The following is a 47500-nucleotide window of genomic DNA, read 5'->3' as shown; positions in this document are numbered from 1 at the left end:
ATTCCCGCTGCAACTGCCATTTTCAATGGTTCTGGAATCGCATTGATGATCATCTCGCGAATACCTGAAGCCGTTAATACCATGAACACAAGACCTGAGACGAGAACACCTGAAAGTGCAGTTTGCCATGGAATGCCCATTCCGATGACGACGCTGTAGGCGAAGAAAGCATTTAGTCCCATTCCTGGTGCAAGCGCGATTGGATAGTTCGCGAGTAATCCCATCGTGACGGAACCGATGATTGCGACAAGTGCTGTAGCACCGAAGACCGCTCCTGCATCCATGCCTGCTTCGGCTAATGTATTCGGGTTAACGAATAAGATGTACGCCATGGCGAAGAATGTCGTCATGCCGGCGATGAACTCTGTACGCATGTTCGTACCAAGCCCATTGAAATCAAAGAAACGCGCAATCGCATTTTCTTTTGCTTTCGGTTGGTGTGGCTGTTTCAATTGTGTGCTCATGATTGCCTTCCTTCCAAATAAGCCGTCTCCTTGAAAACAAAAAACGGCCCTTACCTAAGCGGTAAAAGCCGTTTCAATAAGCGCACGATGCTGCGTGTGCGCCGTAGTAGGAACCTTTACGGTGTTCCTGTAGAGACTTCCGGGCCCTATCCCCAGAATTATACGGCATTATTTATGTTTTTTTAGTGGTATGAAAAATAAGAACAGACACATCGTAGCATGCTCAAATTCACGGGTCAACCATAAAAACGAAATTTAACCACTTATTTTATCCGAACGTTCGGTTTTGTAAGCGTTATTTTTGAGTTATCTTTAATTTGCAGTAAAAAGACGTAATGAATGAGGCATCCATTATTCTTTTTAATTTCCTTAAAAAAGGAGATAGCTGATCGCTATCTCCCCTCTTAGTTTGATCTATTACAGTCGTTTACGATCGTCACGTTCTACGTCCGTTCTCGTATCCGTACCTTCATCAATATCTGCTTCCTCGCGTCGTACCGTTTCAGATACAGTTTCTGTATCTCGCACTTTACGTTTTCCAACAACAATTTCTTCAGAGACTACATCTTCTTTTGATACTACTACCTTTTCTTCTGAAAGCGGTACGTGGATGGAGTCGTTCTCATCTACAAAAGCATCTGTTCCCGACGCATTATGATCCACTTTACGCCGTTCCACATAAACTTCTTCCCGCTCTACCGGCACCTCGATCGATTGTTGATCTTCGACTACGTGTTTACTGACGTTTACTTCCCCTGTTTGCACTCTTTCTTTATCTACATTTAACCGCTCTTCATGCAGGCGAAGGCGTTCTTCTTCTGTATCACTGTTCATTTCAGTAACGCCAGTCCGATCTATATCAGACCGATCGACGCCTGAAGTATCGTCATATTCTCGGCTTCGATCTGCACCTAGAGTGTTATCGTAGCCTGGGTCTCGATTTATACCGGAAAGAGAACCATTATCAGAAAGATGGTCGTTGTGATTCCGATTTGCTTCGACTCCCGTGCGATCATATTGATTATCGTTTACTCCAGAAGTTTGGTTGTAGCTTTGATTATGCTTTTCGTAAGAATCGCCATAGTCGCTGTCTACATATAAAACCAACTTGCCGCTTTCTACCTGACGACGGTATTCTTCTGATTCATCATGCGATAAGCCCATTCCCCGGAATGCTTCCGTAGAAGAGTCGTCGGAAAAGGCAGCCATGAATTTCCCCATAAATCCTTGGTGCTCTTGTTCACCGGCAGTATCTACATTGACGTTTGTCTGATTCTCTACCATAGAGAAGGAATGTTTATCTTGAGCCACGACATACATATCTCTTTCGTCATATCCCTGCGCTTTTAATTCGTTTACTTTACTCAGTACTTCCGCTTGGGTATTAAATACTTGGATAAATGTACCTTCTTTTCTCGTCATGATCTCTTCCTCCTTTTTAATAAATGCCACAAAAAATAATAATTAGCTCTTGAAAATCAATCTTATATGCCAACAGTTTGGATTTCCCCTACTTTTTTTCTGATTAAACCTGATTTTTTTGTACATCTTTTTTAGTTACGGGTGTCTTTTTAAAATGTATTGGTCCTGTTTACTAGAGCATGTTCATTATTAAAATTCGTCCTGTTTAAAACGTTTAAGTCATGCTACGCAACAAGAAAAGACCCTTACCTAAGAAGTAAAAGCCGTTTCAATAAACGTACGATGTTGTATGTGCGCCATAATAGCAATCATTACGGTGTTCCTGTAAAGTCTCTCAAACCTTGTACCCGGAATTATACGATAATATTTTTATTGATATGAAAAACAAAGACAGCCACATCATAGCATGGTCAAATTTATGATTGAACCATAAAAACGAAACTTAACTACTTACTTTATCTGAAGGTTCGGAATTAAAAACTTTTTTGATGACTATTCGTTACTATTTCAAATCAAGTCTAATGTTAAATACCGTACTTTTAAAGTAATCGGATAATAATCCCTCTCCTTTAAAACGATTCTCTAATACGTTTTGTATCTGTTGTAATTCGTTTTCACGTGTTCCGTAAGTATTTGAGAATGACCTGAGATAAGAATAAGCATAAATCGGTTCATCTGGACATAATTCATGAGCACGTCGTAACATGGATGTCCCTTTTTCTTCCCACTCGTTGTACTCTCCAAAATAATAAGGAGTCATCGAAATCATATAACCAAAACACCATAGAAAATCCTCATAGTTCATAAAATGACGTAAACCATCATGTGTAACTTCCTTTAGTAAAGATTCTAATTCCTTAATATCTATGTCGTTCTCTGTAATTCCTAATGGTCCATGTTCAAAGGTGACGTACCAACAAAAAAAGCCCAGTCGAATGACTGTTTTGAGATCATCAGGATGTTGTCTCCAAGATTTTAAAAGATATACTTTGGCTTCATTCCATTTCTCTTGTTTTTCTAGTCGATCGACTTCAGTCCATGTCCAATCTATCATGAGAGTGCGCCTCCTGTTTCTTTTAATGATGTATTCAAGAGTTGAAGAAACAGCTCCATACTATTGGTCACAAAAAAACTCACTCTCATTCATAAATCATCCGAATAAAAGAGAGTTTCATTTTAAAATCGAATTTTGAGATTAATTAACACAGCATTAGATAGTAAAACATAAGTAAAGTAAGTAGAAAAAAGACTAAAAGTAGTGAATCCCTTTTATTAAACTAGATAGTTACTCCTTTAATTAAGTGAGCAAAATCCGTCACAATTAGAAAGGAATTAAATGAATTTTAATTTATCTACAGGTAAAAATCCTTTCGTCTTCTTAAAATCCATGTTATGAACAAAGTTCATCATTGAATCTGAGCAGTCGAGTGCTTCAAAATTAAGAGCATTGAGTGTTCCTCTAATAAATTTTACAGAAAGAATTGTAATTATTGATTCCTTACCTGTAGTTGTATCAAGTCGTTCATCCACGGCATGCACAACTATAGTTTCGAAAGGTAAAACAGCGAACATATCTCTAGCAATACGAATTGCACAACTGCAAACATAGTCTTGATAAATATCATAATACTTTGATTTAGTCATGTCTTTCATAGAAAGCTTACCAGTTTTAGTTAAAGATTTAACTTGTATTGGTACTACATTTTTCGAATGGACGTTAAATTCCACCTCTAGTACCTCTGGGTCATCAATGAAGAATTCAAAACCACTACCAAATTCTAAAAGATCTTCCAAAGGTGAAAGTTCTTCAATAACATTAAGATAGGTTTCAACATCTTTATCTAATACTCTCTTAGCAATGTCTATAGTTCTTTGTAGCTCTTGAAATTCTTTGTGGTCTTCTTCTTTAGCAGCTTTTAACTCTTCACGTAGTTTTTGTTCAGCTTTATTACTAGATTTCATAATTTTTTGCAATAGACTAGGTTTAAAAGAATCTAGCTTATGCTGTGCTTCTATTTCATATCTACCCATTTGATTATTGTGATGCGGATGTTTAGAACGACTTATATCTAACCAGTCGAAAGTATCATCACATTCTTTATGAATTGAATGTATTAATTCGATTTTATTTTCATACATTTCTACCTCATATTTTGCTCTCTGTATTTCCTCTTGTTTTGCAATTTCTTTCTGTTGACGAATTAATTGCTGTCTATTATTCATCGCAGCACTTTTATACCTTCTTCCAGAGCTTGATGTACTGGTATAAGAAATACCTGTTCCAGGAATACTTGCAGTTGTTCTACGCTGTCCTCTTGAATTTACAGAATACCTTAACCCTTTAATGCCTCCACTGATTCCAATACTCTTATTCGAAACATTAACTCTTACACCAGGTGCAATCTTGAAACTCTTTCTAAATCCTAATCCCAATTCGACCCTCTCCTCACTATATTAAATATACATGTATTAATTATTAATGTAAATTTTATCCATTATCTATTTATTAAGTACTTTCCCTTTTCTACTTTTCCACGTTTAACTCATGCTGCATAAAATCTTCAAGCCTTACTAAACGCCAGATACATATCTCGATATACTTTGCTCTCCGTCCTTAAACTTTTTTATTCAGTTTAAAGTTGTCTAACAGTTTCATAAATTTGACCACAAAAAAAGCCCCTCCCATTCACAAATCATGTGAATGGGAGGGAGCTTCATTTTGAAATCGAATTGTTGAAGGTGAAACAGACTTCATTTCACCTATCCCCTTTAACACATTGGTAGGACAGGTTTCATGAGACGAATTTTCTCAGCAAGTCTAGTTCTTACTCCCACTCAATCGTTGAAGGTGGTTTCGACGTCACATCGTACAGGACGCGGTTAACGTTCTGGACTTCGTTGACGATTCGAACCGAGATCTTCTCAAGCACGTCCCATGGGATACGTGCCCAGTCTGAAGTCATCCCGTCAATTGACGTAACAGCGCGGATTCCGACAGCATAGTCGTATGTCCGCTCATCGCCCATGACACCAACCGAACGGATTGGAGGAAGGACTGTGAAGTACTGCCAGATTTCGCGCTCGAGTCCTGCTTTTTTAATCTCATCCCGAAGAATGAAATCAGATTCACGGACGATTTCGAGTTTTTCATCTGTGATTTCACCAAGGACACGAATTCCGAGACCTGGTCCTGGGAACGGCTGACGCCATACGATTTCATCTGACAGACCGAGTTCTTTCCCAAGTTCACGGACTTCATCCTTGAACAAGGTGTTGATCGGTTCGATCAATTCAAACTGCATGTCTTCCGGCAATCCACCGACGTTGTGGTGTGATTTGATCGTTTGTGCCGTATCCGTACCACTCTCGATGATATCCGTGTAGAGCGTGCCTTGGGCAAGGAAGTCCATATCCGTCAGTTTTGAAGCTTCTTCATCAAAGACGTAGACGAATTCGTTGCCGATGATTTTACGTTTCTGCTCTGGATCTGAGATACCACGGAGTTTATCGAGGAAACGGTCCTGGGCATCAATCTTGATGACGTTCATGTGGAAGTGATCCGCGAATGTCTTCATGACGCTTTCCGCTTCACCTTTGCGCAGTAAACCATGATCAACGAACATACATGTCAATTGATCACCGATTGCTTTGTGAATCAAGGCTGCAACGACAGACGAGTCGACACCACCAGAAAGGGCACAGAGGACTTTTTTATCGCCGACTTGTTCCTGAATCTTCGCTACTTCGATTTCGATGAAGTTCTCCATCGACCAGTCGCCCGTACATTTACAGACTTCAAAGAGGAAGTTCTTGAGCAATTCTTTCCCGAAGACCGTATGGTTGACTTCCGGGTGATACTGCACACCGTACATTTTCAATTCTTCATTCTTGATCGAAGCGATCGGACATGACACGTTCGTTCCATCGACGACGAAACCGTTTGGTACAGATGTGACGAGGTCACTGTGGCTCATCCAGACCGTTTGTTCAAGCGGTAGGTTCGCATACATCGGTGACGGGTCTTGTAACGTCAATGTGGCTTTTCCATATTCACGATGTCCCGCACGTTCCACTGTTCCGCCGAAATGTTGTGACATGAGCTGCATGCCGTAACAGATCCCGAAGATTGGAATACCGAGGTCGAAGATTTCTGGGTCACACCGGTACGCATCCTCTGCGTAGACGCTACGTGGGCCACCCGAGAAGATGATACCAGCAGGTGCGATTTCTTTTACTTCAGCTGCAGTGATTTTATGCGAATGCAATTCACTGTAGACACCAAGGTCCCGAATACGACGTGTGATCAATTGATTGTACTGTCCTCCAAAATCGAGGACGAGAATCATTTCCTGGTCCAAATGTGCTTCCAAATCTGTTCCCGCCTTTCTGATTTCATGCGTACCCTATGAAAAAAGCCCACTCTTCGCCCATGGATAAAATGGAAAAAGAGCAGGCCGCTTCACAAAAAAATGTATACGAAGGGTCTGCTCCTTCATAGTCAGGTCGTTTAAGGTGACCCGGTAGAGACTCTCGCGCCATATTCGCGAGTATATACAAAGGAGATTGCATGTGTGTGATTTACGTTGTTCCCATTGTAACTGTATCGTTTCGTAAATATCAACCCTCTACATGACGAATGATATTTTCGAAATATTCACGTTTTTTCTCAGCTGACAGTGATTCTCCACCATAGACCATCCGTTCGTAAGCATCCGTCAACGGTCGCATTGCGTACGTCTCGTAATATCCATCGACTTCGTGAGCGAGTTCCGCAAGCGTCCGACCATCTTTATAATGGAACCCTTTTTTATCAAGACGTCGTAAGAGATACCGGTACATCCGACGGAATCCTTCCGGTCGTTCGATTTGTCTCCGGAAGAAGAGAATCGCGAGTGTTCGAATGATTGGTTTTCGGAACAAGTACAGGAACAAGAGAGCGAGTGCCGTCAGGAAAATCGGCCAGAATGGAATCGATTTCTGCTCCGTCTGTCCGGCGCTAGTCGTCTGTTCTTCATCGAGAAGATTTTCTTGCGGACGATTTGGCGTCGTTGTCTCCGTGTTATCTTCTGTCTCACGTTGCGGATTTGCTTGTTCCGTCTCGTTATCTGTTTCCCGATCAATCGTGTATTGTCCTGCTCCATCGAAGCTGACTGTCGGCTCAAGCGGTACCCAGCCTGGTCCTTCGATATACACTTCGACCCACGAGTGCGCATTTTTATTCCGCACTGTATAGCTCGTCACGGCAGCTCCGATGACGTCGGATTCGCCTCCCGTGAACCCTTTTACCCAGCGTGCGGGTAATCCAGCTGCCCGTAGCAACACAGCAGCCGACGTCGAGAAGTTGTCACAGTATCCGAGTTTGGTCTCGAACAAGAATTGATCGACGTAATCTTGATTTTCTCCTGGTACGGCTACTTCCTCCGTATTGTATTCAAAGTTCTCTTCTTCGAAATAATTTTCAATCGCCCGTGCCTTGTCCCACGGTGTCTCCTCACCTTCAACGATTTGTTCCGCTAAATCACGGACGCGTTGTGGTAAGCCATCCGGCAGTTGGAGATACCGCTCTGTTTCATTCTCCGATAAATTGACAGGTTCATCTGTCTGAAGTTGTTCTTCGGTAAAGAGCGGATATGAATAGGCAATTTGGTAATTACGTTGACGATCCGCCTCGTCCAGATACGATATTTTTTGATTTTCTGGATCAACCAATACATTTTGTCGTTGTTGATCGACCGAGACCCGGACGTTATCTCCGTTATATGGCACGAACGGTAATTCACGTGTCATCTCAAACGTCGCTGTTTCCTCACGTGTCTTGACTTCTCTCCCAAAGTGCGAGAAGAAACCCCGTCCATCGATTTCCGGGTTCGATTCCGACAGCACCCAGCCTTTGCCGGTATAAATATCTTTCGTCTCGACTCGCCAGTATCGATTTCCTTCACTTTCGACTTGGAAAACTTCCCGGTCGTCCATTTGGAATGGCCCTCCGAGTTGCTCGTCATTGTTACCGTAACCGACCTTTTGAATCGCATTTGTCGGCTCCCCTTCCCCTTCAAGACCAGACGTCAAATCGTACCAACTGTCTTGCCATGTCGCATTGATGACAGGACTTTGGACAGCAGCGACGATGACGGCTCCCATGATGAATAAGGCGCTTAGCGGACGAACGTAAGAAGCGCGCGGTCGTTCGTTGACTTCCGTCGCATAGAGCAATAACAAGGATAAGATGATCGGATAGAGAATGAATGTCTCTCCTGAGTAATCTGTCCATGTATCACAATACGCGATGAACCCGATGACTCCGAAAGCAAGTCCGAAGACGAACCCACGATTCGGGAATGTCCGGCGCGCGAGATACGCGATCAAAAAACTAATCAATCCGATCGAGAGCGCGAAAGCGGGTCGTCCTGGTAATTCACCATTGATGACGCTCTGAATATCTGAACTGATTTCCGTAAAGATGCCCCATGGTGCTGCTCCCGGCGTCAAAATCAGATAGAACGACAGGAGTAATCCACCGAGACTTCCGAGTAAAAAGTAACGTCGCGATAGATGCGACAACAGCAAAGGCAGAAACAGCATCGGTAAGAATGACCAGAGATGTTCGAACGTCGTCAGTTCAAGAAGTGGTGGCATGAAACAAGTCAGAACGGCTGCAGCGATAGCGTTCCAAATTAAGCGTCGCATCATCGCACTCCCCTCCGTTCTGGTGTATAGACATGAACGGTGGCTTCTTGATTAATCTTAGAAATCCATAATTCATTGTTCGATTCAAGATCCGGCGTAATGAAGAGAACGTTTCCGCTCAGTCGAAGCGCTTTTGACGAGTACTCCCATGATTCGATGAACGTCCGCGTCCGACTTGGTTGCGCCGTCATCAGATAATGCGTGAGCTTCGCCCCTTCAAGCGGTAACGATAACGATTGAACAGCATGTCCAACGAGGTGAATCCGATAGCTCAGACGTCGCTTGTTCAGCTGATCCGTCGCTTCTGCGAGCATTGAGATGACGCGCTCGAAGGCTTCGCCCGCTTCCGTTCCTTCATCGAAGACGATTGTCGTCTCCCGTTCCTGTTCTCGTTCGAACGTCTTCGTCATCAAGCCTTGGCGTTTCGCTGTCGCTTTCCAGTCAATCTGATTCATCCGGTCGCCACTGACATATTCCCGGACCCCGACAACAGTAAAGGACGACTGCCGAAGATCAAGCGACACGGGCGAGATTCCCCCGTCGCCGCGGTCTTCCTCATGCGGAAGCTGAACCGCAAGGCGTGCTGGTTCGATTGCAAGATACGTCTCGACCGGAAACATCCGCTTCCGCTTGAACAAACCGAACGGATCCGTGATTTCGACGATACAGCCTGGAATCTGGTAGACTCCCCGGCGAATCGATGGGATCGTATAATCGATGTGCTCTGTCTTCCGATAATGGGCACGGAGTGGACGGGTGATATCGAGTTTTTCTTCGCTAAGCTCATTCGGAATCGCCTCTGTCACTTCGACGGCTCCGACCAGAAACGGAAAACGCCGGCGAACCCTTAAGGAGACCGGGATATCCGTTCCGGCAACGAGCATCTTGTTTGATACTTCGCGCGTCGCAAGTGCCTGCGTGACGGGCCAAATGAGAAAGAGCGTCCAGTAGACGGTCAAACCGGCCATGACATAAAACAGCAAGGAAGCGACATTTCCGCCATCGACGCGCGCATATGTCCATAAGGCAGCCGTCGTCAAAAGTAGTACAGCGTAACGCCAACCAATTTGCCACTTCGTCATAGGGACTCCACGTCTTGTTGGATTGGTACAGCAACCTCTTTTTTGATTTGTTCTAAAATCCGTTCCGACGATTGACCGTGATAGCGGGCGTCTGCTGTCAAAATCAAGCGGTGTGACAGGACAGGAATCAAGAGATGTTTGACATCATCCGGTAAGACGAAACTGCGTCCTTCCATGTATGCCCACGCTTGCGCGACCTTCATCAAGGCGATCGAAGAACGGGGACTCGCGCCGAGATAGAGTGACCCATTCGTCCTTGTCGCTTGGACGAGATGGACGATATATTTTTTGACAGGCTGCGAGACATGGACATTCTTGACTTCTTCTTTCATCTGGAGCAATTGTTCGCGACCAATCACCGCTTCGAGTGTCTCGATCGGTTCATCCCGTTCAAAACGCGTGAGCAACTTCATTTCTTGGTGGAAATCAGGATAACCCATTTTGACTTTGACGAGGAAACGGTCAAGTTGTGCTTCTGGTAACGGATACGTTCCTTCATGTTCAATCGGGTTTTGTGTCGCCATGACGAAAAAGGGATTCGGAAGCGTATGAATCTCACCATCAACGGTGACGTTCGCTTCCGCCATTCCCTCGAGTAAGGCAGATTGAGTTTTTGGTGACGTTCGGTTGATCTCATCGGCTAAGACGATGTTCCCCATTAGAGGACCCGGTCTATATTCGAATTGGCTTGTTTTCTGATTATACATCGATACACCCGTCAAATCTGACGGAAGTAGGTCTGGCGTGAACTGAACACGTTTGAAGGTCAACCCGATCGATCGGCTAAACGCACGGACGAGCATCGTCTTCCCGACTCCCGGTACGTCTTCTAATAGGACGTGACCGCCCGCTAGTAATGCTGCCAATGATTGTGTGATGACATCTTCCTTACCGATAATGACTTTCTCTACGTTGTCGATAATCGCTTGAATCTCCTTAGTGTATGTTCGCATTGTCAGGCCCCTTGCTCTCGTAGTAGTTGAATTTTCTGACTTTTTATATCATCTCATATTCCGCTACGCTTTTAAAGAAATACGAGCAGTTTCTAGCACATGAAAAAGGGGGAACGCCGTAGCGTTTCCCCCTTATTTGTTTCAGGAACGAACACATGCCGTGATCCGTTCTTGAACCGTGCGGTTGCACGTAAAACACGGATACATCCGTGTCAATGGACAACGTTCGTCAAGTCCGGTGATCCTCTTCTTTCAGAAGCGACATGCGATCGTTCCCTCTACATTGGTAATCATTCATGTGCATCACCATCCTTTCATATATTGAATATTACCGAATATGTTATAAACGAAACGTCGAATTTTAATTATTTTTTACGATACCGCGCATAGGTCGTCGCGAGCGCGACCGCAAGGACGAGCCCTTTGATGATATTCAACGAATAGTATGGAACAGACAACATGACCAGACCATTTTCAAGAATCCCGACGAGACAAGCGCCAACGAGTGTGCCAAGCGCATTCGGCTTCCCTTGTCCTGCGAACGACGAGCCGATGAATGCGGCTGCGACCGCTGGCATCAGATAACCGGAACCAGCGTTGATTTGCGACGATCCGACTTGTGACGCAAGTAAAATCCCACCGACCGCCGCAAGTAACCCAGCAATCAGATACGCGAGTGCCCGGTAGCGGTTGACACGAATTCCTGTGAGCCGTGCGGCTTCCGGATTCCCACCGATGATATAGAGAAAACGACCGTGTCGCGTATGACTTAAGAAGACGTGTGTCACAGCGACGACGACGAGCATGATGACGATGATCCAAGGCGCCTGACTGATTTTCGCGAATGCCTCCGGAATCGTGCCAACTGTTGGTGTACCGTCCAGGCGCGGCATTCCGGCACTGATTGAACCACCACCGGTATACGTCATCGCGACACCTTCGACGATGAACATCGTCGCTAACGTCGCAAACAAATCCGGAATCTTAAACCAGACGATAAGTAAGATGTTCACCAGAGCAACGCTAAGAGATAAGAGAAGTGCTAAACCAATCGAGACACCGAGCGGCAGACTGTACCAGACGAAAAATGAAACGACGAAAGAACTCGCAAGCGTCGCGGTCGACCCGACCGATAAATCAAATCCATTGACCGTCAAAGAAACGGTCAAGCCGATCGCGATGATCGTCACGATTGAGATACTGCGTAAAATATTGATCAAATTCGTTCCTTGTAGGAATGTCGGAGCCGTCGTCGCAAAAAACAGGACGAGGGCAAGGATCGCGAGGACGATCCCCCAGTCGTTCAAGAATCCGAGGACGGGACGTAAACCCTTCCCTCGGTTCGTTTGTTTTGATACTACCTCATTCATCGTTGCCCTCCTCCTGTCGCATACCACAACAAGGTTTCTTCTGATGTATCCGCCGTCTTCGTTTCATGGACGATCCGTCCATCGAACATGACGTAGATTCGGTCCGTGACGGTCAAAAGTTCATCCCATTCACTCGTCGCGTAAAGGATCCCTTTTTGTTGTTGCGCGAGTCCGTCAATCAGACGATAGATGTCTTGTTTGGCTCCGACGTCGACACCTTTTGTCGGTTCGTCCAAGACGAGTACAGAAACATCGGTCAGTAACCATTTTCCGATGGCGACTTTTTGTTGATTCCCACCGGATAGTTGACCTACTTCCTGTTTCACGTCTGCCACTTTGATACCGAGCTCCTTGACCCATTTCGATGCCTGATTTGCTTCTTTGCGACGATCCATCAGCCCCCAGCGGTTGACGAAATCATGAGCTGCCGCTGCTGTCAGGTTTTCTGCGACAGAATCGGCAACAAGAATTCCTTCTTTTCGCCGTTCTTCAGGAACGAGACCGATGCCCGCTTGAATCGCAGCTTGTGGATCGCGAAGGCGATGGGCTTTTCCACCTATACGAACCTCCCCTTCCTGAAACGGGCGATCACCGAACAATGCTTTGCATAATTCCGTTTTACCGGCACCGACAAGCCCCGCGATACCAACGACTTCACCTGCTTGAACCGTCAAGGAAATATCGTGGACGTCCGCATTCGTGGCACTCTCGACCGTCAGTACGTTCGTCGCGTTTACCCGTGACGTTTTCGCAACAGACGTAAGCTGACGCCCGAGCATTTGCTCAACGACAGCTTCCTTCGTGATGTCTGTCAAAAGATGTCGCGAGATGAGTTGACCGTCGCGCATGACCGAGATGGAGTCGCAAATCTCATATAGTTCCTGTAAACGATGCGAGATGAAGATGATCCCAAGCCCTCGTTCGGCTAAACGACGCACGACTGAAAAGAGATGGCTTGTTTCCGCCTGACTGAGCGGTGCCGTTGGTTCATCCAAAATCAAAAAACGGCGTTCTTGGACGAGGGCGCGGGCAATCAATACGAGTTGCTTTTCAGCAAGCCGCAACTCCTCGACGCGTGTCTTGACGGAAATATCCGCCTGTAATGTCGCTAACGCCTCCTTGGCACGCTGTATGTAACGGCGCTGGGATACGAAGCCAGTCATCGTTCCGTCCGTCAACAGATCGAGACAGATATTCTCAGCGACCGTCAAATACGGGACAAGCGCCACATCGACCTCTTGTTGGACGAGGTCGATCCCAATCTGTTTCGCATCACGCGGTGACGTGATGGACAACTCCTTCCCGTCGAGACGGATCGTTCCTTCGTCCGCCGTTTCCGCTCCGGATAAGACTTTCATCAATGTCGACTTACCGGCACCATTCGCACCGACAAGCGCGTGGATTTCACCGGATTTCACTTCAAACGAGACTTGTTTTAAGGCTTGCACTCCTGGAAACGCCAATGAAATCCCAGTCATCTTCAAGTGATGATTGGTAGACGTCATTGTTTTTTATGGACGTCACGCAACCGGTCCATCCACGGCTCATTGAATTTATCCGACGTACTCCAACCTTTGATGATCGTATCGAGATTGTACATCGTCGTATCCTGCTTCAACGCCTTCTGCTCCACGAGTTTTGCGTCGAGATCAAAGCTATCCGGCGTCTTCTCGCCGGCAATTTTCTTAGCCAGTAATCGCATGTCCGTTTGTCCAATCAAGAATGGATCTACCGCACTCGTCGAGACCCAGTTACTGCCCTTTTCACGCATCAAGTTGATGTCCTGATTCGAGACATCGATCGAGATCAACGGAATTTCTTGACGTTTATTATCCTTAAGCGATTTGTATGCCCCTTTTGCGACTTCGTCCCATGCTCCCCAAACCGCATCAATGCTTCCTTTCGGGTATTTCGCGAGAATCGCATTCATCTTCGTTGCGATATCCCCTTGGACGTCTTGGAAGTTTGTCGGTCCAACCGTCTCAAGCGTTTTGATTTTGCCATCTGCTTCGTACGTCTTATAGATTTCCTGACGACGATCGAGTGGGGCAAAACCTGGTCCGAACCACAGTTTGATGACACGGACCGGCTTTTTGTCCGTCACCTTCGTCACTTCATCGAGCGATAGCTTCGCGAGTTGATGATCGTTTTGGAACGTTTCCGTCACACCTTTTAGCGCCGTTCCTTTTTTCTTCGTGACCGTATCGAACGTTACGACCTTCAGTCCTTTATCGACCGCCGGTTTGATCATGTCATAGGCGTAGTCTTCCTTGCCGTGCGAGATGATGAGCCCATCATAATCTTGCTGAATCGCTTGCGCGACAAGCTCCTTGAACTTGACGTCGTTCCCTTCTGAAATGAACGTGCTGACTTTAAAGCCGAGTGCTTCCCCTTCACTTCGTGCGCCATCAAGGAATTGTTTCGTATGGTCGTCCGATGCCAGGTTGCGGATGACGGCGATCTTGACGTCCGATTGAACCCCTTTTGGTACATCCTTGACGACCTTCGTCGTCGTCGCTTCTCCATTCGCACAAGCCGCTAGTAACAGTGCCGGTGCTAGGACGGCGTAAGCTAATTTTTTCATGACATATCTCCTTATCCGAGGGGTTGAAGCCCTGTTAATTGTTCAATCGTTTCTTCATTTGGTTGCGTGATGACACCGAGTTCCGTGATGATGCCCGTGATTAATGTGTGTGGTGTGACATCAAACGCTGGGTTGAAGACAGCGACTCCCGCTGGTGCTGTCGCGACACCTTGGATTGCCGTCACTTCCTGCGGATCACGCTCTTCGATTTCAATCGCTTCACCGGAAACGAGCGAGAAGTCGAACGTCGAGAGTGGTGCCGCGACGTAAAACGGAATATCGAAGGCTTGCGCGAGCAATGCCAATTGGAATGTTCCGATTTTATTCGCTGTATCCCCATTTCGTGTAATCCGGTCAGCACCGACGATGATCGCGTCGATTTGTTTTTCTTTCAACGTATGAGCGACCATGTTGTCCGTGATCAATGTGACATCGATGCCGGCACGTTGCAGCTCCCATGTTGTCAGCCGTGCCCCCTGCAGTAACGGTCGCGTCTCACTCGCAAAAACGGATAATTCAATGCCACGTTCTTTTGCGATATAGAACGGCGCAAGTGCCGTTCCGTAAGCAGCAGTCGCAATCGATCCAGCATTACAAATCGTTAGGATCCGGTCGCCTGACTGGAACAACTCCAACGCATGAATCCCGATTTGACGTGACGTCTGCGCATCCTGGTCATATAAGGCGACTGTTCGTTTTTCCAACCGTTCACGGATCTCTTCTACCGACGTTCCGTCTTGAATGATTGGATTCAATTGATCGAGGACATTTCGTAAGTTGACGGCCGTCGGTCGTGTCGCGAGTAACGTCGCTGATGTCTCAAGCAAAGCTTGCTTATAGATCGACAGTTCTGCTTCAAACCGGTACGCTTCCTGAACGAGTACGAATCCACCGAATAGGCTGATCGCAGGTGCGCCCCGGACACGCAATTGTTTGATTGCCTCAACTGCTTGCGCAAGATCAGTAATGACTTCATAGTGTTCTTCCTGCGGTAGACGTGTCTGATCAAGAATCGTCAAGACACGGTCTTCGTAACGGATACTTTGAACAAATGCACTCATCGGCTTAACTCCTCCGTTACGTCAAAGTTTCGTAAATCATCAAATGTCCGGCATTCTGTCCGACGTTTGATTAACGCTGCTCCTAGACGGAGGGCGTGACGTTTTCGCTCTAAGCGTTCCGTCGTTGAATCGATTGATTCTAAATCAGCGACTGGTGCGAGACCGATCGTCCGCCGAATCAATTCGCAACCGGCAAAGCCAAGGGCATCCTGTAAAATCGTACTCAGTACATCATCAACAAGTCCCGATGCCTGGAATGGTTCGACGGCTTCCCGTTCCCATAAGGCACGGAACGTTGAAGCAAACGTCAGCCAGAACGTATCGATGTCCTTGATTCTTGCGTCACGTCGTGTAGGGTAATCTGGATATGCCGCGAAGAAAAGATGGGCGATGAATTGCCCGACATCGAATCCGAATGGACCATAGAAGGCGAATTCTGGATCGATGACTTTCGTTTCCGTCGCCGAAGCGAAGATGCTTCCTGTATGTAGATCGCCGTGTAGCAACGCATCCCCTTTCGTGATGAAGAGTGCTTCGAGTTTTGCGACTTCGCGTTTTAACTCATCGTCTGCCCAAAGACGTGCCACTTCTTCCTCCAGTCCGGCTTCAATCTCGTTCGTCTCCGCGTCATGAAACGGATCTGTGAAGATCAGTTTTTCTGTGATATCGCACAAATCTGGATTGTAGTACGTTCGAGCAACACGTTTCTTTTCAACCGGACCAAGCGCAAAGTCCGATGTATGGAATAAAGTCCGAGCGAGATAAGAACCGATATGTTCCGCAAGCAACGGATACTGTTCACCCGCGAGCAGTCCAGTCCGAACGATCGTCAGATGTGAAAGATCTTCCATGACCGTATACGCCTCTTCGTGACTAGCATGAAAAACACGTGGTACGAACGGCACGGCATGCCGGGCGAATTCACGGAGTGCGGATTGCTCAATCCACGCCCGCTCGAGCGATAATGGCCAGCTCTCACCGACGACTTTTGCGTACGGGAGTGCTTGTTTTAGAATCAATCGATGTTCACCTTCTCGAATTCGGAAGACGAGGTTAAGATTCCCATCGCCAATCTCTTCTGCTTCGACGGCTCCGTCGCCGATCAGTCCTAATGAGCGGACCCGTTCAATCGCGTCCTGTTCTGTGAATGCTTTGTATGTCATCTCAGTTTCCCCCTAATGTAATACACGAAAAAGCGCCTCTTTTCGTCATCGAAAAGAGGCGCAGGAAAGTCACTGCGTCCTCTTATCTCTCAGACGAAACGTCTGTTGGATGTAGCACCGTGCCTAGTGGTCGGTTGCTGCGGCGTCATCGGGCCAATTCCCTCTGCCAACTCGCGATAAGAGTCGTATGTAGTTGTCGTGTGTGATATTGATTTGAATCTTACGCAATCGACTTCCTCGCTGTCAAATCGAAATCAAGCAGAAATCGATATCGTTTTCATGCCATATATAGAAAGAGTATTTTCAAAAAAATAAATTTTCTAAAAATAATTTGACAAGTGACGATTCTCATGTAAAAATTGCAATTAGATTTCACAATTTCATCCAATTCTTATCAAGAGCAGACGGAGGGACAAGCCCTACGATGTCGCAGCAACCGACCTTTTGGCACGGTGCTAATTCTTGCAGCTACTAAGCTGACAGATAAGAGTCCACGTTCGAATTATTCATGGTCTCTTGTCACTGACGAGAGACCATTTTTTTGTTGAAGGAGGAAAGACATGGCTTATATCACTGCTACTTATCAATTGACTGCCCGTGATCGACTCGAGCAACGCGCTGAACAACTCGCGCTTGGTCTGACAGTCGGTTCTTGGACGGAACTGAATCATCTCGAACAACAACAACTCGCCTCGTTCAAAGGGGAAGTCGTACATACCGAAGAGCGCGATGGCAAAGGATATATCACGATTCGTTATCCGGAACATAACGTGTCGCGCGACTTTTCTGCGATTCTGACGACCGTCTTCGGGAAACTCTCACTCGACGGTGAAATCAAACTAACGGAATTGCTATTACCCGATACATTTACGTCGGACTTTCCAGGTGCGAAATTCGGGATCGAAGGGGTCCGCTCCTTGATCGGTGTCGAAGATCGCCCATTATTAATGAGCATCTTCAAAGGAGTCATCGGACGGGATTTATCGTTCCTTCGTGATCAACTCGAAGGACAACTCGCTGGTGGGATTGACCTCGTCAAAGACGATGAGATCCTATACGACAATCCGTTGACACCGACGATTGACCGGGCACGAATCGGACGTGAGGTCATCGATGCTCACTTCCACCGGACCGGTAAACGTGCGTTATATGCGATCACACTCAGTGGTCCCGTCTTTACGCTCAAGGATCAAGCCAAGCGATTGATTGATGCTGGAGCGACCGCATTCTTGCTGAATACCTTCACATACGGACTCGACGTCTTACGCGAACTGGCGAGTGATCCGGAAATCAACGTTCCGATCTTCAATCATCCAGCATATAGCGGTGCGTTGATCGCTAGCCCGAATCACGGAGTCGCAGCTCCTGTCTTACTCGGCACATTACCGCGTGCTGCTGGAGCAGACTTGACGCTATTCCCGTCTCCTTACGGCAATGTCGCTTTGCCAAAGGATGTCGCTCGTGGCATCGCGGTCGAAGCGACCCGTCTCGGTCAGACGAAATCGATCTTCCCGGTTCCTTCAGCTGGTATTCATCCTGGACTCGTCGCTCAACTCGTACGGGACTTCGGTATCGATTCCGTCATCAACGCCGGCGGCGGCGTACATGGTCATCCGCAAGGTGCTGCGGCTGGTGTCATTGCTTTCCGTCAGGCACTCGATGCGGCACTCGCAAATGAATCCCTATCGGCGGCAGCATCGCGTCATGAAGAATTACGGATCGCCCTCGACGCTTGGGGGATCAAGTCATGACCGTACGGATTCTTTGTGACTTCGACGGTACGGTGACGACACAGGATAACATCATCGCACTCATGCAACAATTTGCGCCAGCGAGTGACTTCGAACCGTTGAAACGCGGCGTACTCGACCGGACGCTATCGATTCAGAGTGGTGTCGGGCAAATGTTCGCACTTCTGCCGTCTGACGGAAAAACAGCCTATCTTGACTTTTTGTTGGAGCGTGCAGTCATTCGCGACGGATTTTCGGAGTTACTTCAGTACAGTCGTCGTCAAGGAATCGATTTTTCGATCGTCAGCGGTGGAATGGACTTTTTCGTCGAACCAATCTTAGCGCCATTCCTTGAACAAGAACAGATTTACTGTAACGTCGCCGATTTCAGTGGTCCATTCGTCCATATCGATTGGCCAAACGCCTGCGATGCCCATTGCACGAACGGGTGCGGCTGTTGTAAAACGTCCGTTGTCCGGACATTGCGCAAAGACGGTGACGTCATCATCGTCATCGGTGATTCGGTAACGGACTTCGAACTCGCGAAACAAGCGGATCGTGTCTATGCCCGTGATTATCTGATCACGTTGTGTGAAGAGAACGATATCGCCTATACACCGTTTGAGACGTTCCACGATATCGTTCATGATTTAACACGAGCGGAGGTGACAACATGACATTCATGCGACGGTATGAAGAGCTACGCGCCATCAAACAAGAGCTTGCGGCGCGCGATTGGTTTCCTGGTACGAGTGGCAATCTCGCCATTCGGACGTCCGGTGTCCCGGTTGAATTCCTTGTGACGGCAAGCGGAAAAGATAAACGGCAGACGACTCCTGACGACTTCGTTCATGTCGATACGACCGGTCAATTAATTGGTGAGCAATCTGGGCGTCCTTCCGCTGAGACATTGCTCCATGTCGAGGTGTTCAATCGAACGGACGCTGGTTGTTCCCTGCATGTCCATACGATTGCGAACAATGTGATTTCGGAACTCTATGGCGATCAAGGCAGTATCACCTTTTCCGGACAGGAAATCATCAAGGCACTCGGTAATTGGGAAGAAGATGCAACGGTCACGGTGCCGATCATTCCAAATCATGCGGACATCCCGACACTTGCCGCTGCTTTTGCACCGCATGTCACAGCGGACAGTGGTGCCGTCCTGATCCGCAATCACGGGATCACGGTCTGGGCACCGACCGCCTTTGAAGCAAAGAAACACCTCGAAGCCTTCGAGTTTTTATTCAATTACACGTTGACGTTGCAATCATGCCGTCAATCCATTCATTAAAAGGAGGAATTATCTCATGGCAACAGTCTTATTCCAAGAAACAAACACACGGTATACGGATCAAACGGAAGTCGCTGACTTCCTTGCGTCACGCGGCGTTCTTTACGAACAGTGGGACGTTTCGAAACTTCCAGCGCCTCTCGTTGAGAACTTCACACTGACGGATGCAGACAAACAAACGATTCTCGATACGTTCGCTCCCGAAATCAAAGACGTATCAGAACGTCGTGGGTATCAGACAGCTGATATCATCTCACTTTCGGATACGACACCGAACCTTGATGAGTTGCTCGTCAACTTCCAGAAAGAACATCATCACACGGATGATGAAGTTCGTTTCATCGTCAGCGGTCACGGCGTTTTTGCGATCAAAGACGAAGAAGTCGGCTACTATAACATCGAACTCAATCCTGGTGATTTAATCTCCGTTCCTGTTAACACACGCCACTACTTTACGCTTCAAGACGATCGTAAAGTCGTCGCTGTTCGGATCTTCGTCACGACAGACGGCTGGGTTCCGATTTACGAGAATGAGACGTCAACGGTCTCTTAAGATCGATAAAAGCGCTGTTTTCCTTCATATGAAGGGAATCAGTGCTTTTCTTATCGCACAAACATATCACTACATTGATACGTAACCGATATAATGAAGGAAAAGCGATGAGGAAGTGAGCGTCATGCATATTCGTCCCGTAACGGAACACGACTTACCAGCGATTCTCGCCATCTATAACGAAGGCATTGAAGATCGGATCGCAACGCTTGAAACCGACCAAAAGGACTTATCCTTCATGACCCAATGGTATGCGGAACGCACCGATCGATATGCCGGATATGTCGCTGAAGATGACACAGGTGTCCTCGGCTTCATTTCCCTCGATCCGTATAATCCGCGTCCTGTCTACGCATCCGTCGGTGAGATTTCGGTTTATATCACCCGGACTCATCGTGGACAAGGGATTGGCACACGTTTGCTTGAAACGGCTGAGCAACACGCCCGTGATCATCAGATGCATAAACTCATTCTCTTCACCTTCCCATTCAATAAAATCGGACAAAAACTCTATATCCGCTCCGGGTTCCGGATCGTCGGAACGTTTAAGGAGCAAGGACAGTTGAACGGTGAATATGTCGACGTCATGGCGATGGAGAAACGCTTGCGATAGGATTCATTGAATGCCAGACGGGGAATAGTTAATCCGAGTCATTGAGAGAGGGTGAACCTAATGGATATTCAACAAATTCGTAATGCAACACTCGTTGTCACGTATGCCAATCAAGTCTTATTGATTGATCCGTTCCTCGGCGAAAAAGGCAGCTTGCCTCCCTTCGGTCAAACACCAAATGCCGTCGCTAATCCACTCGTCGACTTACCGGTCGATGTCAACACACTGCTCGATCCTGACGCTGTCTTCGTCACGCATCTGCATGCCGATCATTTCGATGATGCTGCAAAACAACTTCTACCCAAGCATTTGCCACTCTATGCGCAGCAAGAAGAAGACGCGCAGCACATTCGAGAAGCCGGCTTCACGAACGTTTCTTCCTTCGATTCCGGTGTAACGATCGGTGATATCCAGGTCCATCGAACAGGTGGACAGCATGGTGTCGGTGAAATCGGCGAACGGATGGGACGTGTGTCTGGGCTCGTCCTCACCCATCCGGACGAACCAACACTTTATATCGCCGGTGATACGATCTGGTGCGACGAGGTCGCGCATGCAATCGAACAACATACACCCGATATCATCGTCGTCAACAGTGGCGCCGCCCAGTTCTTGACCGGAGAGCCGATCACGATGTCACAGCGTGATCTCCTTGCCGTACACGAAGCGGCGGCGGAAGCGACGATCATCGTCTCGCACCTCGAGTCCGTCAACCACTGTCTCTTGCGACGTGATATGATTGCTGACTTTTTAGCCACCTTCCACCTTTCTGCCCATTTCCTGATTCCAGAGGATGGCGAAACGATGTCATTTTAAGAACAAACAAAAAGTCTCTTTTCGATGGATTTCGAAAAGAGACTTTTTTATGGAATGACCAACCCTAACAAACGAGCAAAGGCGACTGCTTGCTCTTCCGTAATGACGGCACCTGGTAAAAATCGCGGATCAATCGTAATACCAGAGAGTTCCGTCTGCCGGAGATCGAGACCTTTTAACGGTGTTTCAATCCACTGGCTATCGGTAAGCCGGACCGCTTCGAGTTTCCACTGGGTCGGTTTCACTTCGAAGAACTGCGCTTCTTTCATCGTCGTTTCGCTCCAGTGTTGGTGACGGACCGTACTGCGAATGAACTGTGCGTAATCCGCAAGTCCTTCCTGAATCGTCAAATGGTCCAGCGTACAATCTTCGAACTGAACACCCGTCATCCGGCATCCGACGAAGGATACACGGTGAAAACGAGTTTCTTGGAAGTGACATCCCGTTAAGTCACACTGCTCAAAATGGATATCTTCGAACGAGCCACGGTCAAAGGTGAGATTCGCGAACGAGACATTTTGAAAACACACTTGATAGGCATCGATACGTTCTGTCAGTTCACTTGGCATCGACTCTTTCTCATAACGCGCTCCTTTCAGATACGGGTCATCGATTTCGACTTGATCGAAGGTCTCTAGCTGAAGCGTTTTCGGTAATTCTGGTAAACGGATATTGGTCTCTTTCAATGAAGGTTCCCCCTTTTTTCTCACCCTTAGTGTATCAAACTTCTTTTATATGAGGGAAAATCGTTCGAATTCCCCTTTTTCCAACAGTTTTTATTTTGAGACACTTTGAGACCATGCTATAGTCAAGGAAACCAAAATAAGAACATACGTTCTTTTATGTAAAGGAGTGATTCAGATGTTTCCTTCCGTCGTTTTACCACAAGATAAACGGATTTTTTGCGTCGACAGTGTGTCCTTCTACGCCAGCTGTGAATGCCAGTATCGCAATCTCCCTCCCTTGACGACACGCCTAGCGGTCGTCTCCGATTTAAAACGAAGCGGATCCGTCATTCTCGCTGCCACCCCTGCCTTAAAAGCACTAGGAATCAAGACAGCCGGTCGACTATATGAAATCGAGCAATTGCCATACGCTGTTCGTCGCACGATTCAACTTGTCGAACCACGCATGCTCGCTTATATGAAGACGTCAATTCGTGTCCTTGATGTCCTGCACCAATTCGCCCCACCTGAAGCGATCCGCGTCTATTCGATTGACGAAAGCTTCATTGACATGACCGGAACCGATCCCCTATTTGGTTCCGACCTGCAAGCTGCCCTCAAAATTAAAGAAGCGATCCTGAAACAGACCGGCATCCACGTCCGGATCGGGATTGGTCCAAATAACGTCATCGCGAAACTGACCCTTGATTTAATCGGGAAAAAAGAAGGCATCGCGCGATGTGGATATGCCGACGTCGCACGACGTCTTCATGATTTTCCGATTCGGAAGATGTGGGGGGTCGGACACCGTATGGAACAACATCTGCAGATGATGGGGATTGAAACAATCGGTGATCTTGCCATGCGCCCTGTCGAAGAGTTGCACGAACGATTCGGTGTCATCGGTGCCGAACTATGGCACCACGCTTGGGGTCTTGACGCGTCACCGACACTTCTTGCGCCTCGTCATCTGTTCGAGAAAGCCCCTCAACGGACGATCGGACACGGTGTGACCTTAATGCAGGACTATTATCAGTTCGAACGCATTCGGAATGTGCTCAATGAACTCGTGCAGGATGTTGCCGCACGTTGTCGCTTTTCGAATCAAGTCGGCTGGACCGTTCACATCGGCGTCCGCTATTCTCGAAACGTCGTCCGAAGTGGTTTCTCCCGTCAAGTGCGGTTGCCTTATCCGACATCCGATGAACGAATCATTCTGCGTCACGTCTTACAATTATTCGAACCGAATTGGCTCGACGGAGAACCTGTTCGTTTTTTATCCGTCGCAGTGGGACATTTGACTGCCGATCAAGGCACCTTACAGTTGTCTTTGTTCGAGGATAATACGCGACTCTGGAAACGGCGACGTTTATTAAAAGCAATGGATGTCGTCAATCTTCGCTATGGAAAAGGGACGATTCGCCTCGCTGTCTCGTTTCTTGATACGAGTGTCGCCAAACGTCGCCTTCGTTTCGTCGGCGGTCATCCGGGAGGTGATCTTCATGACAGCGTATCGTGATCGGGGAAATTTAAAATGGATTCCTTTTCTCATGCCGGAACATTTGCAATTGCTACGGGAATACTATGTCCAGATGCATCAGCTCGACTTGCCTGAAATTGATGAACAGCTGCAAGAATCATGGCACTTTCTGCTTCAAGAAGCTTTAATAGAAGGAAACGAACTTGAAATCACGTATTATAAGGAAAGTAGCTACGTGACGGTCGTCGGTTTTGTGGAACGACTAGCACCCGAACGTTCCGTTCTCTTTCTGCGCGGACGTGAAGTCATTGAAATTCCCTTCACACGAATCGTCCGGATCGAAAACGGGTAAGCTCTGATACAGATGGATGCTTTAAATCGTGCCCGGAAAGAAGGAATAGTCATGTTGGATTGGTTTACTTCCCTCCCCGTCGTCGTGCAAGCATTGCTTGCCGGAATGATGACGTGGGGGTTAACCGCACTTGGTGCGGCACTCGTCTTTGTCTTTACGACGATTGAAAAACGCGTCATGAACATGATGCTCGGTTTTGCTGCTGGCGTCATGATTGCCGCGTCATTTTGGTCGCTGCTTGCTCCTGCGATCGAGTTCACGGAGCAGGATGGTGGAATCGCTTGGATTCCTGCCGCCATCGGTTTTCTCGCCGGTGGATTTTTCGTCCGTCTCCTCGACTTCGTTACACCGCATTTGCACTTATCCGCACCACTCGAGACAGCGGAAGGTCCTTCGACAGGACTCAAGAAAACGACGTTGCTGTTTCTTGCGATCACGTTGCACAACATTCCCGAAGGTCTTGCGATTGGTGTCGCTTTCGGTGCCGCCGCCTTGAACATGGACGGGGCGACCGTCGCCGGTGCCTTGACCCTCGCACTCGGTATTGGCATTCAGAACATGCCGGAGGGAGCTGCCCTATCGATCCCATTACGCGGTGAAGGGATGTCGCGCCGGCGCGCCTTTCATTACGGTCAATTGTCAGCGATCGTCGAACCGATTGCCGCGATGGTTGGAGCGGCTGCCGTCTTCTTCGTTCAACCGCTTCTACCGTATGCGTTATCCTTCGCCGCTGGTGCGATGATTTTCGTCGTCGTCGAAGAATTGATTCCGGAATCACAAGCAGAGAACGGATCCGATTTAGCAACACTTGGTCTGATGGTCGGTTTTACTGTCATGATGATTCTTGACGTCGCTTTAGGATGAGCCTGTTGCAAAACGAGTAGTGGACGATACCGTCTCCTGCTCGTTTTTCTTTTTGTAGATCCAGGCATATTCCAGTGAAACCAATCGATTTGAAGTTTTTCTGACCTTGTGTCCTAACAGAAAGATTTCCTTTTCTTTCATACTGTTTTAGTATGAATGGAAATGATCGAATTTCCTGATCTATCCGATGATATCTAAATCCATGTATTATCTTATCCAAACGAATTTAAATCGTACAACGCGTCTTACACATCCAATCGTCTCTCAGACCTGCGCCCGATATTCCAATTAGTTCTATCTCACAAGAATAAAACATGATATGTTTTTACATAGCACATCATATAGAAGGAGATTACCATGACAATCATTGAACTTTTAAAAGCGCTCTTGCTCGGTTTCGTCGAAGGGATGACGGAATTTGCACCAGTCTCTTCCACAGGTCATATGATCATCGTTGATGACATGTGGTTACAAACAACGGAATTTCTCGGTAAATATTCCGCAAACACCTTTAAGATCGTCATCCAGCTCGGATCGATTCTTGCGGTCATTGTCGTCTTTTGGAAACGCCTCTTTAGCCTGATCGGTTTATATAAAATCGAAGGAGAACACGACGCATCAGGGACACACAAGTTAAAGCTACGTCACGTCTTGATCGGTCTTCTACCAGCTGCGGTTCTCGGGTTGTTATTCGAAGACTTCATCGATGAGAACCTCTTCTCGATTGAAACGGTCATCATCGGTCTTGCTGTCGGTGCCCTCTTAATGATCGCAGCCGATAAACTCGGACCAAAGGAACCGAAAACAACATCGCTTGATCAGATTACATATCGCCAAGCAGCACTCGTCGGTCTGTTCCAATGTATTTCACTTTGGCCTGGCTTCTCCCGCTCCGGTTCAACGATTTCCGGAGGGGTCTTCCTCGGGATGAATCACCGGACGGCAGCTGACTTTACGTTCATCATGGCCGTACCGATCATGTTCGGTGCTAGTTTCCTCTCACTCGTCAAGAACTGGGATAATATTAATCCAGGCGACTTCGGTTTCTATGCCGTCGGTTTCGTTGCGTCGTTCGTGTTTGCCCTCTTATCGATTCGCTTCTTCCTGAAGCTGATCAACAAGATCAAACTCATTCCGTTCGCGATCTATCGTCTCGTCTTGGCAGCCGTATTAGCTGTCATCGTCTACATGTAAGTCCTAACCGTTAGCTATTTTAGCTGACGGTTTTTTATTTTTTTGAAACTAATTCACTCGGTTAAGGGTATATAGGGATGAGACATACTTAAAGGAGTGAACGCCATATGGCACGCAGAAGTCGGAGTCGATCAAAACTCCCATTAATCATCGGAGTCGTTGTCGTCGTCGTGATTGCCTTTTTAGCAATCGGACAATACAACAGCCTCGTCAATGTAGAAGAAGATGTATCGAATAAATGGTCGCAAGTCGATAACCAGATCAAGCGTCGTGCGGATTTAATTCCGAACCTCGTCGAAACCGTCAAAGGTGTCGCAGGTCAAGAAGAAAAAGTCTACGGAAAAGTCGCTGAAGCTCAAGCTGGTCTTGCGCGCGCTGCGTCAACCGAGCAGCGGATTGAAGCCGACCAACAAGTCACGTCTTCGCTTCGCGGATTGATTGCCTTGCAGACGACTTATCCAGAACTAAAATCAAGCGAACGATTCCAATCCTTGATGGACACGCTGGAAGGAACAGAAAATCGTCTTGGGATCGCTCGCAAGGATTACAACGATGCCGTGACGCTTTATAACAAAAAACGTCGGAGCTTCCCAACGGCACTCTACGCATCCGCCTTCGGATTCGAGAAAAAACCATATTACGAGATTTCAGACAGCGACCGAGAAAATCCGACTGTCGACTTTAACAGTGATTCGAAATGATTCGGCGGTGGACGCGACTTCTATTGAGCGCGTTCCTCGTCTTCTTCCTCTTCGTTCCGACATCTAGTGCCGTTTCAGAACGAACGGGAGCAACGTTCTTCATTCAGGATGATGCTCAGCTGCTCACCCCTTCGGAAGAAGCCGAACTCGCGCAACTCGGTCAAGAACTCGAACAATATACGACGGCACAAGTCGTCCTCAAGACGGTTCCCGATCTAAAGGGACAGGATTTAAGCTCTTACGCCAATGAAACGTTTCGGCGCCAAGGCATCAGTCAAGAAGGAAAAGACAATGGTGTTCTTGTCGTCGTCGCTCCGAATGAAAAGGATCACCAATTCCGGATCGAGGTCGGTTATAAACTTGAAGGGATTCTGACAGACATCACAGCCGGACGTATCCTCGATCAATATGCGGTTCCTTACAAGGAAAACGGTGAGTATGGAAAAGCAGCGTCCGAAACGTATAAAGCGGTCGTCAGTGTCATTTCAAAGGATCAGTCACTTGAATCACAGGATCCTCCGAAAACACAAAATGACGACGGACTTCCACTTTGGACGAAGATTCTGATCGGTGCTGGATTACTGATCTTATTGTTCCTCGATATGAAGTTCACCGGTGGTATGTTCTTCTTTGCAATTTTGAACATCTTCTCCGCGATCATGCGTGGTGGCGGTGGAAATGGTGGCAGTCGCGGTGGTGGCGGAAGTTCCGGCGGTGGTGGCGCCGAACGTTAGAAAAGGAGTCATTTTTCATGAGGATCATCTTAGGGTATTACCTCCTCCTGACACTCATCGGATTTGTCTCGATGTGGCAGGATAAACGTCGGGCGCGGCAACATGCTTACCGAACACCCGAAGCGACACTATTGACGATTGCTTTCCTCGGTGGTGCGCTCGGTTCTTGGATTGGTATGTACACAGTTCGGCACAAGACACGGAAAGCGAAGTTCCAATGGCTCGTTCCAATAGCCGCTATCTTGCATCTCGCTTTCTGGTTTGTTTACACTTCACAATAAAAGAATGTAACCGATAGAGAAGAGAACGTACGGAAATGTGTCCGTCGTCCCTTCTCTTTTTTTGTATGAGGTCAATGATTATGAAGAATAGGTTTAATTTCTTTTTCTCTTAGGGTAAAGAATTTAACCAATTTAATAAATACATCTTTTTTCGATGTATTGAGAGGTGGACATCCCTTTATGTGGCATCCTTGCGCCGAATGTACGACATCAATCCGTTTTGTTGAAGCGGGAGCACTCCATATTCAATCACCAACGCCAGAAATCTATTCCTATCAATCGTTCGAACAGCTCGAACAGTTATTGACATCACTCTTACGTGTAGCGGATTATCCGGTCTCGTGTCGCGCCACACAATCACGTTACGTGACAGCACCCATCCTAGCTTCAGCACTTCTAGAACAACTGAAGCATCGGTCAGCGATCGATTTCATCCAGCATGGGGTCATGACGAGCCATCTACAACCGATTTATGATATCCAGCGCAACGTGCTCGTCGCGAACGAAGCCTTATTGCGAGCAGCAGATGATAACACGCCTATCTCGCCTGGTGTCTTGTTTTCGACGGCCTCGAAGATGGGACTTCATTCCCGTCTTGATCAGCGGGCGCGTGAAGAAGCCATCCGTGCGACGCATCATATCGGTGGCACAACAAAAACGTTCATCAACTTTCTCCCTTCGACGATCTATAATCCGGAGTATTGCCTGCGTCATACGTTTGAAATCGTCGACCGTTATCAAGTTGATCCAAGCCGACTTGTTTTCGAAGTCGTCGAGACGGAAAAAATCGAAGACGTCAATCATTTGAAACACGTCTTTGAACAGTATAAAAAACAAGGCATCCAAGTAGCACTGGATGATGTCGGTGCTGGTTTCTCGACGCTTGATATGCTGTCCTTGCTTCAACCAGACTATATTAAAATTGACCGTTCGTTCATCGATCATTGTGACACGAATACAGAAAAAGAAGCCTTTTTACGCAAAGCCCGTCATCTGACGCGTGAAATGGGGATTCAAATCTTAGCGGAAGGCATCGAACGGCAAGAAGAACTCGATCTTTGCCGCGAACTCGGCTTTGATCTCGGTCAGGGATACTTGCTTGGTCGTCCTGCTCCTTATGCTCGCTTTGCAAAAGCACAATAAAAATACGCACATGGACCGTCTGATTCGGCACATGTGCGTATTTTTATTTTAAGTCGTCGAAACGGAAACCGTCTCGTTCCGTATGATAGCATCGACGAGTTGTTCCACTGACACGATCGGACGCAACAGACGACACAGTTCCTCTTTCGATGTCCGTAAAGCAAGTGTTTCGACGACATCGAGCGATAATGCGAAGTCTGCGAGCGTCGTCGGCTGCTCTTGTGCAAGAAGATAGTCACGCAACTCTTCATAATCATCATGTCCGAGTAACTTCTCCTGAACGAGTAGTCCATACCCGACCTTACTCCCGTGTAAAAACGTATGCGTTTCTGGATGAGGAGATAACGCGTTATGCACTGCGTGTCCGATTGCACCGCGCGTCGCCGCGTCACCAAAACCGCCGATACTTCCAGCTAACGGAATGACGGTTTCGACGAGATATTGAATTTCAACTGGATACTTACGAAAGCGCATTTCCGTCACATTCGTCGACAGGATGAGATCCTTACAACGTTCAGCTGTCCGAAGTGCCATCTCAATGACGGGATCTTCAGCCGATGATCCGCTTAAGGCACGTGCTTCATACCACTTCGCTAGCGTATCGACGAGTCCCGCTACGAAATAATCATACGGACTGGCGGCGATAATCCGATGATCGAGTAAAAGAGCTTCAATCACGACGGGGAACGTATCAAATCGGATGTACTGTCCCTCTTCGTTATACATAACACTGAGCGGCGTCCAAGGAGCACAGTTCGAGACGATTGTCGGAATGACGATAACCGGAAGTTGCAATTGAAACGCGACCTGTTTTGCCGTATCGATGACACTTCCTCCTCCGAGAGCGAGAATCACATCGTATGGAGCGCATGACAGTTTCAAGGCTTCCACCTGTCGATCTGTACAATGACCTTCAAATAAAAAGCGCGGGACATCAGGTAAAGCAAATGCTGCTGCTTCATAGGCTTGACGTCCATGAATCAGGACTGCTGATCGGTTACCTATGATTTGCTCGAGTTGATCGAGCGCATGTTCCTCATGTATGTATTGCAAAACGGCTTGTCGAATCACGAAATCGCCTCCTAATATTTGTTATCGCCCAGTATACGCAAAAGAACTCGATTCGGCAATCATTCGATTTTTAGAGAAGGAGCGCGTACACTAGAAAAGAGAAGAATTCACTAAAAAGGAGTCGATGAATCGATGCAACAGATCACGTTAAACAATGGCATCAGCATGCCCCAACTCGGATATGGTGTCTTTAAAGTACCGGAAGAAGAAGTATACGAGGCTGTCAGTGAAGCACTCCGTGCCGGGTATCGTTCAATCGATACGGCAATGATCTACGAGAACGAAGAAGGCGTCGGTCGCGCTCTGCGTGATTCGGGCATTCCTCGTGAAGAGATTTTTCTGACGACGAAAGTCTGGAATTCCGATCACGGCTACGAAGAGACACTTGCCGCTTTCGAGACGAGTCTGCAAAAGCTTGGTGTCGATTATGTTGACTTGTATCTGATTCATTGGCCGATGCCAAAAGAAGATCGTTATGTCGAGACATGGCGGGCACTCGAACATCTCTATGCAGAAGGAAAGACGCGTGCCATCGGTGTCTCGAACTTCCATATTCCTCACTTGGAACGAATTTTAGCCGAAGGATCGATTGTCCCTGCTGTCAATCAGATCGAACTTCATCCGTTTCTGAGTCAGGAAGCAATCCGAGACTTTTGCCGCAAGCACGGTATCGTCGTTGAAGCATGGAGTCCGTTGATGAAAGGACGCGACGCGTTGACGCATCCGGTTATTGTCGATATCGCCAATCGTCATCAAAAAACTTCAGCTCAAGTCGTTCTCCGTTGGCACCTGCAACACGACATCGTTGCGATTCCGAAATCCGTTACGCCAAGCCGCATTCGCGAAAATCTCGATGTCTTTGACTTCAGCCTGTCAGACGTTGATATCCAAGCGATTGATCAATTGAACGCTAACGTGCGTACAGGATCAAATCCGGATCATAAATAAGACGAGACGATTCTCGTTTAATCTCTATACAAAAAGAAGGTACTTTTCGGATTTGATCCGAAAAGTACCTTCTTTGATGGTGCCCCTAAAACGTGATTCCAGTCTATTATTTTAGCGGTCTAAATTATTTCCATGGTCTTGCTTGGCGATGTCATCTGATTGATGTTTCGATTGACGATGTTCTTCACCGTCTTGCGTTGCATCATGTTCTTTTTCCTCGCGTTCTGTTTCCGGACGTCGGAAATCGTCATCCCGACGCATCGCGATATCCGGTTCCCGGTTCCCGTCGAGCTTTTTCGAATGATCGATTGCCTGCTCATCTTGTGGCATCTTATCGGTACCGGCACGATGCAGATCAATCTCTGCATGTTCTTCTTTCGAATCTTTATCAATATCAAGCGGATTACCTGAGCCGAGCTGTGCGTTGGAATTCACATCTGATGACGTATGCGTCTCTTCACCACTACCATAACGGACCTTTACATCAGGATGTGTATTGTCTGTATTTAAATGTGGATCGAACTGAATATCTTGGACTTCAAGCAGAAGAACGAATCCCCCACCTTCGACTTCCGTTTTTCGTTGTTCGATCTCATTATCTGATAGATCAAGTGATCCGAACAGATCATCGACTTCTTGATCACGACCTTTGTTCCCACGAATCCGATCAATCCAAGACGGTTTCGTCGTCGCGATCTCTGCATCCATCTGACTACGGACGAGTGCGATGTTCGACTTTTCCTTGACGATGACGTAAAAGTCTTCCTCCCGATGTCCTTGAATGTGTAATTCGTCCATTTTTGAGATCAATTCTTCCTCTGAATAGAACGTTCCGATATATTGTTTCGTTTTCATGGATGTTCTCCCCTTATTAACACGATTTGTCATGCGTGACTTCTATAAGGAGTATTTCCTCTTTTGCGTTAAAATATGCCAAAAAAAATGCGTTCTATTAAAACGTCATCTGTTTGACATGAAACGATCATTCGCCGACAAGTTTCAAACCGATTGTCGCACTTAAGACGAGTCCTATGCAGACCAGACGTTTCCAGTCTTTTGATTCGTTATAGAGCACCATGCTGAGAATCGCACCGCCCGCTGCTCCGATTCCCGTCCATACCGCATACGCCGTTCCCATCGGTAAACCATTCATTGCAAGCGTTAAGAATAGGAAACTGAGTCCGAATCCTGTTCCCATCAACAGTAGATTCTTCGCATTCTTATTTTGATTGAACGTATTGATTAAGACGACACCAAACATCTCAAAGATTCCGGCAATGATTAAATAAATCCAACTCATGCTGATTTCTCCTCTCCACTGACTAACTTCAGACCGATGACGCCGACGAGTAAGACAGCAATCAATGCTAATTTCATCACGGAAGCGGCTTGATCGAATAACACGATATCCGTCACGACCGTTCCTGCTGTTCCGAGACCGACGAAGACAGCATAGACCGTTCCGACTGGTAAATGGTTACTCGCTTTAATTAGCACGGTAAAGCTAACGATGATACAGACGATCGTTGCAGCCCACTCAAGTGGTGTTGCCGCATGTTTTAATCCAATGACCCAGCCGACTTCAAAACACGCTGCGACGATGATGCCAATCCAATACTTTGCCATAGTAATTGCCTCCTGATAGGTAAATTCAAATGAAAAAGCCCGGGAGTAAGCGAGACGATTCGCTTTACTCCCGGGCTTTTATCCCTCCGTTGCATGGACAAACGTCCATGTTCCTCCCTCGGTCCAGCCGTACGGAACCCTAGAGGATACTCCCTATTCCATTCGATACAACCACCCTAGCACGCCCTTTTTCCTATGTCAAACAGGAATCCGTTCCCCATCTGTCAAATAGAATCAAAGTGACTTCATCTGAAAGAGGAGGATGCTGCATGCGTTATAAAATCAATGATCAACTTCGGATTCGTCGTTTTACACCAGAAGATGTAGAAGCCGTTCACGCCTATGCATCACAACCCATCGTCAGTCAATTCCAGTCATGGGGTCCGAATTCCGAGACGGATACGAAACAATTCCTGCACGATGCACTCGAAAGTGAACTCGAGACACCAAGACGTCGGTATGTTTTTGCTGTGACGTTTCCAAGCGACGTCGTCATCGGTGCCGGTGAACTCGTCATCACAGACGTTGAAAATAAAATCGCCGAAATCGGATACGTCCTCTCACCCGATGAATGGGGGAATGGATATGCGACGTCGATTGCCTCTTTCCTTCTCCAATTCGGTTTCGAAAAACTAGAATTGCACCGAATCACAGCGACGTGTGATCCGCGGAACGTCGCTTCTGAGCGAGTCCTCCAAAAAGTCGGCATGACGAAGGAAGGACAGCTTCGCGAGACGGTCTATCTCGAAGACCACTGGCGCGATTCCTTGATTTACGGCATGCTTGACTGGGAATGGCAAGTGGATCACGAAGAAGATAACTAACATATGACTTCAAACGGTGTGCTGAGGCATACCGTTTTTTTATGGGCAATCTCCTATTTTTTTGATTTTTATCAATTTTTAAACAAGCGCATGCTACACTATCCATAATGACAAATTTTAAGAATTGGAGTGAACCTCTTGATGAAAAAATGGACTGCTCATGTTGCTGGACTTGCCGCAACGTTGATGTTGAGCTCGGTTTTACCCGCACCCGCTTTCGCTGAATCGCCACCTGCTCAACCGACGGTAGAAACACAAACAGTCACCGAGACGACCGGGATAGCTTATTTGAACGAGGATGCTGCGTTGCTACAAACGGCTGATTCCACAACGATCATTCAACAACTACCAGCAGGAACGACATTGAAGACACTCGGCACGGACGGTGACTTCACTCGTGTCAGTTGGCAAGAAGGTACTGCGTATGTCGCAACAAACGCGTTAACGCAAACAGCACCTGTCTTTCAAAAACAAGCTACGCTGATGTCGAAAAGTCCACTCTCATTAGTTGCTTCACCATTTGATCCCACCGTCGTGACGCCACTTCCTGCCTATCAGCGAATCGATACATACGGCACTTTCGACACGTTCACGCGTCTGAAATGGAACGAACAATACGTCTACGTACCGACGGCACAACTCGAGCAACTTCCGAAATTAGTTGGAAAGCGTTATGCCAAACGAACGACTTCTCTTTTCGTTGAACCGAAGACGACGAGCGCGAAGTCAGCTGTCACTCAAAATCAAGCATTCGAAACGTTCGGTACGACGGGGACTTTCACACGCGTGGCCACTAAAACGGGTTACGCCTTCGTATTGACAACTGATTTAGCTGATGCGCAGGTCGAAAATTACCCGGAAACGGGTCTGCGTTATGCCAAACGAGCGACTTCCCTTTTCGTTGAACCGAAGACGACAAGCACGAAGACAGTCGTCGTTCAAAATCAAGCGTTTGAAACGTTCGGTACGACGGGTACTTTTACACGCGTGGCGACTAAAACGGGTTATGCCTTCATATTGACGGCTGATTTAGCAGATGCGCAGATCGTGAACCATCCGGAAACAGGGCTACGTTACGTCCAACAGCAGACGACGGTCTATGCTACTGCGACTACGAAAGGAAAAGTCGTACAATCGCTTCCTGTGAATACTTCGCTTCAAACGTACGGCATCGAGGGTTCATTTACACGAATCAAACGAAACGACGAGTATGCCTATGTGCTGACGGCACATCTTGGTACATTGAAATACTATCCGAAGACTGCACGCCTCTATGTTCAGCGTGCTACACCGATCTATTCGGATGCCAAATCTTCAAGTCCTGTCTTAAAGCAACATCAAACGAATACGCTGCTGACGGTGTATGGCACAAGCGGTGCCTATAGCCGGATCATCTTCCGTGGAGTTCATGCTTACGTCAAGACAGCTGATCTCGGTACTGGAAAAGTCTATGCATCAACCGGGACACGATACGCGAAACGCAACTTGTCCGTCTACACATCTGCGTCGACGAAGAGCAAAATCATGTATTCCGTCAAACGAGCTGATAAGCTAACGATTTACGGAACAAGAGGCAGTTACACACGCTTGAAAAAAGGATCGGTCTACGGTTACGTCAAGACGACGGATCTCGTCACGAAAAAGCCGGATCTGTATGACGTCACTGGTCAACGCTACGTGACGGAAGATGATGTCGTCATTCGTTCGCAGGCAAAACTATCGGGTAAAAAAATCGGTACATTAAAAAAAGGGACCTCGATTTCGATTTACGGAAAAAGCGGTTATTATACACGCGTCAAATATAAAAACACCTTTGGTTTCGTCGATTCGAGTCGTATCGGACTGAACAAGCCGACGGCAAAAGCAAAAAAAGGCACGACATTTTATGTCCATCTGGACCAGACGCCACTCTTCTCTGCCGACGTTGCTTACAGTCGCCCAGCTGCCTATTTGAAGAAAGGGACGAAATTAATTGGTCTAAAATCAATTGATGATGACTTTTGGCAAGTTCGCCTGGCAAATGGTCAAACCGGTTACGTCCTCAACCCTTATATCAGCACGAGCAAACCCGATATGGGACTGACACAAAAAGCGATCGACCGGGCGAAAATCTATACGGTCAAACAGACGACGTCGTTCTTTGCGAGTCCGACAAGTCCAAAAGGCAGCGGACTCGTTGAACAAGGCAAACGGGTTTATCCGCGTCATCGAGTCGGAAACTTCTATGTCATCCAGTCAGGCTGGACACCTGTTTATCTTCCTGTATCCGCTGTGACGATCACGTCCGATAAACGGGTCGTTAAAAAGAATAATACGCGTGGTGAAAAGCTGATCCAAGCAGCAGTCCAACATATCGGCACACCATACACATGGGGTTCGCAAGATGCCGTGAACGGTGGTTTTGACTGTTCCGGTTTGATTCACTACGCGACGAACAAGGCTGGAAAATACGGTGGTCGGACGAACGTTCGTGGCTACTGGTACGGTGCTTTCTTTACGAATCGCCGGACGAGTATTGCAAGCGGTAAACGCTCGGATATCGTCTTCTTCCAGAACACTTATACAGATGGTCCATCGCATATCGGAATCATGCTCGATAGCGAACACTTCATCCATGCAGGCGGTTCACAACTTCAAATCAACTCGATTTACGAACCGCGTTGGCAAGAGCATTTCCTCGGATTTAAATCGATGTAAGACAAAAAAGACGAATCCGTCGAAATCGACGGGTTCGTCTCTTCTTATCGCAATACGTTAAAATGTCATCTCGACGTATTTCGTTACTTGTCGATCCATCAAGTATAACTCGATCTGTTCACGGTAGGCTTTATAGTGATCGGATGCGATATGCGCTTCAAGTGCCTCTTCATCACGATACACTTCATACAGCATGAATTGATGCTCATCCTCGATCGATTGATGTAAGGAATAACGTAAGCATCCTTCTTCTTTTTGTGAGGCATGATAGACCGTTTGTAGAATCGGGAAGACTTGATCCGCAAGTCCTGCTTTGATTGTAAGTACAGCGTTGACGACGATTTCTCCCATGTTTCATTATCCCCTTTCGTGATTACCTGTATCTGTACCCATTTTCACGAAAAGACACACGTCAAAGGAGCCTGAAGATGCAAACTCAACTTTTTGAAGCACTTGAACAATTCGAACCCACGATGATCGCGTTACGTCGTGATTTTCATCGACATCCGGAACTCTCTTTCCAGGAAGTCCGCACACAAGAACGGATTGCAAACTTTTATGCGGAGCAGGGCATCCCTCACGAAACAGCCGTCGGAGGTCGTGGTGTCGTCGCGACGATCGAAGGCAAACAACCTGGTCCGACGATTGCTGTTCGTGCAGATTTTGATGCCTTACCGCTTCAAGAAGAGACGACACTCGCTTTCCGGTCGATTCACCCTGGTGTCATGCATGCATGTGGACACGATGGGCATACGGCGATGGTGATGGCCCTTGCTGCTACACTCTATCCATTACGGGATCAATTGCAAGGAACGATTCGAATCATCCACCAGCATGGTGAAGAGGTCTTTCCCGGTGGCGCGATCCAAATGATTGAAGCCGGTGTCCTCGAAGGCGTCGATGCGATCTTCGCGACACATCTCGAAAATGATTTACCGGTCGGTACGATCGGTTTTCGAGAAGGACATACATTATGCGCGATCGATGAATTCGAAATCATCGTTCACGGTCAAGGCGGGCATGCCCAGGCACCGCACAAAACAAAAGATGCGCTTGTCGCCGGTGCACAACTGGTCTGTAACCTCCAACACCTTGTCAGTCGACGGGTCGATCCGTTCGAACCCGCTGTCCTTGCGATCGGGTCCTTCCATGCGGGAACGGCTCCGAACATCGTCACAGGTGAAGCACGCATCGTCGGGGAGATTCGGACGTTCAACGAGACACTACGACATCAGCTCCGACAAGAAGTCGACCTTATCGCCAAAACAACGTGTGCCGGCATCGGTGCCACCTATTCGATTGACTTCACGACGGGTTACCCGGCGCTTTGGAATCATCCGGACGAGACAAAACTCGTTCAGGAAGCCGCTTCTTTCTTACCGGAAGCATCTGTCCGGTCACTCACACCGATGATGGCGGCGGATGACTTCGCACATTACTTAACGCACGTACCGGGTAGTTATTTCTTCACCGGCTCCGGATATACGGACGGTCGCGTCAATCATCCGCAACATCATCCGCAGTACGAGATCAACGAACAGGCGTTGTTGGTTGGTGCGAAAACACTCGGAGCGACCGTTTTACGTGCCTTGAAACCTAAGGATTGACTTTTTTTCTTTGTGAATGGTATCATCACAACAATGATAACGAATGACATCAACTTCATATACCCTTATCAAGAGTGGACCGAGAGATCTGGATCGATGACGTCCCAGCAACCTGCGCATAGCAAGGTGCTACGACCAGCAAAGCGAAAGCTTTGGTTGATAAAAAGCGGCGACTCCTTTTGCAACCAAGCGAAGGAGTCGTTTTCGTTTTTCTCGCTGTCAGACATACAATGGGAATTTCCCACGGAGAGGAAGATACGGATGGAAAAAGCAACATTTGCAGGTGGATGTTTTTGGTGTATGGTGACACCGTTTGAAGAATTACCAGGAATCGAGGGAATCGTATCAGGTTACATGGGTGGACACGTCGATCACCCGACATACGAGCAAGTTAAAACAGGAACGACAGGACATCTCGAAGTCGTTCAAATCACGTTTGATCCGAGTCTGTTCCCGTACGAGCGTCTGCTCGAACTCTACTGGCCACAAACGGATCCGACGGATGCAGACGGTCAGTTCCAAGATCGCGGCACGCAGTACGCACCAGCAATCTTCTATCATACGGATGCTCAGCATGAAGCAGCGATCGCTTCTCGTGACGCTCTTGCTGCAAGCAATCGTTTCAAACAACCGATCGTGACGCGGATCGATGCCGCTTCTGAGTTTTATCCGGCGGAAGAGTACCATCAAGACTTCCATAAGAAAAATCCAGAACACTATAAAAAAGATCGTGCTGCTTCTGGTCGCGATGCCTTCATCGAGCAAGAATGGAAAGATACGACGACGGTCTAATCACCTCGAACCATACACAGTAGCTGAGACTGATTTCAAGCATCTCGTTCTTCCCCTACTTTCCAGTAGAAAGTGGAGGATGACCGAGATGTCATTGGAGTCAGTTTTTTGTATGTAAACCAACTGCTTTGTCCTTTGCGTCACCCTTGCATAAATTTGTAATCGTTTACAAATGAAGCCTTTTGTTTTACGGTTAACAAAAATTAACCAGTTAAAAAGGAGATGATTGGATGGAACAAAAAGCGATTCATATACTGAGCAGCTATGAACAATTGAAGGTGATCAGTGATCCATTACGAACAAAAATTCTTATGTTTCTCGTCGAAAAACCGCATACGGTGCATCAGTTAGCCCACTTGCTGACGTTATCCCGCGCGAAGGTCCTTTATCATGTACGGGAACTTGAAAAGCATGACTTAATTCGCCTCGTCCGGACAGAAGAACAGGGTGGCAACTTGTTGAAATATTACCAAGCGATTGCCCGAGGATACATTCCTGCTGATCACCTTCTGAACTTCGTCGAGACAAAAGAGGCGACTCGGCAGTCGTATCTTGAGGTACTCGACCGGGCAAAGACACGCGTCCTTACGGCTCCGACAGCTGCTTTTGCTCCCGTATCTTCGAACGTCGAGGACTGGATGAGCTTATCGCTTCAAAAGGAACTAACGATGTCTGAAGCCGACTTTCAACGGTTTGCTACAAAATATCGTGCTTTATTAGACGAGTTCACACAGTCTCCACCTGACGAAAAAGATCAAAAGCACTTTTACATCATGACGACTGCTTTAGCAATTGATGAACCACTGTTTGAGAATGACGAGGTTTAAATCGGAGGTGCCCCATGCTACCTGTTGAAATGGATATGCAACACTCGCTGTTTAAAAATCGATCCTTTTTATTTTTATGGGGGTCCGGTATGTGCTCTGCCCTTTCGTTATCGATGTATCTGTTTGTTGAACAATGGTATGTCATCCATACGTTAAACCAAGCATCCTATCTTGGATTCGTCCTCATGGCTACCTTGTTACCCCGTATTTTTCTCATGTTATTCGGTGGCGTCTTATCCGATCGCTATAAACGTTCAACGATCATGCGTATCTCGAGCGGTCTACGGATCAGTTTCATTCTTTGTCTTCTCGTTTTACTTCATGCCGATCAGCTTACGTTGCTGACGATTTTAGGATTCGCCTTGCTGTTTGGTAGTGTGGATGCATTTTTTTCGCCGGCGAATGCTTCCTTACTGCCTACACTCGTTCCGAAAGAACAGCTCACTAAAGCCAATTCACTGATTCAGACATCTAATCAAATCGCCCTTTTTTCAGGTCCGATTCTTGGTGGAGTCATCCTCAGCTATTCCTCTTACTCGTACGTCTTTCTTGTGATTTTCGGGACACTCTGTCTGACACTTCTTTTCACGTATGGTATTCGTGAATCTAAGATCAAGCGATCGCTTCAGCATTCAGCGCTCTTCGAACTAAAAGAAGGGCTGCATTACGTCTTTCACTTTCAGCAACTCAAGCAGACACTTTTTCTTATCATCTGTGTCAATTTCTTTTTCTTTGGACCACTCTTACTCGGAATTCCACTACTCGTTCATGATGTGCTTCAGGGAAGTGCGATGGATTTAAGTTATATGCAAGGGGCTTATCAAATGGGAATGCTCGGAGGGGCGCTCTGGAGTGGTTTTGCGCAGATGAAAGAAATTAAGCTTACCTCATCGGTCCGATTGATTGGTGCCTTAGGTCTGCTTCTCTTCCTGCTTAGCCAAGCCCAGCAGATGTTGTTGTACCTGATCATCCTTTTATCACTTGGTGTCCTTTCTTCGATCATCAATATTCGCTTCATTACGTTCATCCAGTCTCAGTGTGCGGAACAGACGATGGGACGTGTCATGAGTGTCGTCAACGCAGCGTCAAACGGTCTCGTTCCATTATCTTACGCGCTCCTCTCGTTTTTACTGTCGTTTCACGTTTCGATCACGACGATCATGTTGTACAGTGGTCTTCTTATCCTTGTTTTCTCACTCTATTTCAGAAAACGTATTATTCAAGTAGAAGACTAGTCAAAAAAGACAGTGGATTGAAATTCCACTGTCCTCATTCTGCATTCGATTATTATGAAACACGTTCTACCTGATCCTTCGCCTTCTCTTCTGGTGCTACGACTTGATACCGCTTCAAGACAAAGATCCCGCATACCATGACGGCGAGACCGATGAGCTGACCGAACGATAAATCAATTTGTGGTAAACCGAACCAACCGAACGTATCGACAGCGAGAGCAAAGCTTAACTGCGAAATCAGAACGACAGAAATCGCGACGGATGGACCAAGCAACTGAATTCCACGCATGACACAAAAGACGACACCAACACCGACGAGTCCGCCGAACCAATAGAGCGGCGATACGTTTTGGATTTGCCCAATCGTTCCACCACGAAACAGGACATAGGTGACACTTGCTCCGACGAAACCGACGAAGAAGACCAGCGTCGTTGTCGCCCATGCACCGAACGCGTCACTCATCCGAGCATTCAGTACCGTCTGTAAACTGATCAACATCCCTGCCAACACGGCACACACGATGCCCATTACCATGTTCGTTCCTCCTTACTCATAGCTGTTACCGTTCGCCTTCTCGCGAATCCGCTCCAGATCGACGATGATGATTTTCCCGCGTCGTCGAACGAGAATCTCTTCTTCACATAATTTCGTGATGATACGGTTGAGATGACGATAACTCGTTCCAAGCCAGTCAGCGACGTCATGTAAGTTCGACGTCCGCATCTCCTGATAAAATAAACTGTCACTGGCTTCAGAAGCGATCGACAACAAATATCCCGCAAATCGCTCCTCGACGGTATACAACACATGGTGCGATGCTGATTTCGAGTCGGCATACCATTTTGCTGTGATCGTCCGTAATAGGAATTGCAGAAAGACGTTCGTCGTATTGTGCTCGCGTAAAATCGCATATGGCACGCTCAACACCTCGACGTCGGTCACCGCTTCGACCGTATTCAACACTTCCCGTTCATTGATGAATTCGGCGTCACCAATCACCGTCAGAGGTGTCTTGAATCGCAGAATCCGTTGTTTCCCTTCTGACGAGGCAGCAGAAATCTTGACCTTGCCTGCGACGATGAAGTACATCCGGTCAATCGATGCCCCTGTCGTACAGAGGAGTTCTCCTTTTTGGAAGGTTTCTTGACGCAACCAAGCGCGCGTCTCTTCCGTCAAAATCGTATCCAGTCCATACTGTTGAATGACGGTTTCCATGTTCATTCCCCCCTTTAGACAAGTGAGAAAATCGCAACTCCCGCAAGCATGAGACCCACACCAACCCACTGACCACGATTTCCTTGTTTTTTTAAGACACCGAACCATCCTTTTAAATCAATCAGAAAGGCACATAGAATCTGTGCGACGAGTAATAGACACATCGCCCATGTCATCCCGAGTTTTTGGATTGCTGTGAGTTCCGTTACGACGACTAGCACGCCAATCAAACCACCGCTCGCATAAATCCACGGTAACTGACGGAAGCCACCGATTTTCCGGTCTCGTACGAAACTGTAAATGACTAAACAACCCATCAAACCCACAAAGTGGACGATCAATACGGACAACCACGGTCCGACGCCTGTCGCAAGGCGCGCATTGAATATGCCTTGCAGGGCGATGAACAGACCGCTCATCAAAGCAAACACGACTCCTTGCACGTCATCTCCTCCTTTAATCTCTACACTAGAGTAGACCTTACTCGTGCCCTACTTGAAAAGGACAAATGTCCCATTTTCAAAAAAACATGAAAAAACCCGCTGTCCACAAGTGGAATCACGGGTCCCTCACTATATGCTCATGTCGTAAAACGAGTCGTCGTTTGTTTCAGCTGTTCCTCTGCTTCCGTCATCATGCGCGTAAACAACTCCGCAACAGTCGGCACGTCATGAATCAATCCCGCAACCAGTCCAGCGTTGACATACCCTTTCTCCTCATCGCCCTCAAGAGCACCTCTGATATGATACGACTCATTCGTCTGATCGAGAAAAGCAGCAGGTGTCTCTGCTGTGAGTCGTTCGACGTAAGGACCATCAAGGACACGTCGGACGAATCCGACGGAACGTCCGATGATGCGTGTATCGGTATCGGTCGCCTCCATTAAGTGCGCCTTGTATGCCGAATGAACCTTCGCCTCTTCCGTCGCGATCAACCGTGTTCCGAGTTGGGCGCCAGCCGCACCAAGTAACAGAACAGCTGCCAGTCCACGACCGTCACCGATTCCACCCGCTGCAAGGACGGGAAGGTTGACCCGGTCGACGAGCTGCGGAATCAAGGTCAGCGTCGTTAACTCGAGCGGCGAATTGATGCCTGCCGCTTCAACTCCCTCCGCTACGAGTACATCAGCACCTGCCTGTTCTGCCTTTAACGCCTGTTTGACCGAGGCGACGACGGCGATAGTTTTGATGCCGGCAGCTTGAAGTCGCTCTATGTACGGAGCCGGGTTTCCGGCCGACAAGGAGACGACCGGGACCTTTTCTGCAATCGCGAGATCAATCAGTGCTTCCGTATAGGGAGACACCCGAATCGCGATATTCAAGGCAAATGGTTGATCCGTCAGCATTCGTGTCTCGTGGATCCGCGACGCCACTTCATCGACCGACAATGTCCCGCACCCGAGCGTTCCGAGTCCTCCGGCATTCGACACCGCTGCCGTGAGTGCCGCATGACTAATGTTACCCATTCCTCCTTGGATCAAAGGATACCGAATTTTAAAGATCTCACAAATCGGAAACATGTCTTCCCTCCGTTCTCGCCTTCACGCACATGCTATACTGATATGGAATGAATAGTAATTCATCTTATTATAGAAACGAGGTCATTCTGTTATGAAAATTCCGTATCAATCGATTCATCCGAACGTCGCCTCCGATGTATTCATCGCTCCTGGTGCTTATCTGATCGGAGACGTGACGATCGGTTCCGAGTCTACCGTCTGGTTCAACGCTGTCTTACGCGGTGACGAAGGACCGATTACGATTGGGAAACGATGCAGTATCCAGGACAACGCGACGATTCATCTCTATGAAGGGGCACCCGTCGTCATTGAAGATGAAGTGACGGTCGGACATAACGCGATTTTACACGGTTGCAAAATCGGACGTCGTTCGATCGTCGGAATGGGTGCAACCGTTCTTGATCACGCAGACATCGGTGAAGAATGCATCATCGGGGCGAATACGTTGATTCCGTCGGGAAAAGTTTTCCCACCCGCGTTCGCTGATCATCGGCTCACCCGGTAAAGTCGTGCGTGAACTAACAGAAGCAGATCTCGCGATGATTCAGGAGTCGATTGATTCTTACGTCGATAAAGGATATGCCTTCCGAAACATCCTCGCAGAATCAGCTGAACAGAATACATCTGAATGACACGAATGCGGGGCGGATCAACTGATCCGTCCCGCTCTTTCATGTATTGTTCTTATCGCTCCGCAAACAGCGGGTGTTCCGCTGCGTCGTACGAAGCACTGCGTTGTGACACATCGTGCGTCTCTTCAAAGATTTGATTCGAAGAACCGACTCGCTGGCTGTGCGAGCAATCGGTAATACTGTTCGAACAAGAGCGCCGCATGGTGTCCGCTCCAAGCATCTGGTAACAGTTCCTGCGGTAATCCCGGATCCGTGAAAAGGAACTTCCGGTACTCATGCACGAGCATCGTCCGTTCGACGAAACACTGTTCATCCGTCATTTCTCCGAGTTGGAGCTGACTCTGATGGACGATGTATTGCCGGCTATAATCCGTGATGAACGTCTCGTAACGTTCCTGCAATTCCTCTAGCGGAAACGCACGCTCGACGAGGGATTGGTCCTGTTTTGGACCATGGTATTCACCGACAAAGAAATCGACATACTCTTCGATTTCGTATGCTTCAATCAATCGTTCCGCCTCTTTTTCAAGCGGGTTCGGTGAAATCCAGACCCCGTTCGATAAGTTGCCAAACCCACTCCACGTCAGTTCTTTACGAAGCTCGTCGCGAATTTGTCGCTTATCCTCGGGAATCGTGTACATCAGCGTCCGCCACTTCCCGTCCCAGTCGTGCGGTGTTGATTTATAGATCCGGCGCGCGGCTTCCTCCATTCGCTTCACTCCACGTGGCGTCAACGAATAGAAACTTTTACTTCCTTGCTTCTCAGAGACGAGCCAGCCTTGTTTAACCACTCGGGATACCGCGACCCGAACGGCTTGTTCGTTATGTCCGAACTCTTTGACGAGTCGAATTAAACTCCCGACCCAGATGTGATTGCCGTAATGCCGGATATAATCGCCGTAAAATCGTAAAAATCATTGATTGGGTGTTCGCACTCATGGTATTCACTCTCTCTTCAGTCGTTCATAGTGTGTAATCGTTAGTATACGGTTAATTTCAAACGTCGACCATCCTCATCTTCCTTCAAAGCGTGGTGCCCGTTTTTCAGCGAAGGCTTGTAGCGCTTCCTGACGATCTGCGGTCGGGATGACGACTTCATAGGCTTCCGTTTCGAGCTGTAGTTCCTCGTTCGAGCGAGACATCCCGCCCTTGATCAATCGCTCGCTTCGCTTGACGCAAGGCGATGGACCGTTTTGTACATTTGATGGGCAAACTCAAGACACGTCGTCATCAACGCTTCCCGGGCGACGACAGCGGTCGCGAGTCCGTAACGTTCTGCCGTCATCGCATCGATTTTTTTCGCTGTGAAGATCAATTCCTTCGCCCGTGTCTCCCCAATCAATCGCGGCAAGCGTTGTGTTCCGCCAGCCCCAGGAATGATTCCGAAGCTAGTCTCCGTCAACCCGACGAGGGCATCCTCGACGAGAAAGCGGAAATCACAGGCAAGGATCCATTCAAAGCCACCACCGAGCGCGTGCCCATTGACGGCAGCGATTGGTCGGTTGGGGTAATTGTGCGATCGACGTGAAGACGTTGCGAATCGCAAGGACATTACGTCGGACCTTCTTCTTCATTAAACTGCACGCGTTCTTTTAAATCGGCGGCCTGCACTGGAAAGCTTTACCGGTTCCGGTGAACAGGACGACCCGCGGCTTCCGAGTCGACCGACAACGCATCGACTTGTTCCTGCAAGGCGACAAGCGTCGGGTAATCGGAGAACAGTTTAAGCGTTCCGGGCGATCAAATCCGGACGATCGCGATAATAGCCTTCTCGTTCTAAGTGAATCATATGAGTCCCTCCCGATCGACGACGAGGGCAATCCCTTGTCCGACTCGACACACATCGTCGCAAGACCATACGTCCGGTTCGTCCGGCGCATCTCATGCAATAATGTCGTCAAAATCCGAGCACCACTTGCACGAGTGGATGACCGAAGGCGATCGCTCCGCCATTGACGTTGACTTTTTCTGTCGGTAGACCAAGTACTTCGATACAAGCAAGACTTTGAGCCGCAAAGGCTTCGTTTAACTCGATCTGATCGAGCTGTTCGACCGTCAACCCTGCCCGCCGGAGGACTTTTTTTGTCGCGTCGATCGGTCCAATGCCCATGATCGGCAGGTTCGACCCCTGCTGTCGCACTCGCTCGATAATACCCGAGAGGTGTCAAACCGAGTGCCTTCGCTTTTTCTTCACTCATCAATAACAGCGCGACGCACCGTCGTTGACGCCAGATGCAATTTCCCGCTGTCACGGTACCGTTCGGGAATAACGGACGAAGCGTCGACAGTTTCTCACGCGTCGTCTCAGGACGGGGATGTTCATCGCGGTCGAAGACGCTGACGTTACCTTTCCGGTCCGTCTGCGTGACCGCAACTAGTTCCTCAGTAAAGCGATTTGCCTCGATCGCTTGTTTTGCGCGTTGCTGGCTCTCAAACGCAAAGTCATCCTGTGCTTCGCGCGAGATGCCGTACTGACGGGCGACGTTCTCAGCTGTTTCCGGCATCGAATCCGTTCCGTATTGATCTGCTAAACGATCATTGACGAAACGCCAACCAATCGTCGTATCGTACATCGTCTGATTGCCACGTGGGTTGGCTTGATCCGGCTTCGCGAGAACGAATGGTGCACGCGTCATGCTTTCCGTTCCACCAGCGATATAGATATCGCCTTCACCTAAGGCAATTCCCCGCGCTGCCGCGATGACAGCATCGAGTCCTGATCCACATAAGCGATTGATCGTCGTACCGGTGACTTCGACCGGTAGACCAGCTAGTAGTCCAGACATCCGGGCGACGTTACGATTGTCTTCTCCCGCCTGATTCGCATTGCCGAAAATGACTTCCTCGATCGTCTTCGGATCGACTTGTGGATTACGTTCAAGCAATGCTTCGATGACACGTGCTCCTAAGTCATCTGGACGAACCTGACGCAACGCGCCGTTATAGCGACCGATCGGTGTCCGAACGGCATCGATGATAGCGACACGTCTCATGATGTCACCTCACGATTCGTATAGTCATAGACGCCACGACCTGTTTTACGACCGAGTCGACCCGCTTTGACATACTGTTCGAGTAGTGGTGCCGGACGGTATTTTTCGCCGAGCTTCTCATGCAGATACTTTAAGTTATGGAGTCGAGTATCGAGTCCGACCAAGTCCCCGAGTTCGAATGGTCCCATCGGATAGTTTAAGCCGAGTTTGATCGCTTTATCGATCTCTTCTGGTGTTCCGAGTCCTTCTTGTAACATGTAGAACGCTTCGTTTCCGACGAGCGCACTGATCCGCGAAGTCACGAACC

48 protein-coding genes, 2 pseudogenes and 5 riboswitches (1 of these 55 cut by a window edge) are annotated in these 47500 nt (G+C 47.8%); of the genes and pseudogenes, 22 read left to right on the top strand and 28 right to left on the bottom strand.

The features are described 5' to 3' along the window. The 13 genes from P401_RS0100245 to mtnK form a co-directional block, all read right to left on the bottom strand. A protein-coding gene (locus P401_RS0100245) for an NCS2 family permease (RefSeq protein ID WP_029340736.1) crosses the window boundary here: on the bottom strand, positions 1-413 show its beginning. Its footprint begins 892 nt before the window's first position; the window shows 413 of its 1305 coding nt (coding positions 1-413); the start codon lies at positions 411-413; the stop codon falls past the left edge of the window. A gap of 135 nt (positions 414-548) precedes the next feature. Further along, positions 549-650, bottom strand: a riboswitch (purine riboswitch). A 231-nt stretch (positions 651-881) separates the two neighbouring features. Next, complete coding sequence (locus tag P401_RS0100240; protein ID WP_029340735.1) at positions 882-1886, bottom strand: DUF2382 domain-containing protein; 1005 nt, start codon at positions 1884-1886, stop codon at positions 882-884. 502 nt (positions 1887-2388) lie between these two features. Further along, positions 2389-2940 (bottom strand): hypothetical protein, encoded by a 552-nt coding sequence (locus P401_RS0100235; protein WP_029340734.1) that lies wholly within the window; start codon positions 2938-2940, stop codon positions 2389-2391. A gap of 278 nt (positions 2941-3218) precedes the next feature. Beyond that, positions 3219-4319, bottom strand: a complete 1101-nt coding sequence (locus P401_RS0100230) for a DUF4236 domain-containing protein (RefSeq protein ID WP_029340733.1) — start codon at positions 4317-4319, stop codon at positions 3219-3221. Positions 4320-4711: 392 nt separating this feature from the next. Next, positions 4712-6232, bottom strand: a complete 1521-nt coding sequence (guaA, locus tag P401_RS0100225) for a glutamine-hydrolyzing GMP synthase (protein WP_050677135.1) — start codon at positions 6230-6232, stop codon at positions 4712-4714. Positions 6233-6361: 129 nt separating this feature from the next. Beyond that, a riboswitch (purine riboswitch) is annotated at positions 6362-6463 on the bottom strand. A 40-nt stretch (positions 6464-6503) separates the two neighbouring features. Further along, entirely contained in the window at positions 6504-8576 is a 2073-nt protein-coding gene (locus tag P401_RS0100220; protein WP_029340731.1) for a transglutaminase TgpA family protein, read from the bottom strand. Beyond that, a complete protein-coding gene (locus tag P401_RS0100215) occupies positions 8573-9655 on the bottom strand; it encodes a DUF58 domain-containing protein (protein ID WP_029340730.1) in 1083 nt (360 codons plus the stop codon). The genes P401_RS0100220 and P401_RS0100215 overlap by 4 nt, the downstream gene beginning before the upstream one ends. After that, entirely contained in the window at positions 9652-10608 is a 957-nt protein-coding gene (locus P401_RS0100210; RefSeq protein WP_023467045.1) for an AAA family ATPase, read from the bottom strand. Before P401_RS0100210 ends, P401_RS0100215 begins: the two co-directional genes overlap by 4 nt. A gap of 365 nt (positions 10609-10973) precedes the next feature. Beyond that, entirely contained in the window at positions 10974-11978 is a 1005-nt protein-coding gene (locus P401_RS0100205) for an ABC transporter permease (RefSeq protein WP_029340729.1), read from the bottom strand. Then, a complete protein-coding gene (locus P401_RS0100200) occupies positions 11975-13456 on the bottom strand; it encodes a sugar ABC transporter ATP-binding protein (RefSeq protein WP_235609855.1) in 1482 nt (493 codons plus the stop codon). The genes P401_RS0100205 and P401_RS0100200 overlap by 4 nt, the downstream gene beginning before the upstream one ends. Before the next feature lie 23 nt (positions 13457-13479). Further along, positions 13480-14562, bottom strand: coding sequence for a sugar ABC transporter substrate-binding protein (locus tag P401_RS0100195; RefSeq protein ID WP_029340727.1), 1083 nt, complete (start codon positions 14560-14562; stop codon positions 13480-13482). 11 nt (positions 14563-14573) lie between these two features. Continuing rightward, positions 14574-15623, bottom strand: coding sequence for an S-methyl-5-thioribose-1-phosphate isomerase (gene mtnA, locus P401_RS0100190; RefSeq protein WP_029340726.1), 1050 nt, complete (start codon positions 15621-15623; stop codon positions 14574-14576). After that, a complete protein-coding gene (gene mtnK / locus P401_RS0100185) occupies positions 15620-16786 on the bottom strand; it encodes an S-methyl-5-thioribose kinase (RefSeq protein ID WP_029340725.1) in 1167 nt (388 codons plus the stop codon). Before mtnK ends, mtnA begins: the two co-directional genes overlap by 4 nt. A 79-nt stretch (positions 16787-16865) precedes the next feature. Beyond that, positions 16866-16969: riboswitch (SAM riboswitch) on the bottom strand. A gap of 205 nt (positions 16970-17174) precedes the next feature. Beyond that, positions 17175-17276, top strand: a riboswitch (SAM riboswitch). Positions 17277-17346: 70 nt separating this feature from the next. Here mtnK and P401_RS0100180 point away from each other — a divergent pair. From P401_RS0100180 to P401_RS0100155, 6 genes are all read left to right on the top strand, one after another. Beyond that, the gene (locus P401_RS0100180) at positions 17347-18537 is read left to right on the top strand and encodes a 2,3-diketo-5-methylthiopentyl-1-phosphate enolase (RefSeq protein ID WP_029340724.1); all 1191 of its coding nucleotides are present in this window, start codon (positions 17347-17349) and stop codon (positions 18535-18537) included. After that, on the top strand, positions 18534-19193 hold the full coding sequence (locus P401_RS0100175; protein ID WP_029340723.1) for a 2-hydroxy-3-keto-5-methylthiopentenyl-1-phosphate phosphatase: 660 nt from the start codon (positions 18534-18536) through the stop codon (positions 19191-19193). The genes P401_RS0100180 and P401_RS0100175 overlap by 4 nt, the downstream gene beginning before the upstream one ends. Further along, entirely contained in the window at positions 19190-19810 is a 621-nt protein-coding gene (locus P401_RS0100170; RefSeq protein WP_029340722.1) for a methylthioribulose 1-phosphate dehydratase, read from the top strand. The genes P401_RS0100175 and P401_RS0100170 overlap by 4 nt, the downstream gene beginning before the upstream one ends. A gap of 16 nt (positions 19811-19826) precedes the next feature. Beyond that, the gene (locus tag P401_RS0100165; protein WP_023467032.1) at positions 19827-20363 is read left to right on the top strand and encodes a 1,2-dihydroxy-3-keto-5-methylthiopentene dioxygenase; all 537 of its coding nucleotides are present in this window, start codon (positions 19827-19829) and stop codon (positions 20361-20363) included. A gap of 124 nt (positions 20364-20487) precedes the next feature. After that, positions 20488-20976, top strand: a complete 489-nt coding sequence (locus tag P401_RS0100160) for an arsinothricin resistance N-acetyltransferase ArsN1 family A (protein ID WP_029340721.1) — start codon at positions 20488-20490, stop codon at positions 20974-20976. A 60-nt stretch (positions 20977-21036) separates the two neighbouring features. After that, on the top strand, positions 21037-21792 hold the full coding sequence (locus P401_RS0100155) for an MBL fold metallo-hydrolase (protein WP_029340720.1): 756 nt from the start codon (positions 21037-21039) through the stop codon (positions 21790-21792). 47 nt (positions 21793-21839) lie between these two features. Here the strand turns inward: P401_RS0100155 and P401_RS0100150 are convergent, their stop codons facing one another. Continuing rightward, positions 21840-22478 carry a pentapeptide repeat-containing protein gene (locus tag P401_RS0100150; protein WP_029340719.1) on the bottom strand — a complete coding sequence of 213 codons (639 nt, stop codon included), beginning with the start codon at positions 22476-22478 and terminating at the stop codon, positions 21840-21842. A 175-nt stretch (positions 22479-22653) separates the two neighbouring features. Here P401_RS0100150 and P401_RS0100145 point away from each other — a divergent pair, with 175 nt between their 5' ends. The 8 genes from P401_RS0100145 to P401_RS0100110 all read left to right on the top strand — a co-directional run bounded on the left by P401_RS0100145 (position 22654) and on the right by P401_RS0100110 (position 29206). Then, on the top strand, positions 22654-23976 hold the full coding sequence (locus P401_RS0100145; RefSeq protein WP_029340718.1) for a Y-family DNA polymerase: 1323 nt from the start codon (positions 22654-22656) through the stop codon (positions 23974-23976). Continuing rightward, positions 23960-24289: a YolD-like family protein gene (locus tag P401_RS0100140; RefSeq protein WP_029340717.1), complete on the top strand. Its 330-nt coding sequence runs from the start codon at positions 23960-23962 to the stop codon at positions 24287-24289. The genes P401_RS0100145 and P401_RS0100140 overlap by 17 nt, the downstream gene beginning before the upstream one ends. Positions 24290-24340: 51 nt before the next feature. After that, on the top strand, positions 24341-25153 hold the full coding sequence (locus tag P401_RS0100135; RefSeq protein ID WP_023467025.1) for a ZIP family metal transporter: 813 nt from the start codon (positions 24341-24343) through the stop codon (positions 25151-25153). 357 nt (positions 25154-25510) lie between these two features. Beyond that, positions 25511-26347, top strand: coding sequence for an undecaprenyl-diphosphate phosphatase (locus tag P401_RS0100130; protein WP_029340716.1), 837 nt, complete (start codon positions 25511-25513; stop codon positions 26345-26347). Positions 26348-26454: 107 nt separating this feature from the next. Further along, positions 26455-27048 (top strand): LemA family protein, encoded by a 594-nt coding sequence (locus P401_RS0100125; RefSeq protein ID WP_029340715.1) that lies wholly within the window; start codon positions 26455-26457, stop codon positions 27046-27048. After that, the gene (locus P401_RS0100120) at positions 27045-27782 is read left to right on the top strand and encodes a TPM domain-containing protein (protein WP_029340714.1); all 738 of its coding nucleotides are present in this window, start codon (positions 27045-27047) and stop codon (positions 27780-27782) included. The genes P401_RS0100125 and P401_RS0100120 overlap by 4 nt, the downstream gene beginning before the upstream one ends. A 17-nt stretch (positions 27783-27799) precedes the next feature. Then, positions 27800-28063 carry a DUF1294 domain-containing protein gene (locus P401_RS0100115; RefSeq protein ID WP_051656210.1) on the top strand — a complete coding sequence of 88 codons (264 nt, stop codon included), beginning with the start codon at positions 27800-27802 and terminating at the stop codon, positions 28061-28063. A gap of 180 nt (positions 28064-28243) precedes the next feature. Beyond that, the gene (locus P401_RS0100110) at positions 28244-29206 is read left to right on the top strand and encodes an EAL domain-containing protein (protein WP_029340712.1); all 963 of its coding nucleotides are present in this window, start codon (positions 28244-28246) and stop codon (positions 29204-29206) included. A gap of 48 nt (positions 29207-29254) precedes the next feature. On the opposite strand, the gene P401_RS0100105 is transcribed toward P401_RS0100110, so the two are convergent. Next, positions 29255-30277 (bottom strand): iron-containing alcohol dehydrogenase family protein, encoded by a 1023-nt coding sequence (locus P401_RS0100105; RefSeq protein WP_029340711.1) that lies wholly within the window; start codon positions 30275-30277, stop codon positions 29255-29257. 132 nt (positions 30278-30409) lie between these two features. On the opposite strand from P401_RS0100105, the gene P401_RS0100100 reads away from it, so the two are divergent. After that, positions 30410-31225, top strand: coding sequence for an aldo/keto reductase (locus P401_RS0100100; RefSeq protein WP_029340710.1), 816 nt, complete (start codon positions 30410-30412; stop codon positions 31223-31225). Between the two features lie 111 nt (positions 31226-31336). Here the strand turns inward: P401_RS0100100 and P401_RS0100095 are convergent, their stop codons facing one another. From P401_RS0100095 to P401_RS0100085, 3 genes are all read right to left on the bottom strand, one after another. Further along, complete coding sequence (locus tag P401_RS0100095; RefSeq protein WP_029340709.1) at positions 31337-32080, bottom strand: general stress protein; 744 nt, start codon at positions 32078-32080, stop codon at positions 31337-31339. A gap of 127 nt (positions 32081-32207) precedes the next feature. Next, a complete protein-coding gene (locus P401_RS0100090; RefSeq protein ID WP_023467016.1) occupies positions 32208-32525 on the bottom strand; it encodes a DMT family transporter in 318 nt (105 codons plus the stop codon). After that, entirely contained in the window at positions 32522-32851 is a 330-nt protein-coding gene (locus P401_RS0100085) for a DMT family transporter (protein WP_029340708.1), read from the bottom strand. Before P401_RS0100085 ends, P401_RS0100090 begins: the two co-directional genes overlap by 4 nt. Positions 32852-33120: 269 nt before the next feature. On the opposite strand from P401_RS0100085, the gene P401_RS0100080 reads away from it, so the two are divergent. Together P401_RS0100080 and P401_RS0100075 are read left to right on the top strand one after the other, a co-directional pair. After that, a complete protein-coding gene (locus P401_RS0100080) occupies positions 33121-33675 on the top strand; it encodes a GNAT family N-acetyltransferase (protein WP_029340707.1) in 555 nt (184 codons plus the stop codon). A gap of 141 nt (positions 33676-33816) precedes the next feature. Next, positions 33817-36372, top strand: coding sequence for a C40 family peptidase (locus P401_RS0100075; RefSeq protein WP_231925685.1), 2556 nt, complete (start codon positions 33817-33819; stop codon positions 36370-36372). A 57-nt stretch (positions 36373-36429) separates the two neighbouring features. On the opposite strand, the gene P401_RS0100070 is transcribed toward P401_RS0100075, so the two are convergent. Continuing rightward, positions 36430-36723 (bottom strand): putative quinol monooxygenase, encoded by a 294-nt coding sequence (locus P401_RS0100070; RefSeq protein ID WP_029340705.1) that lies wholly within the window; start codon positions 36721-36723, stop codon positions 36430-36432. Between the two features lie 77 nt (positions 36724-36800). Here P401_RS0100070 and P401_RS0100065 point away from each other — a divergent pair, with 77 nt between their 5' ends. The 4 genes from P401_RS0100065 to P401_RS0100050 all read left to right on the top strand — a co-directional run bounded on the left by P401_RS0100065 (position 36801) and on the right by P401_RS0100050 (position 40833). Beyond that, the gene (locus P401_RS0100065; protein ID WP_029340704.1) at positions 36801-37979 is read left to right on the top strand and encodes a M20 metallopeptidase family protein; all 1179 of its coding nucleotides are present in this window, start codon (positions 36801-36803) and stop codon (positions 37977-37979) included. A gap of 62 nt (positions 37980-38041) precedes the next feature. Continuing rightward, positions 38042-38145, top strand: a riboswitch (SAM riboswitch). 95 nt (positions 38146-38240) lie between these two features. After that, a complete protein-coding gene (gene msrA, locus P401_RS0100060) occupies positions 38241-38771 on the top strand; it encodes a peptide-methionine (S)-S-oxide reductase MsrA (protein ID WP_029340703.1) in 531 nt (176 codons plus the stop codon). A 230-nt stretch (positions 38772-39001) separates the two neighbouring features. Then, the gene (locus P401_RS0100055) at positions 39002-39598 is read left to right on the top strand and encodes a winged helix-turn-helix domain-containing protein (protein WP_029340702.1); all 597 of its coding nucleotides are present in this window, start codon (positions 39002-39004) and stop codon (positions 39596-39598) included. 14 nt (positions 39599-39612) lie between these two features. Continuing rightward, positions 39613-40833, top strand: a complete 1221-nt coding sequence (locus P401_RS0100050; RefSeq protein WP_029340701.1) for an MFS transporter — start codon at positions 39613-39615, stop codon at positions 40831-40833. Positions 40834-40885: 52 nt separating this feature from the next. Here P401_RS0100050 and P401_RS0100045 read toward each other — a convergent pair whose 3' ends face one another. The 4 genes from P401_RS0100045 to P401_RS0100030 form a co-directional block, all read right to left on the bottom strand. Then, positions 40886-41368, bottom strand: coding sequence for a DMT family transporter (locus P401_RS0100045; protein ID WP_029340700.1), 483 nt, complete (start codon positions 41366-41368; stop codon positions 40886-40888). Positions 41369-41380: 12 nt separating this feature from the next. Further along, a complete protein-coding gene (locus tag P401_RS0100040) occupies positions 41381-42049 on the bottom strand; it encodes a Crp/Fnr family transcriptional regulator (RefSeq protein ID WP_051656209.1) in 669 nt (222 codons plus the stop codon). A 14-nt stretch (positions 42050-42063) separates the two neighbouring features. Next, positions 42064-42492 (bottom strand): DMT family transporter, encoded by a 429-nt coding sequence (locus P401_RS0100035; RefSeq protein ID WP_029340698.1) that lies wholly within the window; start codon positions 42490-42492, stop codon positions 42064-42066. Between the two features lie 137 nt (positions 42493-42629). Continuing rightward, the gene (locus P401_RS0100030) at positions 42630-43568 is read right to left on the bottom strand and encodes an NAD(P)H-dependent flavin oxidoreductase (protein ID WP_029340697.1); all 939 of its coding nucleotides are present in this window, start codon (positions 43566-43568) and stop codon (positions 42630-42632) included. Between the two features lie 91 nt (positions 43569-43659). Here P401_RS0100030 and P401_RS17390 point away from each other — a divergent pair. After that, positions 43660-44200: pseudogene (locus tag P401_RS17390) on the top strand (gamma carbonic anhydrase family protein). Between the two features lie 52 nt (positions 44201-44252). Here the strand turns inward: P401_RS17390 and paaX are convergent. The 5 genes and pseudogenes from paaX to P401_RS0100005 form a co-directional block, all read right to left on the bottom strand. Next, positions 44253-45139, bottom strand: a pseudogene (paaX, locus tag P401_RS17385) (phenylacetic acid degradation operon negative regulatory protein PaaX). 74 nt (positions 45140-45213) lie between these two features. Then, positions 45214-45342 carry a hypothetical protein gene (locus P401_RS19035; RefSeq protein WP_268871231.1) on the bottom strand — a complete coding sequence of 43 codons (129 nt, stop codon included), beginning with the start codon at positions 45340-45342 and terminating at the stop codon, positions 45214-45216. Positions 45343-45353: 11 nt separating this feature from the next. Next, positions 45354-45752 carry an enoyl-CoA hydratase-related protein gene (locus P401_RS18735; protein ID WP_236627053.1) on the bottom strand — a complete coding sequence of 133 codons (399 nt, stop codon included), beginning with the start codon at positions 45750-45752 and terminating at the stop codon, positions 45354-45356. 40 nt (positions 45753-45792) lie between these two features. Continuing rightward, a complete protein-coding gene (locus P401_RS19210; RefSeq protein ID WP_459560447.1) occupies positions 45793-47193 on the bottom strand; it encodes an acetyl-CoA C-acyltransferase in 1401 nt (466 codons plus the stop codon). Continuing rightward, positions 47190-47500 (bottom strand): 3-hydroxyacyl-CoA dehydrogenase family protein (locus P401_RS0100005; RefSeq protein WP_029340696.1); only part of this gene is annotated, 311 nt, incomplete at its 5' end. The genes P401_RS0100005 and P401_RS19210, both read right to left, overlap by 4 nt.

It is taken from the genome of Exiguobacterium acetylicum DSM 20416 (assembly GCF_000702605.1).
GTDB classification, from domain to species: domain Bacteria; phylum Bacillota; class Bacilli; order Exiguobacteriales; family Exiguobacteriaceae; genus Exiguobacterium_A; species Exiguobacterium_A acetylicum.
Note: the sequence above shows the minus strand (reverse complement) of the source record. Positions and strands in the feature narration are given on the sequence as shown.

Excerpts from the sequence above, each read along its gene's own strand:
- P401_RS0100240 (WP_029340735.1), bottom strand. The coding sequence starts at position 1,886 with ATGACGAGAAAAGAAGGTACATTTATCCAAGTATTTAATACCCAAGCG.
- P401_RS0100235 (WP_029340734.1), bottom strand. The coding sequence starts at position 2,940 with ATGATAGATTGGACATGGACTGAAGTCGATCGACTAGAAAAACAAGAG.
- guaA (WP_050677135.1), bottom strand. The coding sequence starts at position 6,232 with ATGATTCTCGTCCTCGATTTTGGAGGACAGTACAATCAATTGATCACA.
- P401_RS0100220 (WP_029340731.1), bottom strand. The coding sequence starts at position 8,576 with ATGATGCGACGCTTAATTTGGAACGCTATCGCTGCAGCCGTTCTGACT.
- P401_RS0100215 (WP_029340730.1), bottom strand. The coding sequence starts at position 9,655 with ATGACGAAGTGGCAAATTGGTTGGCGTTACGCTGTACTACTTTTGACG.
- P401_RS0100210 (WP_023467045.1), bottom strand. The coding sequence starts at position 10,608 with ATGCGAACATACACTAAGGAGATTCAAGCGATTATCGACAACGTAGAG.
- P401_RS0100205 (WP_029340729.1), bottom strand. The coding sequence starts at position 11,978 with ATGAATGAGGTAGTATCAAAACAAACGAACCGAGGGAAGGGTTTACGT.
- P401_RS0100200 (WP_235609855.1), bottom strand. The coding sequence starts at position 13,456 with ATGACTGGGATTTCATTGGCGTTTCCAGGAGTGCAAGCCTTAAAACAA.
- P401_RS0100195 (WP_029340727.1), bottom strand. The coding sequence starts at position 14,562 with ATGAAAAAATTAGCTTACGCCGTCCTAGCACCGGCACTGTTACTAGCG.
- mtnA (WP_029340726.1), bottom strand. The coding sequence starts at position 15,623 with ATGAGTGCATTTGTTCAAAGTATCCGTTACGAAGACCGTGTCTTGACG.
- mtnK (WP_029340725.1), bottom strand. The coding sequence starts at position 16,786 with ATGACATACAAAGCATTCACAGAACAGGACGCGATTGAACGGGTCCGC.
- P401_RS0100180 (WP_029340724.1), top strand. The coding sequence starts at position 17,347 with ATGGCTTATATCACTGCTACTTATCAATTGACTGCCCGTGATCGACTC.
- P401_RS0100175 (WP_029340723.1), top strand. The coding sequence starts at position 18,534 with ATGACCGTACGGATTCTTTGTGACTTCGACGGTACGGTGACGACACAG.
- P401_RS0100170 (WP_029340722.1), top strand. The coding sequence starts at position 19,190 with ATGACATTCATGCGACGGTATGAAGAGCTACGCGCCATCAAACAAGAG.
- P401_RS0100165 (WP_023467032.1), top strand. The coding sequence starts at position 19,827 with ATGGCAACAGTCTTATTCCAAGAAACAAACACACGGTATACGGATCAA.
- P401_RS0100160 (WP_029340721.1), top strand. The coding sequence starts at position 20,488 with ATGCATATTCGTCCCGTAACGGAACACGACTTACCAGCGATTCTCGCC.
- P401_RS0100155 (WP_029340720.1), top strand. The coding sequence starts at position 21,037 with ATGGATATTCAACAAATTCGTAATGCAACACTCGTTGTCACGTATGCC.
- P401_RS0100145 (WP_029340718.1), top strand. The coding sequence starts at position 22,654 with ATGTTTCCTTCCGTCGTTTTACCACAAGATAAACGGATTTTTTGCGTC.
- P401_RS0100140 (WP_029340717.1), top strand. The coding sequence starts at position 23,960 with ATGACAGCGTATCGTGATCGGGGAAATTTAAAATGGATTCCTTTTCTC.
- P401_RS0100135 (WP_023467025.1), top strand. The coding sequence starts at position 24,341 with ATGTTGGATTGGTTTACTTCCCTCCCCGTCGTCGTGCAAGCATTGCTT.
- P401_RS0100130 (WP_029340716.1), top strand. The coding sequence starts at position 25,511 with ATGACAATCATTGAACTTTTAAAAGCGCTCTTGCTCGGTTTCGTCGAA.
- P401_RS0100125 (WP_029340715.1), top strand. The coding sequence starts at position 26,455 with ATGGCACGCAGAAGTCGGAGTCGATCAAAACTCCCATTAATCATCGGA.
- P401_RS0100120 (WP_029340714.1), top strand. The coding sequence starts at position 27,045 with ATGATTCGGCGGTGGACGCGACTTCTATTGAGCGCGTTCCTCGTCTTC.
- P401_RS0100115 (WP_051656210.1), top strand. The coding sequence starts at position 27,800 with ATGAGGATCATCTTAGGGTATTACCTCCTCCTGACACTCATCGGATTT.
- P401_RS0100110 (WP_029340712.1), top strand. The coding sequence starts at position 28,244 with ATGTGGCATCCTTGCGCCGAATGTACGACATCAATCCGTTTTGTTGAA.
- P401_RS0100100 (WP_029340710.1), top strand. The coding sequence starts at position 30,410 with ATGCAACAGATCACGTTAAACAATGGCATCAGCATGCCCCAACTCGGA.
- P401_RS0100095 (WP_029340709.1), bottom strand. The coding sequence starts at position 32,080 with ATGAAAACGAAACAATATATCGGAACGTTCTATTCAGAGGAAGAATTG.
- P401_RS0100090 (WP_023467016.1), bottom strand. The coding sequence starts at position 32,525 with ATGAGTTGGATTTATTTAATCATTGCCGGAATCTTTGAGATGTTTGGT.
- P401_RS0100085 (WP_029340708.1), bottom strand. The coding sequence starts at position 32,851 with ATGGCAAAGTATTGGATTGGCATCATCGTCGCAGCGTGTTTTGAAGTC.
- P401_RS0100080 (WP_029340707.1), top strand. The coding sequence starts at position 33,121 with ATGCGTTATAAAATCAATGATCAACTTCGGATTCGTCGTTTTACACCA.
- P401_RS0100075 (WP_231925685.1), top strand. The coding sequence starts at position 33,817 with ATGAAAAAATGGACTGCTCATGTTGCTGGACTTGCCGCAACGTTGATG.
- P401_RS0100070 (WP_029340705.1), bottom strand. The coding sequence starts at position 36,723 with ATGGGAGAAATCGTCGTCAACGCTGTACTTACAATCAAAGCAGGACTT.
- P401_RS0100065 (WP_029340704.1), top strand. The coding sequence starts at position 36,801 with ATGCAAACTCAACTTTTTGAAGCACTTGAACAATTCGAACCCACGATG.
- msrA (WP_029340703.1), top strand. The coding sequence starts at position 38,241 with ATGGAAAAAGCAACATTTGCAGGTGGATGTTTTTGGTGTATGGTGACA.
- P401_RS0100055 (WP_029340702.1), top strand. The coding sequence starts at position 39,002 with ATGGAACAAAAAGCGATTCATATACTGAGCAGCTATGAACAATTGAAG.
- P401_RS0100050 (WP_029340701.1), top strand. The coding sequence starts at position 39,613 with ATGCTACCTGTTGAAATGGATATGCAACACTCGCTGTTTAAAAATCGA.
- P401_RS0100045 (WP_029340700.1), bottom strand. The coding sequence starts at position 41,368 with ATGGTAATGGGCATCGTGTGTGCCGTGTTGGCAGGGATGTTGATCAGT.
- P401_RS0100040 (WP_051656209.1), bottom strand. The coding sequence starts at position 42,049 with ATGGAAACCGTCATTCAACAGTATGGACTGGATACGATTTTGACGGAA.
- P401_RS0100030 (WP_029340697.1), bottom strand. The coding sequence starts at position 43,568 with ATGTTTCCGATTTGTGAGATCTTTAAAATTCGGTATCCTTTGATCCAA.
- P401_RS19035 (WP_268871231.1), bottom strand. The coding sequence starts at position 45,342 with ATGTCTCGCTCGAACGAGGAACTACAGCTCGAAACGGAAGCCTATGAA.
- P401_RS18735 (WP_236627053.1), bottom strand. The coding sequence starts at position 45,752 with ATGTCCTTGCGATTCGCAACGTCTTCACGTCGATCGCACAATTACCCC.
- P401_RS19210 (WP_459560447.1), bottom strand. The coding sequence starts at position 47,193 with ATGAGACGTGTCGCTATCATCGATGCCGTTCGGACACCGATCGGTCGC.